Annotated in this window: 35 protein-coding genes and 2 tRNA genes; 16 read left to right on the plus strand and 21 right to left on the minus strand. The window is 62.5% G+C overall.

The genetic code is table 11. The features are described 5' to 3' along the window. Positions 1-110: 110 nt before the first annotated feature. Both PWJ82_RS05945 and tadA read right to left on the minus strand, forming a co-directional pair. Positions 111-199: transfer RNA gene (locus tag PWJ82_RS05945), tRNA-Ser, on the minus strand. Between the two features lie 162 nt (positions 200-361). Further along, positions 362-832, minus strand: coding sequence for a tRNA adenosine(34) deaminase TadA (tadA, locus tag PWJ82_RS05950; RefSeq protein ID WP_274735806.1), 471 nt, complete (start codon positions 830-832; stop codon positions 362-364). A 102-nt stretch (positions 833-934) separates the two neighbouring features. On the opposite strand from tadA, the gene upp reads away from it, so the two are divergent. Beyond that, positions 935-1,573, plus strand: a complete 639-nt coding sequence (gene upp, locus PWJ82_RS05955; protein ID WP_016442150.1) for a uracil phosphoribosyltransferase — start codon at positions 935-937, stop codon at positions 1,571-1,573. A 101-nt stretch (positions 1,574-1,674) separates the two neighbouring features. Here upp and PWJ82_RS05960 read toward each other — a convergent pair whose 3' ends face one another. Together PWJ82_RS05960 and PWJ82_RS05965 are read right to left on the minus strand one after the other, a co-directional pair. Next, the gene (locus tag PWJ82_RS05960) at positions 1,675-2,499 is read right to left on the minus strand and encodes a sulfite exporter TauE/SafE family protein (RefSeq protein WP_274735807.1); all 825 of its coding nucleotides are present in this window, start codon (positions 2,497-2,499) and stop codon (positions 1,675-1,677) included. A 23-nt stretch (positions 2,500-2,522) separates the two neighbouring features. After that, on the minus strand, positions 2,523-2,723 hold the full coding sequence (locus tag PWJ82_RS05965; RefSeq protein WP_274735808.1) for a hypothetical protein: 201 nt from the start codon (positions 2,721-2,723) through the stop codon (positions 2,523-2,525). A 112-nt stretch (positions 2,724-2,835) separates the two neighbouring features. Between PWJ82_RS05965 and PWJ82_RS05970 the strand changes: the two genes are divergently transcribed. Both PWJ82_RS05970 and PWJ82_RS05975 read left to right on the plus strand, forming a co-directional pair. Beyond that, positions 2,836-3,699 carry a DUF5926 family protein gene (locus PWJ82_RS05970; RefSeq protein ID WP_274735810.1) on the plus strand — a complete coding sequence of 288 codons (864 nt, stop codon included), beginning with the start codon at positions 2,836-2,838 and terminating at the stop codon, positions 3,697-3,699. A 118-nt stretch (positions 3,700-3,817) separates the two neighbouring features. Continuing rightward, positions 3,818-4,612 carry a glycosyltransferase gene (locus PWJ82_RS05975; RefSeq protein ID WP_274735811.1) on the plus strand — a complete coding sequence of 265 codons (795 nt, stop codon included), beginning with the start codon at positions 3,818-3,820 and terminating at the stop codon, positions 4,610-4,612. A 59-nt stretch (positions 4,613-4,671) separates the two neighbouring features. Here PWJ82_RS05975 and PWJ82_RS05980 read toward each other — a convergent pair whose 3' ends face one another. Beyond that, on the minus strand, positions 4,672-7,047 hold the full coding sequence (locus PWJ82_RS05980; RefSeq protein WP_274735813.1) for a hypothetical protein: 2,376 nt from the start codon (positions 7,045-7,047) through the stop codon (positions 4,672-4,674). A gap of 149 nt (positions 7,048-7,196) precedes the next feature. On the opposite strand from PWJ82_RS05980, the gene pheA reads away from it, so the two are divergent. From pheA to PWJ82_RS06000, 4 genes are read left to right on the plus strand one after another with little or no spacing between them, the layout of a single operon-like run. Next, positions 7,197-8,153 carry a prephenate dehydratase gene (gene pheA, locus PWJ82_RS05985; protein WP_274735814.1) on the plus strand — a complete coding sequence of 319 codons (957 nt, stop codon included), beginning with the start codon at positions 7,197-7,199 and terminating at the stop codon, positions 8,151-8,153. 47 nt (positions 8,154-8,200) lie between these two features. Beyond that, positions 8,201-9,202, plus strand: a complete 1,002-nt coding sequence (locus PWJ82_RS05990) for an aminoglycoside phosphotransferase family protein (RefSeq protein WP_274735815.1) — start codon at positions 8,201-8,203, stop codon at positions 9,200-9,202. Positions 9,203-9,211: 9 nt separating this feature from the next. Beyond that, entirely contained in the window at positions 9,212-10,495 is a 1,284-nt protein-coding gene (gene serS / locus PWJ82_RS05995; RefSeq protein ID WP_039898218.1) for a serine--tRNA ligase, read from the plus strand. Positions 10,496-10,538: 43 nt separating this feature from the next. Beyond that, complete coding sequence (locus PWJ82_RS06000; RefSeq protein WP_016442141.1) at positions 10,539-11,477, plus strand: HAD family hydrolase; 939 nt, start codon at positions 10,539-10,541, stop codon at positions 11,475-11,477. A 60-nt stretch (positions 11,478-11,537) separates the two neighbouring features. Here the strand turns inward: PWJ82_RS06000 and PWJ82_RS06005 are convergent, their stop codons facing one another. The 5 genes from PWJ82_RS06005 to PWJ82_RS06025 form a co-directional block, all read right to left on the minus strand. Further along, positions 11,538-11,831 (minus strand): hypothetical protein, encoded by a 294-nt coding sequence (locus tag PWJ82_RS06005; RefSeq protein WP_274735817.1) that lies wholly within the window; start codon positions 11,829-11,831, stop codon positions 11,538-11,540. A gap of 410 nt (positions 11,832-12,241) precedes the next feature. After that, a complete protein-coding gene (locus tag PWJ82_RS06010; RefSeq protein WP_274735818.1) occupies positions 12,242-12,946 on the minus strand; it encodes a DUF3800 domain-containing protein in 705 nt (234 codons plus the stop codon). Between the two features lie 115 nt (positions 12,947-13,061). Then, positions 13,062-13,148, minus strand: a tRNA-Ser gene (locus tag PWJ82_RS06015). Between the two features lie 214 nt (positions 13,149-13,362). Further along, positions 13,363-14,340 carry a class 1b ribonucleoside-diphosphate reductase subunit beta gene (nrdF, locus tag PWJ82_RS06020; RefSeq protein WP_016442136.1) on the minus strand — a complete coding sequence of 326 codons (978 nt, stop codon included), beginning with the start codon at positions 14,338-14,340 and terminating at the stop codon, positions 13,363-13,365. 120 nt (positions 14,341-14,460) lie between these two features. Beyond that, positions 14,461-16,059 carry a trypsin-like serine peptidase gene (locus PWJ82_RS06025; RefSeq protein WP_274735819.1) on the minus strand — a complete coding sequence of 533 codons (1,599 nt, stop codon included), beginning with the start codon at positions 16,057-16,059 and terminating at the stop codon, positions 14,461-14,463. A 177-nt stretch (positions 16,060-16,236) separates the two neighbouring features. Here PWJ82_RS06025 and PWJ82_RS06030 point away from each other — a divergent pair, with 177 nt between their 5' ends. Next, positions 16,237-19,404 (plus strand): DEAD/DEAH box helicase, encoded by a 3,168-nt coding sequence (locus PWJ82_RS06030; RefSeq protein ID WP_274735821.1) that lies wholly within the window; start codon positions 16,237-16,239, stop codon positions 19,402-19,404. A 172-nt stretch (positions 19,405-19,576) separates the two neighbouring features. On the opposite strand, the gene nrdE is transcribed toward PWJ82_RS06030, so the two are convergent. Genes nrdE through nrdH form a run of 3 tightly spaced genes read right to left on the minus strand, consistent with a single transcriptional unit; the run spans position 19,577 to position 22,416 of the window. Then, a complete protein-coding gene (gene nrdE / locus PWJ82_RS06035) occupies positions 19,577-21,730 on the minus strand; it encodes a class 1b ribonucleoside-diphosphate reductase subunit alpha (RefSeq protein ID WP_425536590.1) in 2,154 nt (717 codons plus the stop codon). Beyond that, positions 21,712-22,110: a class Ib ribonucleoside-diphosphate reductase assembly flavoprotein NrdI gene (gene nrdI, locus PWJ82_RS06040; RefSeq protein ID WP_016442132.1), complete on the minus strand. Its 399-nt coding sequence runs from the start codon at positions 22,108-22,110 to the stop codon at positions 21,712-21,714. Before nrdI ends, nrdE begins: the two co-directional genes overlap by 19 nt. A 42-nt stretch (positions 22,111-22,152) precedes the next feature. Next, positions 22,153-22,416, minus strand: coding sequence for a glutaredoxin-like protein NrdH (gene nrdH / locus PWJ82_RS06045; RefSeq protein ID WP_126135872.1), 264 nt, complete (start codon positions 22,414-22,416; stop codon positions 22,153-22,155). A 553-nt stretch (positions 22,417-22,969) separates the two neighbouring features. On the opposite strand from nrdH, the gene PWJ82_RS06050 reads away from it, so the two are divergent. From PWJ82_RS06050 to PWJ82_RS06070, 5 genes are all read left to right on the plus strand, one after another. Then, entirely contained in the window at positions 22,970-24,583 is a 1,614-nt protein-coding gene (locus PWJ82_RS06050) for an L-lactate permease (protein WP_274735823.1), read from the plus strand. A gap of 95 nt (positions 24,584-24,678) precedes the next feature. Continuing rightward, positions 24,679-25,521 carry a (Fe-S)-binding protein gene (locus PWJ82_RS06055; protein WP_274735824.1) on the plus strand — a complete coding sequence of 281 codons (843 nt, stop codon included), beginning with the start codon at positions 24,679-24,681 and terminating at the stop codon, positions 25,519-25,521. Continuing rightward, positions 25,518-27,239, plus strand: coding sequence for a LutB/LldF family L-lactate oxidation iron-sulfur protein (locus PWJ82_RS06060; protein ID WP_274735825.1), 1,722 nt, complete (start codon positions 25,518-25,520; stop codon positions 27,237-27,239). Before PWJ82_RS06055 ends, PWJ82_RS06060 begins: the two co-directional genes overlap by 4 nt. Then, entirely contained in the window at positions 27,236-27,886 is a 651-nt protein-coding gene (locus PWJ82_RS06065) for a LutC/YkgG family protein (protein WP_274735827.1), read from the plus strand. The genes PWJ82_RS06060 and PWJ82_RS06065 overlap by 4 nt, the downstream gene beginning before the upstream one ends. Before the next feature lie 554 nt (positions 27,887-28,440). Next, on the plus strand, positions 28,441-31,479 hold the full coding sequence (locus tag PWJ82_RS06070; RefSeq protein ID WP_274735829.1) for a Cna B-type domain-containing protein: 3,039 nt from the start codon (positions 28,441-28,443) through the stop codon (positions 31,477-31,479). Positions 31,480-31,967: 488 nt separating this feature from the next. Here the strand turns inward: PWJ82_RS06070 and PWJ82_RS06075 are convergent, their stop codons facing one another. The 5 genes from PWJ82_RS06075 to dapA all read right to left on the minus strand — a co-directional run bounded on the left by PWJ82_RS06075 (position 31,968) and on the right by dapA (position 38,366). Further along, positions 31,968-33,161, minus strand: a complete 1,194-nt coding sequence (locus PWJ82_RS06075) for a glycerate kinase (RefSeq protein ID WP_274735830.1) — start codon at positions 33,159-33,161, stop codon at positions 31,968-31,970. A 243-nt stretch (positions 33,162-33,404) separates the two neighbouring features. After that, positions 33,405-34,739: an enolase C-terminal domain-like protein gene (locus PWJ82_RS06080; RefSeq protein ID WP_026429168.1), complete on the minus strand. Its 1,335-nt coding sequence runs from the start codon at positions 34,737-34,739 to the stop codon at positions 33,405-33,407. Between the two features lie 275 nt (positions 34,740-35,014). Beyond that, positions 35,015-35,911 carry a 2-hydroxy-3-oxopropionate reductase gene (gene garR, locus PWJ82_RS06085; RefSeq protein WP_126135608.1) on the minus strand — a complete coding sequence of 299 codons (897 nt, stop codon included), beginning with the start codon at positions 35,909-35,911 and terminating at the stop codon, positions 35,015-35,017. A 158-nt stretch (positions 35,912-36,069) separates the two neighbouring features. After that, entirely contained in the window at positions 36,070-37,431 is a 1,362-nt protein-coding gene (locus tag PWJ82_RS06090) for a gluconate:H+ symporter (protein WP_274735834.1), read from the minus strand. A 47-nt stretch (positions 37,432-37,478) separates the two neighbouring features. Further along, the gene (gene dapA, locus PWJ82_RS06095; RefSeq protein ID WP_126135610.1) at positions 37,479-38,366 is read right to left on the minus strand and encodes a 4-hydroxy-tetrahydrodipicolinate synthase; all 888 of its coding nucleotides are present in this window, start codon (positions 38,364-38,366) and stop codon (positions 37,479-37,481) included. 316 nt (positions 38,367-38,682) lie between these two features. On the opposite strand from dapA, the gene PWJ82_RS06100 reads away from it, so the two are divergent. Beyond that, positions 38,683-39,447 (plus strand): IclR family transcriptional regulator, encoded by a 765-nt coding sequence (locus PWJ82_RS06100; RefSeq protein WP_274735836.1) that lies wholly within the window; start codon positions 38,683-38,685, stop codon positions 39,445-39,447. Positions 39,448-39,472: 25 nt separating this feature from the next. Here PWJ82_RS06100 and PWJ82_RS06105 read toward each other — a convergent pair whose 3' ends face one another. Beyond that, positions 39,473-40,132, minus strand: coding sequence for a hypothetical protein (locus tag PWJ82_RS06105; RefSeq protein WP_274735837.1), 660 nt, complete (start codon positions 40,130-40,132; stop codon positions 39,473-39,475). Then, a complete protein-coding gene (locus PWJ82_RS06110; RefSeq protein ID WP_274732653.1) occupies positions 40,116-40,325 on the minus strand; it encodes a hypothetical protein in 210 nt (69 codons plus the stop codon). Before PWJ82_RS06110 ends, PWJ82_RS06105 begins: the two co-directional genes overlap by 17 nt. A gap of 397 nt (positions 40,326-40,722) precedes the next feature. Between PWJ82_RS06110 and PWJ82_RS06115 the strand changes: the two genes are divergently transcribed. Beyond that, positions 40,723-41,853, plus strand: a complete 1,131-nt coding sequence (locus tag PWJ82_RS06115; protein ID WP_274735838.1) for an L-talarate/galactarate dehydratase — start codon at positions 40,723-40,725, stop codon at positions 41,851-41,853. A 124-nt stretch (positions 41,854-41,977) separates the two neighbouring features. Here PWJ82_RS06115 and PWJ82_RS06120 read toward each other — a convergent pair whose 3' ends face one another. Beyond that, positions 41,978-42,304 carry a hypothetical protein gene (locus PWJ82_RS06120; RefSeq protein ID WP_274735840.1) on the minus strand — a complete coding sequence of 109 codons (327 nt, stop codon included), beginning with the start codon at positions 42,302-42,304 and terminating at the stop codon, positions 41,978-41,980. 162 nt (positions 42,305-42,466) lie between these two features. On the opposite strand from PWJ82_RS06120, the gene PWJ82_RS06125 reads away from it, so the two are divergent. Continuing rightward, the coding region (locus PWJ82_RS06125) for a hypothetical protein (RefSeq protein ID WP_274735842.1) at positions 42,467-42,730 on the plus strand (264 nt) is incomplete at its 3' end.

The following is a 42,730-nucleotide window of genomic DNA, read 5'->3' on the forward strand; positions in this document are numbered from 1 at the left end:
AAAAACGGACACATGACGCGGGACATACCCGGACATATCACGTGGGACATCCCGCCCGAAAACACGAAAAATCCCGCGTCACAGGCGGACCTATGACGCGGGACATCACATGGCGGTGGCGGCGGGATTTGAACCCGCGGTAGCTATTAACTACACATCATTTCGAGTGATGCACCTTCGGCCGCTCGGACACGCCACCGCAGAATAGATTACACGGCACACCCCGAATTTACCTAATCAATGCGGAGCACATCACGTTAAAGCTTCGAGGCACCGCGTCAATGCTGAAATAACGCGGCCTAAGCACCGGACCAGTTTCGCGGTACCCGCCACCGCATATGCGCAACGCCGCCCCGTACGCTCACCCGCGGAAGAACTTCCGTAGCTGCGCGGAGGTCTCCTCTTCCAATATTCCCCCGATTACCTCGATGCGGTGATTGAGGCGCGGATCGCGCACCACGTCGCGCAGCGAGCCAGCCGCCCCCGCTTTCTCATCCCAGGCACCGAAGATAAGCCGCCGAATCCGGGCGCCGACCATGGCCCCGGCACACATTGTGCACGGTTCCAACGTGACGTAAATATCAGCGTCGTCCAAACGCCACCGCCCGAGCGCCGCACCGGCCGCGCGCAGCGCCATGATTTCCGCGTGCCCGGCCGGATCGTGTTCGCGTTCGCGGGTATTCCAGCCGCGCGCCACCACGGCGCCGTCCACCACCACGAGCGCACCGACCGGCACATCCCCGCCCACCGCGGCCCGCGCCGCGAGCTCCATCGCTTCGCGCATGAATAGCTTTTCCGCCGCGCGCATATCGCCCCGCTCGTCTCCCCGCATGGCTCCATTGTGTCACGAGCCTGAAAGCGCACCGTCTGTGTCACGAGCCTCAAGCTGAGCCGCCCGCGCGCGTCGCCCGCCGGGTACCGCTATCCTTAAAGCATGCACATCCTCGAAATTGACCACCCTCTGGTCGCGCATAAACTCTCTGTCCTCCGTGATGAAACCACTCCGTCGGCAATTTTCCGGCAGCTAACCGAGGAGCTTGTGACTCTCCTCGCGTATGAAGCCACCCGGAATGTGGCGGTGCATGAAGTAACGGTCACCACCCCGGTGGCCACCACAACCGGTGTGAAACTGGCCCGCCCGGCACCCATCGTCGTTCCGATTTTGCGGGCCGGCCTGGGCATGCTGGAAGGAATGACGAAACTCCTTCCCACCGCTGAAGTTGGTTTCCTCGGCCTGCGCCGCGATGAGGAAACTCTCGAGGCCGTGACTTACGCTAACCGCCTCCCGGATGATCTGACCGGGAGGCAGTGTTTTGTTCTTGACCCGATGCTGGCCACCGGCCACACCATCCACGAATCCATCAACTACCTCCTGGAACGCGGGGCGCGTGATGTTACCTGCGTGTGCCTGCTGGCCACTCCGCAGGGCCTGGAGGAAGTGAAATCGCATCTGCCCGCGGATGCGGATGTCAAGATCGTCGTTGCCTCCATTGATGAGGGTCTCAACGAGAAGGCCTACATCGTGCCGGGTCTGGGCGATGCCGGCGATCGCCTGTACGGCGTCGTCGACTAAAACTCCAGAACCACGCGGGTGAGCGCCGTTTACGCGGGTGAACAGTGCTCACCCGCTCCGGTTTTAAGAACGACGACGCCGCCTCCCGGCCCGCGCCCCACTTAGAGGAGGTCGCTGGCCAGGGTGCCGGCCGCTACCGCGAGAAGCAGCACGCCAAAGAGGATGGTGGCGATGCGATCGGGGATGCGCCGGCCGGCAGCTTCCCCGCCGACGCTTCCCAGCGCCGAACCTGCGGTGAAGAGGGCGACGACCACCCAGTCCACGCTGAGGCCGGCCGTGAATTGCGGGATGCGGCCGAGCCCGGCCACCACCATATTGATGGTCATGACGAGGAGTGATGTGGCACTGGCATACCGGGCGGGCATGCGCAGCAGCAAGATGAGGGCGGGAACCACTACGAAGCCGCCGCCCACCCCGAAGAAGCCGGAGAGCGCTCCCGCGCCGAAGGCACCCACAACGGTGATGAGGTAGGTGCGCCCGCGCAGGGTGGGGGCAGGCGGGTTTTCCGATGCGGTCGGTTTTCCCGGCACGTCCGAATTCTCCGGCGCGGTGCCCGAGCGTGATTCGCCGCTTGACCGCACCGCCCTCCAGAACATGCTCAGCGCCACCACCACAAGGAGCACGCTCAGCGACCACACGAGAATGCGCCCGGATACCGCGCCGGCTAAGAAAGCACCCGCCAGGGTTCCCGGGATGCCTACCAGGGCGAAGACGAGGCCGGTTCCCCAGCGCACGCGCCGGGCCAGCGCCGCGGAGATCATGCCAACAAGCGAGGTCACCCCTACGATAATGATGGATTCAGCAGAAGCTTGGTGTGCGCCATGCCCGAAAACGGTGAGGAGAATGGGGATGGTCAGGATCCCGCCACCAGCCCCGAGCAGGCCTACAACGAAACCGACAGCAATTCCAACTCCACAGGCAAGCACAGCGTCACTCTATCGCAGCGCCCTTAGTCGCGATTCGACCACCAGCGCCAGATGATGACAGCAATACCCACCGCTACCGCGGCGATTCCCACCCAGCGGATGATGGACACGGCCGTCGGATCCGCGGCGGGTGCGGCGAGGAGCTCGCCCGCCAGGGGCGCGTTGAGGGCCGGAGATGCGGTGAAGCCGGCAAGCTGCGGCGTCGTCGTTATGAGCAGATCCATAACGCAACTCTAACGTGACCATCGCCCGCGGGCCGCATCTCACGTAGAATCTCGAGGGTACAAACGGCGGCGATGCCGCAGGGCACGCACAGCAGCGAGGATACGAGAACTTATGGCTAAGAAGAACCGCAAGAAGGATTCGGCAACCCCGAAGAAGAAGCGCGCGATTATTCCTTTTGTTGAGCGGCCTTTTGAGGGGCTGGATGCCGAGGCGGAGCTGGTGGCGATGCGTGATCTGCTGCCGCTGGCAACCATGACCGTGACCCTCACGGAGGAATACGGCAGCGAAAAGGTTATTTTTGGCACGCTGCTGCCGAATATGGTTGGCGCGCTGCGGCGTACGGACGGCCAGCTCCTGGTAGCGATGCAGACGGTTATGAATTCCGGCGACGCTTCTTTGGATATTGCCACGCGTGTCCTCGCCGGTCTGGAGCTCAAGCCGGGCGAAAGCTACCCGGGCGGCACGCAGCCGGAGGCCGGCTCCCCGCGCTTGCAGGATATTGTGGCCTCGTTCTCCGAACTGGAACTGCAAGAAGATCCGGCTTTCTGGATGACGGAAGAGGAAGCCGCCACTCCCGAATCGCAGGCGGCCTTGCGTGATGCCCGCGCGGATATGGTGCCCGCGGAGCGCATCGCATCCGTAAACGGTGCTTATTGGTGCCGGATGTCGCGCGAGTTTTTGCGCTGGGTGCGCCCCGAGCCGCGCGATGCGGTGCTGGACGGTTTGGCACGCTTGCGCGTCTCCGGCGAGGAGCGTTGGGACGACGACGCCCGCTTCATCGGGGCGTTCCGCGCCTACGGATTGTCGGTCCCGGTGTGGGAATTGGCGCGCGGCACCGAAGCGGAGGAATTGGAAGAGCCGCTGGCGAAGTTCGCGGAGAAGCTGAGTGCGGCTATTGCTTCGACCGAGCCGCTCACCGCGGAAGAAAAGCGAGCGCGCTCCGGCCTGGTTTCCCGCCAGGTGACCTTGCGCTAAGCGGCGTGGGCGCACTCCGGCTGAGCTGCCTTGCGTTCAGCCGGCCTTCTTTAGTGAACTTCCACTAGTTTATAGAAACAGTAAGCAAAGCCCCCGCTTTTCCCTATACACTTATGGGGTGAGTAAAGTCGGTCAGGTCGCGGTGGTCGTGCCCGCGAAGGACGAGGAGCAGTACGTGGGGCGTACTGTGCGCGCAGCGTACGCGCTTCCGGGCGTGGACCTCGTGGTGGTGGTTGACGATGGGTCGGCTGACGAAACCCAAGCTATTGCCCGCGCGTCCGGGGCCACGGTGGTGCGCCATTCCGTGAATCGCGGAAAGGCGTCCGCGATGGAGACCGGGGCGAAGGTGGTCCGCATGCGTGATGTCGAGGGCCGCCCGCCTCGCCATTTACTTTTCCTTGACGCCGACCTGGGTGATTCGGCTATTGAGTGCGCTCCTCTTATCGCACCGGTTGTTGACGGCACGGTTGATTGTGCGATTGCTGCTTTACCTCCGCAGGAAGGTGCGGGCGGCCACGGTTTTGTGACTCGTTTGGGGCGCCGCGCAATTGAGCGCGCTACCGGCTGGTCTCCGCTTCAGCCGTTATCCGGGCAGCGCTGTATGACGGCGGCGGCTTTTGATGCGGCCCGTCCCCTGGCGAAGGGTTGGGGCGTTGAGGTGGGGATGACCATCGATATGCTGGTGGCTGGCCTGACTCTCCAGGAGATTCCGTGCAATATTCGCCATCGTGCCACCGGGAATGATGTGGCTGGGACGTTGCATCGGGCCGGGCAGTACCGTGACGTTTTCCGGGCGGTGTGGTCACGCCGCTTCCACGGTGTTAAGGTGCCCGCGGAGTCTCGCGCTTCGGTCGGTTCCAGCGGCGCCGAGCATTTTGCTCCTTATCGCGCGCTGGTGTTGGAGCATTCCTGAGAGCTCTTCTCTCCGTCCTCCGCAATATAAATCTCGCGATTTTTCTTTCCGGCTGGCTGTTATCTGCCAGCCGGTTTTTCTTGTGGTTTTTGGATGGCATGCGTGCTTGCGCGTTCCTCTAAGGAACTTTCGCCGGCCCGCATGAGCCCGAGGGCAAAGGTGGGGGCGAGTAGCGCGACCCCGACTCCGAGAATGACCAGACCGGAGTCGTTAATAAGGGAGGCGTAGCCGAGGGCGAGGAAGCCCGCGGCAGCCGCAGCGGCCAGGCGCGGATGGGCCGCAATGCGCGCGTGTACCTGCGCGGTTGCTGGCCGGGCCCGCAGATCCCAGCGCCCCGAGGTCACGAGCCACACCACCACACATACTCCCGCGAGAAGGGTTGCGCCTAGCGCGCCGGCCACCAGGGGCGGCAGGCCGAAGAATGCTTGGGATAGTTTTCGGGCGACGACGGCGCCCGCCCCGCCGTGTTCCACCCTGCCTACGAAGTTGCCCAGGTGGGTGGTGGATCCCACCGCGCGGTCAAGCATAGCCAGGCCGGCCGAAACAGCCACCCCAGCTATGGCCGCGAGCGCGGTATGCCACCAGGTCCAGCGTTTTCCCCAGGTGTGCCAGGTGAGGTAGGCGAAGCCGAGGGTGAGGGCCGGTGGCCCGCCGGCATCGGCACCGAAAACGGGAAGCCCATCCAGGGCGATGGCGCACGCACCCACCGCGAGTACAGCGAAGCCAGCTATACGGGCGGCCCGGGTATTGGGGGCGGCCAAGCCACCGGCGCCACGTACCCGTGCAGCGAGGGCGGCGGCTGCGGCAAGCGCGCCGACAGCGAAGATGGCGAAGACCGAGTTATTGAAACCGAAGAACCGCCCGGCAACGGTGGGGAGGGATCCCATAACCGAGGTGTTGGCGAGGGAGTATCCCCCACCAAAGGTGCTGACGAGTACGTCCGCCGCGATTACGGCGGCGCTGAGTGTCCCCAGCCGTGCCAGCGGAGCGGCGATCCAGCGCTCCCCTGCAGGGGTACGGCGGCGCGGCCCGGCTAGCGCCCAGGTGGCGAGGAGCGCAGCGAGGACAGCTAGGCTGCTCCACCACCCGAGTAGCGGGCGGGAGAAGGTCCACCACGGAATAATTCCGATGAGGAGCGCACTGACCGGCAAGGCTGCGAGCCAAGCCAGGAGTTGGGCGAAACCGGTGGGGCGGGCACGGCGGGCTGCGGCCCGGGTAGGGTGCGCAGGTGCGGTAGCAGCCTGCGAAACTGAGGTCCCGGCAGAACTTCCAGCAGCCGCTGCCACCGTTGCGGGTGGGAAGCGGGAAAAGCGGACCAGGTGGGCGGCAATGATGCCGAAGCAGACCAGCCCGAGGCCGGCGAGGAGGAGGTAGAACTGCGGGCTCAACTGTGCAGTGAGATCTGCGCGCAGTGCTTGCCCGTGTAGGGTGGCATTGGCCGTGGCCAGCGTGGTTTTCCCTCCGTTATCTACCGTGAGCGGCACGGGGGCACCGGTATGCCAGGCGAGCACGCTGGGCGCCAGGTCAATGAGCTGAACGAGGCCAGTGGTGCGGGTAGTTGTGGAGCGAGCGAACGCCGTTGTTTCGCCCGGCTCCAGCAGTGCGAAGAAGCCAAGTTCGGCCCGCTCGGCACGGTCGGCCACAGTGGTGATGATGATGCGGGCCTGCGGTTGGTGGGCGGTAACGAGCGCGATGATTTCCCCGAGGCGTTCATCGAGCCCGGCCAGGCTCCCGGCGGGGGCATTCTTCGCATTAGCGCTTCCCGTATCAGAGGTTCCCGAATCGGCGTTCGCTACATCAATGCCTCCCGCATCAATGACGGTGAGGTCCCGCCCGGCGAGCACCGATCCATCCGCTAGGGCATCCGCGAGATCACGGTAGGCGATGCGCGATTCCTCCTGACGGTTGAGGGCGAGGGCAGCGCCCGGCCCCACCGCGAGCACCCGCTCCGGAGCCGCGGCCTGCGCGAGCGCACCCATCACCACGGGGTAGTGGTCGGCACTACTTTCTTCACTTATCCGCTCCGCATCGCGCACCGCACCATCCTGGGTCACCAGGGATTCCGGCGCCACACAGCTGCTGCCAGCAGGGGTGACAGCCGCACGGGCACCGGCCCCAAGGCTCACCCAGCCATCCGCCGCGCAGGTGGTAGGCGCGGCCGTGCGCACGGAAATATTGGCGAGGGCCGCGCCATAGCCCGAACCTGCCAACGCCGCGCTGAGCCGCGGGGTACTTTCCTCACCGACATCTGCCCAGCGCAGCCCGGCCACCCCGATCATCACCGTGGGGCGCGCTTGATCCGGCGCTGCCTGAGCGACTGTTGGCACGCTTAAAATGGCCCCGAAAGCCACCGTTGCAACAGCAAGCACAGCAGCCCAGAGCCCGGCCAGCCGCATCACGCGCTTGCCGGGGCTATCACCGTGAGAATTCCGCATGGGAACAGCCTACTCGGGGCTTACGACACTTTCGGACGCCCCGAACGCCCCACTCCGGGGCGGGATACAATAACCAGGCGACAGCGCGGGCAGGTGCACCGCCGCCCAGCTGCGCCGTCGTACTATTTCTCCACGCACGAAAGGACACCATGCAATCCTCGCCCGCTACCGAACCGGTCCGCTATTCTTTCCTCGGCCCGCGCGGCACGTTTTGCTTTGCCGCTTTGCAGCAGGTAGCCAGCGAGGACACCGCCACCTTCGTACCCGCCGTGGACGTTCCCTCAGCGCTGCGGATGGTGCGCGCCGGGCAAACCGACGCCGCCGTGGTGCCCATCGAAAATTCGGTGGAGGGCGGAGTTAATGCCACTCTCGATTCGCTCACCGCCGGGTCGCCGCTGGAAATTCGCGGGGAAATGCTGGTTCCTATCGCATTCTCGCTGGCGGTGCGGCCCGGCACGCGCGCCGCGGATATTCGCCGGGTCGCCACCCATCCGCATGCCTGGGCACAGTGCCGCACCTGGATCGCCGAGCACCTGACAGACGCCGTGCATGTGCCGGCTACCTCCACCGCCGCCGCCGCGCGCGAACTGGCCGAGAACCCGGATGCAGATTTTGATGCCGCGATTTGCGCGGTACCCACCACCGGCGTGTACGGGCTCGTCTCGCTGTCCGATGAAATCGCCGATAACCGCAATGCCGTCACGCGCTTCATTAAAGTGAGTAAGCCCGGGGAGATTCCCCCGGCGACGGGTTCGGATAAAACAACGCTCATGGTGCGGCTGGCCTCGGAAAAGCCCGGCGCGCTGCTGGAAATGCTGCAACAATTCGCCGCGGTCGGTGTCAATTTATCGCGGATTGAATCGCGTCCGGCCGGCGATCAGCTGGGTCGCTACGCCTTCTCACTGGATGCCGAAGGCCATATTCACGACGAGCGGGTGCAGGCCGCGCTGGTCGGACTGCATCGCATCTGCCCGGAGGTGACCTTCCTGGGTAGCTACGCGCGCGCGGACGGCCACGCCACTCGCCTGCACGCCGGGACTTCCGACGAAGATTTCGGTGCCGCACGCACCTGGGTCGCCTCGCTGCTCAGCCGGGTAACGCGCTAGGGGTCCGGTACACGGTACGGTCTTCATCAAGAATCATCGAGTCGCCCATGGATCAGCTGCGAACACCGCTCACGTTGAGAGCACTGCTTACCGAGCGGCTGTATGCGGCGTTTACGGACGCGTGGGCGGAGCTGCGCGGGGGCTCGCTCAGCGGTGAATCACTGCCCGGTACTTCCCCCGGCCCGGTGCTCGGCGACTCTCTGACCGGCCCGGACGCACTGCGAGTGCGGGATCTTTCCTGGCCGGAACGCGAGAGCACCGTTCTCCACCTCAGCGGCCCCGGGTTGTCCTGGATTCTCAAAACTGCCGGGAACACTGCTTACAGCGTGGGGCGCGAAGCCCGCGCACGCGCGTGGACCGGCCCTTTGGAGGCGCGCGGAACCGTGGCTCGCTTGCTCTGGTACGACGACGCAGTCCCGCTCGCCCTCCTCAACTATCTACCCGGATGCGATGTTCTGGGCAGCCCGTGGGAATTATCCTCGCGGGTGCATCACCAGGCAGGCGCCGCCCTCGCGCTCCTCCACCGGGCGGGGGCGCGCCTAGATCACGGCTTCGCCAAGGGCGCCCTCACCCGCACCCGGGCGCGGATCACGGAGATTCGCACGCTCGCTCCGGAAGACGCACTGCCCGCTGCTGTGGATGAGAAGCTCGCCGAAGCGGAGGATTTTCTGGCGAGTTACCGGCCGGGCAGCGTCGTCGTACATCCCACGCACGGGGATTGGCAGGCCCGCAATTGGTTGTGGGATGAGCCCGCCGGCCAGCTGCGGATCATTGATTTTGGGCGCTTCGGGTGGCGGCCGGCCGCCGCGGACTTCCTCGAGCTGCACGATCTCTGGCACACACATCCGGAACTGGACGAGGCCGCGGCACGCGGCTATCGGGAAGCCGGAGGAGACTGGCCCGCGGGGAGCGAAGTTGGCAGCGGCGAGCGCGGGAATGGCGGTGCGGGTGATACCGAGCAGCTTTTAAGAGTGGCGCGCGCCGTCGGCCATATGTGGCATCGCACCACAACGGCCCGCCGGATCGCGAGCGCGCCCGCCGCGCGCTAAGCTGGATCCATGCTTGATATGCGTTCTGTTCGCGAGAATCCGGAAGCTATCCGTGAGTCCCAGCGCCGCCGCGGGAATGATCCCGCCACCGTCGATGCCCTGCTCGCCGCCGACGATGCGCGCCGCACCACCCTGCAAGAGTTCGAAGCCGCCCGGGCCGAACAAAAAGAGGTGTCGCGATCCGTGGGGAAGGCATCCCCGGAGGAGCGCCCCGCCGTGCTCGCCCACGCCAAAGAGCTGGCTGAAAAGGTCAAGGCGCTGGATGCGGCCGCGGCGGAAGCTGAAGAAACCTACCTGGCCGCCAATCGCGCGATTGAAAACCCGGTGCTCGCCGGGGTGCCCGCGGGCGGGGAAGATGATTACGAGGTGCTGGAAGTCATCGGCACCCCGCGCGATTTTGAGGCGGAGGGCTTCACCCCCAAGGATCACCTCGATATTGCGGAGGGCCTGGGGGCCTTGGATATGGATCGCGGCGCGAAGGTCTCCGGATCGCGCTTCTACTACCTCAAGGGAGTGGGCGCGCACCTGGAAATGGCGATGTTCCGCATGGCCATCGATCAGGCTGCCGAACACGGCTTCACGCTCATGACCACGCCCACGATTGTGAACCCGGATATTATGTCCGGCACCGGGTTCCTCGGGGAACATTCCGATGAGATTTACTACCTGGGTGCCGATGACCAGTACCTGGTGGGCACCTCGGAAGTGCCGCTGGCTGGCTACCACAAGGATGAGATTTTGGACTTGGGCGGTAAGCCGCGGCGCTACTGCGGGTATTCGGCCTGCTACCGGCGTGAGGCCGGCTCCTACGGGAAGGACACCCGCGGGATTATTCGCGTGCACCAATTCAATAAGGTGGAAATGTTCTCCTACTGCCCGGTGGAGCAATCCGAGGAAGAACACCGCGCGCTGCTCGCGATGGAACGCGAAATGATCGGGAAGATGGAACTTCCCTACCGCATTATTAATGTGGCGGCCGGCGATCTGGGTTCTTCCGCGGCACAGAAATTCGATTGCGAGGCGTGGCTGCCCACCCAGCACCGCTATATGGAAGTCACCTCAACCTCCAATTGCACCACTTACCAGGCGCGGCGGCTCAATGTGCGCGAGCGCGTGGACGGGAAAACCCGCGCGGTGGCCACCCTCAACGGAACCCTGGCCACTACCCGCTGGCTGGTGGCGCTTTTCGAGAACCACCAGCAGAAGGACGGCTCGCTGTACGTCCCCGAGGCGCTGCGGCCCTACCTGGGCGCCGGCCTGGCCGGACGCGAATTCATCGAGCCGGTGAACTAGGCTCCCTGAACGGAGTAACCACCAGCGTAACGAAGGCGGCGATGTGAAAATCCAGGAGGAATCGACGGCGGCGCGCTTGCGAGCCGCTTTCGATGCCGCCGGGACCCCGCCGGCTGGGCCGGAGCTCATGGTCTGCCTGGACTTGGACGGCACCACGCTCCGCCCGGACGGAATCATCGCCGAACGGGTGGACGCCGCTTTCCAGGAGCACCTGCGCCGGGGAACCCACCTGGTGGTGGCTACCGGGCGCGGGCGCGAATCCGCCATTCCCGTGCTCGATATGCTGCGGGTGAGCGAAACCATTATGGTGTGCTCGAACGGCAACGAAACGGTGCTGCTCGGTAACGCACAGCTTCCCGGGGTGGAGGTGCGCACGGTCCGCTCCATGACGGATCGCGGGGACGTGGTGCCGGTGCGCCTCGCCCACCTTTTCACCATGGAGGAAGCCGACCTGGCCCGGGCCCTCGATGCCATGCGCCGCGAATTCCCGGGCGCCTATTTCGCGGTGGAACCGGTGGAAGGCCCGCGGCGGGTAGCGCACGGGTACGCCACCGAACGCCTGGAACCCAATGCCATCTGGGTGAAATTCAAAGACCTCGTGGTCCCGGACGCCCTCCGCCTCATTATGGTGGTCCCCCGCATGGAAGCCGCCGAGCTCATGGCGCGCCTTTCCCGCCTCGATATGCCCGGGGTGGATTGGGCGGCGTCATCTTCTTCCGGCTCAGGCTGGGTGGATGCCGGACGGGCCGGGATCTCCAAGGCCAGCGCACTTGAAGTACTCCGCCGCGATTTCGGAATCGCGCGCGGGGGAACGGTGGCCGTGGGCGATGGCGGGAACGACATCCAGATGCTCGAGTGGGCCGGCGTGGGGGTCGCGATGGGGCAGGCGCTCGATTACGTTCGTGCGCACGCGCGGGCCGTGACCGATCCGGTATGGGACGACGGCGTAGCCACCCTCCTCGAGGTGCTGCTGGCGCGGTAGGGGCGCTGCGCGTGGGAGGTGCCGGTATGCGGACGGCACCTGAGGCTGCAGCCCCTGCCCTCACGCGCCTCTACGCGGGCGAATAATCACCCTACGGAACAAATATTTAGTCACTTTCATCGCTTCGAGCCGTGCCGCAATAGGGCGATCAGGGCGATACGAATACGCCTCAACCTCGCCGGTCTGTTTGTTCACAAGATACACCGGCTTCCCTTTGGGGACAGGGTTCGTGAAGACAATCGGGGCGTAATACTCGACGTCTTCCCCCCACCCGCGAGAATAAACTTTCCTGTCCGGATGCTTGTTATGCAAAACTTCCGCCACGATCCGCTCAGCTTCTTTTCCTGTAATCACCGCTCTCCCCCTCCTGCACAAGGTACGTAGCCCACACCGGCCCCGGCTCGCAATAATCCCACCGTAACGCCGGGATAGCACCGAGAACCTTATTATTATGATAACTGCTGATAAGTGCCGGAGCCCACAAAAGGGAAGTTAGGGGAAGTTAGCTAGCGAAATCCTCATTCTCGGCGTCAGGGGGATTTGAGGGGCCCGCAAAGACGAACCAATCAATTCAATATCTTCGATAAGGACACGCGAGGAAACATAATCTAACCGGTACGTATTTAGGCATTACCGTTATCGCAATGAAGCCCCAGAAATACTGGCATTATCTTGATAATCGTATGCGCCTGGCGTACAATGAACCTACGACGAGTCCACCTCGGAAGCGTTGTCGCCGGGTCCTCACCGAGGGCCCGAGCTTTTTATGGAAGCCATTTTCTGCTTGTTTTTATATTTTCTAGTAGCGGCTTATAGGCACGTGCACACGCGCGCTGAGTTTCTTTCGAGGAGCTACCACCCTCTACCAGGCGACGGTGAAGATACGCTACGATATCAGCGCTTTGGATTCCAAAATGTTGCCGAGAATCTACAAACTCCATCGGACCTTCAATACACATGAGTTGCCGCCGCCGATATCCCGGATTCGTTACAGAGCAGTAATAATCCATGCGTTGCGCGTAAGTATCAGAATCCGGCACGCTATCAGCGATCACTCGACAGGTATCCCCAGCATTGCTAAGAAACAAGTTAACGCTTTCCAAGAGGTTCCGAAGGCATACTTCATACGGCGCATCTGGGTATTTGTAACGCGAATTGAGACGCCTTGTATCTACTCCCTCAATGAAAATAGCGGCTCCAGACCGCGATATTTCGGTTGTTAACCGTTTCAAGAGTGCAATTGCCGAACCGAAATTCCTTTTCAGAGCAGTCCAATCGTCGCGCCCCGTCATAATGGAATGGCCGTGAAATTCAGGTATATGCGGCAAATTATTGACGCTCTGGTAGTAACTAGCACGGGCAGCAAACCGCCGATTCAGATCAGCCAACTGCTCGTCCGTAGCAAGCACACCTGCGATGTAAAAATGTCCCTCGCCATAGGACTCATCAATAAAAAGCGTGTGTTTCACTACTATTCCCTCTTCGGATTAGTCTGGGCGCTGGCTCCCCGAGCGATACAAGTTACAACACAAGCACGATGGCCACGACGCCACAGGCGGACCTATGGCACGCGCCATCACAGAGCGGAGACGGAGGGATTCGAACCCTCGAGCCGCTATTGCGACTAACACCTTAGCAGGGTGCCACTTTCGGCCACTCAGTCACGTCTCCATGCTCACCGGGAAAGCCTGAGCTCACCCGTGCAAGCCTTACTAGCGTACACGCTCAGCGGGGCGTGGTGCCAGTTTTTTCGCGGCGGAATTGGTCACGCGGCGCCGCGCCGCATTGCGTGGCGGCGGGCCGGCGCTATTACCGCCAGGCCGGCGCTGCGGCGTCGTACCACACGCGCCGCCGCGGGCCGCACCACCGCGAGCGCGCAAGCACGCTAGAAATCCCAGTCGTCGTCGGTAGTATCTTCCACTTCGCCGATAACGTAGGAGGAGCCGGAACCGGAGAAGAAATCGTGGTTCTCGTCCGCGTTCGGGGAGAGCGCCGCCAGGATCGCCGGATTGACGGCCGTCTGGTCCGGGTTGAAAAGCGCTTCGTAACCGAGGTTCATGAGCGCCTTATTGGCGTTGTAGCGCAGGAATGCCTTGACGTCCTCCGTCAGGCCCATCTCATCGTAGAGGCTGGCGGTGTATTCTTCCTCGTTCTCGTAGAGGTCTTGGAGTAGCTCAAAGGTGTATTCCTTGAGTTCGGCCTTGCGTTCCTTGCTGGCCTTCTCCACCGCGCGCTGGTATTTGTAGCCGATGTAGTAGCCGTGCACGGCTTCGTCGCGAATAATGAGGCGGATGAGGTCCGCGGTATTGGTGAGCTTGGCGTGCGCGGACCAGTACATGGGCGCGTAGAAACCGGAGTAGAAGAGGAAGGATTCCAGCATCGTGGAGGCGACCTTGCGCTTTTCCGGATCATCCCCGCGGTAGTAATCCAGCACGATCTGCGCCTTCTTCTGGAGGAATTCGTTATTTTCCGACCACTCGAAAGTTTCGTCGATCTCATCGGTGGAAATGAGCGTGGAGAAAATCGAGGAATACGACTTCGCGTGCACGGATTCCATGAAAGCGATATTGGTATACACCGCTTCTTCGTGCGGGGTGACCGCGTCCGGGATGAGCGAAACCGCACCCACGGTGCCCTGAATGGTATCGAGCAAGGTCAGGCCGGTGAACACCCGGGTGGTCATGAGCTGTTCATGCGGCTTGAGAGTATTCCACGACTGAATATCGTTGGACAGCGGCACCTTTTCGGGCAGCCAGAAATTCCCCGTGAGGCGGTCCCACACTTCGAGGTCCTTTTCGTCCTCGATGCGGTTCCAGTTAATGGCTTGCACAGAACTGACAAGTTTCAACTTCGGGGGGATCACAGTAGCTCCTCGTTAGCGCAGGTGATGCGGGATAGATAACGGTTAAGAACGACGACGCCGCTCGCGCCGCCACACCCCGCCCATTCTAGACGGTTGAATCGGTAAGCGGTGCGAGCCAGGTCATGAGGTGCGCGGCTTGGGCTGGATACCTTGCTGGGAGATATCCGCATACTGCGTCGTCGTGCCATCGATATTGGTGACGGTGAGGGTGTCATCGGCGATGCTCATCTTGGTCACGTTGGTGAATTCGAGGGGAAGATGCGGGTTGAGGTGCTCGGGGTGGCGCAAGCCGAAAAGCCCCGGGTCGTGCCAGAGGCTGAGGGCGCCGTCACGGTCGAGGGTGAGAATATCAGCCATGCCCGAGCCGTCCAGGTCCCCGGCCGCGAGAGTGCGGAGGTTACGTAAACGGCGGTCACGCCCGCCGAGGATCCGCACAGAACGGAAACTACGCGCGGCATCCACCTGGGCGAGGTCGCCGGTTTCTTCCTCGGCCCGCGGCAGAGTTTCTTCCCCGCTGCCGGCATCTAGGTAGAGCGCGACCGCCCCGGAGGACCACACGGTGAAGGCATCCGCACGGTCGGGCTGACCGCCCAGGTAACCGAGGACTTCGTGGGCCGGGTTACCCGGTTCAAGGGTGGCATCCCCCAGGGTGATGCGGGCTTCTTCCAGCAGGTCAGCGATGAGGTTATCCATGGGCACGCCCACGGATTCGTCATCGGTATAGCCGCCGCCGTCCTGCGCCCCGCCCGTAATTGCCACGATGGCCCATTCCCCGCTCTCGTTCTGCTGGAGCCAGGGCCCGCCGGATACCCCGGTGGGCATCCCAGCGCATTCAATATGGAAGTAGTCCACGCCGTTTTCCGTGAAGGTTTCGGTGGAGTTACGGCAGTGGCGCGGGTAGGCGGAGGTGTAGTTATCGGCCTCGAAAGATTCAGCCACCGGGTAGCCGATCACCTCAATATCTGGTTGCTCCGGGCTCACATTGGCAATGGGCAGCCCGCCCGTCACATCTTCGAGGAGGTTGCCGAAGCGGTCCGGGTCCGCGGTAAGGACGGCGGCGTCGTACCGATCCGCATCCTCATCATCGCTGTAATACGCGTCGTTGATGACCACGGCGTCCGGGTCGATGCGCCAAATACCGTGGGGGATATAGGCGGTACCGGCAATAATGGCGAATTGCGGTACGAAAACGGTAGCGGCGTAGGCATCTCCGGGCCAGCAGTGCGCGGCGGAAAGAATCTGGGAACGCCCCGGGGTATCGAGGACCACGCCGGTGCAGCCGCGGATCACCTGGGTTGTACCGGGAACCACGTGAAAGAAGGTCCCCACCTGCGGGATTCCCGGGAAGTTGTAGCCCGCCCCGGGTAGGCCCTCCCCCAGCCCAACATCGCTGACTTTCGGGTCCTCGTTGAGGGCGGCGTTGAGAGAATCGGGGAGCCCGGCACCGCGGTGGTAGGCGGCAGCCAGGACCCGGCCGTCCACAATGCCAGAGTCGTCAAATTCGGCGTCGAGATCGCGGTAGGTGGCGTCGTCGTCCCAGACGATAGCAACGCCGTCGTCGCCAAAATTATCGTAGGTGACCGGGCGGGGAATCGGAGCGGCGAGTACCGGGGCTTTGAGCAGCGCGCAGCCGCCCAGCGCTCCTGCTACCAGAACCAGCGCGAGTAGGGTGCCGAGAAGCACCACCAAAGTGCCCGCGTGACGATACCGATTCCTCACCTGCTCCGCCTTCTTTCTCCGCGGGGTGCCTCCGCGGAAGTGGCACCTATCCTACCGCGCCGGTCCGGAAGCGCCGCGCCCGGTTCGCCTGCCGCACCCCGCCCCCAAAGAAGCTGGAACCCAAAGAACCCGGAACCCAAACTTTCCTCATCCCCGGATGCGTCTTAAAATTAAAGGATGGCCGGCACACTTCGCTCCGCTATTGCAGCACTTACCTCGGATTTCTACGAGCTTTATTTCACGCCTCCCATGCTCGCCCGCGGAAAACGCTACGCGGCAACCGGTCGCGTTCTTGAGATAAAGGAGAATTCCTACGGCATCGTCGCCCGCGTCCTCGGTAACGGCCACACCTACCGGGTTCTTATTACCTCCGTACATCCCCTTACCGCGTCCTGCTCATGCCCGGTCTCACGGCGGTGTAAGCACACCGTTGCCACCTTGCTGGTGTACGCCGACCGTATGAAAGACCGCTCCTGGCGAACACTGCTTACCGATAGCCTTGTGGGAACGGAGCAGCGCCCGGATACCCGCGGTCTCGGGCTTATTCTCAGCCGCAGTGCGGAAAGCGGGGAAGTGACGGGATTGCTGCGCCCGGCCCAGCGGAATCTCAACGGGGAGTGGTCACACCGCACCACTACCTGGTCCACTATTGCTCCCGCGCACGGCTACAGCTCCGCCGCAGAAAGCTTGGACCCCCTCCAACTTGCGGCGCTGCGGGAAATACATGACGTGGCGAAGCGCGCCTCGTATTTTGACCCAAGTATTTCCTTGCAAAGCTTAGGTACTACGGCGATGGCCTACCTGGAAAATGCTCGCGATGCCGGGGTGGAGCTTTTTTGCGGGGATACTGATCAGCCGCTCCGCATCGATAAGACACCCTGGGGCGCCCAGCTCAGCTTGTCCGCCCGCGAGCGCGGGAGTGATGATCTGCTTTTGCGGGTGCTACCAGAAACCCCGGAGGGCACCCCGGCCGCCGTTATCAAAGGCACCGAGCCAGCCCTCGCCATGAGCTACGAAAACGATTCTTATGTCCTCGGCCGCATCAACCCGAGCCTTCCCGCGGCTCTCTCCGAAACTTTGGGATCCGCGCAGCCCTTACGCATCCCCGCCGCGGAAATCCCCATGTTTGAACTCAACCTCCTTCCCGCCCTGCCGCCCGATATCAGGGTGGTCTCCCCCGACGGCGCGTTCACTCCGCATCGTTTCTCCGACCCGGTTCTGCACGCCCTGATCCGCCGCCCCGCGCCCGACGAGCTCAATTCGCAGCTCACCGGACCTTTCCTGCTGGAGTGGTACGCGAAACGCCAGCTGCTGGGCGCTGACAGCGCGGAGCCAACCGAAATGCCGGCTTTGTATACACCGCTTACTTGGGGAAGCGGCATCATGAAGTTGCCGCAGGGGCAACTCCAGGCAGCCCAACGGGCCTGGCTCGCGGCTGATATGCCCGAACTTCACTTCCCCCGCAGTCGCAACCTCGACATCACCACCTACCAGCACCTGCGCGAGGATATTGTTCCCGCCTGGCGCGCAGCCGGAATCTCGGTCACATTCGACGAGGGCGCGGATCTCACCGTCCTCACCGAAGCCCCGGTCCTCACCACCACCGTCACCGAGGATCGCGACTGGCTGGATCTGGGCGTGACCGTCACCGTCGGGGAGCACGAGGTCCCCCTCCCCGTCCTCTACGATGCCCTCACTAGCGGCACCTACCATCTGGTGCTCGGAGATGTGGTCATCCCGCTGGGAAGCGATTTCGATGCGTTGCGCCAGCTTTTGTACGACGCCGCAGCGCTCGGCACCGTCACCCCGGAAAGCATTTCCGTGCCCCGGGCCCGGGTGCACGCCCTGGATCTATCGGCGCTGGCCAATCCGCAGGCGCTCACCGATGCGCTGGGCCAGCTTGATCACCTTGGCGAGGCGGTGCCGGTTCCCGAAACTTTCCAGGGCACCCTGCGCGGCTACCAGGAGGCTGGCTATTCCTGGCTCACCCACCTGGCACGGGCTCACTACGGCGGCATCTTGGCCGACGATATGGGCCTGGGTAAAACCGCGCAAATGCTCGCCATGATCAGCGGCGAACGCGCGGAGGGCAAGTTGGAAGGCCCGGTGCTCGTGGTGGCTCCCACCTCCGTGGTGCCGGTCTGGCGCAGCGAAGCGGCCCGCTTCACCCCGGAGCTGCGCGTGCACACCATCACCGGCTCAGGTAAACGCCGTTCACAGGATGTGGCGGGTATTGCCGCGAGCGCGGATATTGTGGTGACCTCCTATACCCTGCTGCGCCTCGAGCGGGCGGAGTACGCGAAAGTGGAGTGGGGCGGGGTTATCCTCGACGAAGCCCAGGCGGTGAAGAATCCCAGCACGGTGGGCTATCGCGCCGTCGCCGCGCTCACCCGCCCCTGGACGTTCGCGGTTACCGGCACCCCGGTGGAAAATAGCCTCTCGGATTTGGCGGCCCTGCTGGCCCTCACCAGCCCCGGCCTGCTCCCGGGGCACGCGCGTTTCACGGAAAAGTTCCAGAACCCCATTGAGAAATTCAATGATGAGGAGGCGGCCGCGCTGCTCACGCGCCTGGTGCGGCCCTTTATATTACGACGCCGCAAAGCCGAGGTGGCCAAGGACCTCCCCGCCCGCACGGTCACCGAGCTCAGTGTTCCCCTCGCCCCGGCCCACGCGCAGCGCTATCGAAAACAACTGGAACGCGAACGCCAGGAAATCCTCGGGCTTATCGATGACCCGAATGCCAATCGCATTTCGATTCTCGCTTCCCTCACCCGGCTGCGGCGCATGGCTATTGATCCGGGTCTGGTGGATGCGCGAATCACTACCCCGCCAGCGAAAACCATGCTGCTCCTCGAGCACCTCCAGCAGATTATCCCGGAGGGGCACCGGGCCCTGGTATTCTCCCAGTTCACCACCTATCTAGAACGTATTGCCCACCAACTTGACCGGGAGGGCATTACCTACAGTTATCTGGATGGATCTACCCGGGATCGCGCCGGTGCGATTGCGGCTTTCCGCGACGGCAGCACCCCGGTTTTCCTTATTTCCCTCAAGGCGGGCGGTACCGGGCTCACCCTCACGGAAGCCGATTACGTTTACATCATGGATCCGTGGTGGAATCCGGCCGCCGAAGAGCAGGCCATTGACCGGGCCCATCGCATTGGCCAGGATAAGCCGGTCACCGTCTACCGACTTGCCTCGGCGGATACCATCGAGGAAAAAGTCATCGCCCTGCAAGCGCGCAAGCGCGAACTCGCCGGCATGGTGGACGAGGCGGCCCGCGGGCCCATCTCAGGGGCGGATATCCGCTCCCTTCTCGAGCTCACCGGGCCGGAGGCCCGCTAGCTGCGCCGTCGTACCGCGAAAAGTACCCGCGCTTAAACCGGGCGGGCCGGTCACGTTTCCACGCAACCGGCCCGCTCCGCGCAGGCACGCAGCCCGCATGCTCGCTACCGCTCACCCGCACCACAGGTAAACACCGTTTACCCGCGCGGCGCAAGTAAACACCGCATACTTACTACAGCATGCAGGAGACGCAGCCTTCCACTTCGGTGCCCTGGAGGGCGGCCTGGCGGATACGCATGTAGTAGAGCGTCTTGATGCCCTTACGCCAGGCGTAAATGTAATTGCGGTTCACGTCGCGCGTGGTCACGGTGTCCGGGTAGAACAGCGTGAGGGAAAGCCCCTGGTCCACGTGCTGGGTGGCTACCGCGTAGGTGTCGATGATCTTCTGCGGGCCGATTTCGTAAGCATCCTGGAAGTATTCCAGGTTGTCATTGGTCATATACGGCGCCGGGTAGTACACCCGCCCGATCTTGCCTTCCTTGCGGATCTCAATCTTGGACACGATCGGGTGGATGGAGGAGGTGGAGTGGTTGATATAGGAGATGGAACCGGTGGGCGGAACCGCCTGGAGGTTCTGGTTGTACATCCCGTATTCGGCCACGTCCGCGGCCAGCTGGGCCCAATCTTCCCGGGTGGGGATGTGATGCGCGGCGAAAAGTTCGCGCACCCGCTCGGTTTGCGGGACCCACTCCTGCTCGAGGTACTTCGTGAAGTAAGCACCGTTTGCATAGGTGGAATCCTCGAAACCTTCGAAGCGCTCCCCGCGTTCCTTCGCCAGCAGCATGGAGGAACGGATCGCGTGGTAGGCCACCGTGTAGAAGTACATATTGGTGAAGTCGAGCGCTTCTTCGCTCCCGTAGAAGATCCGCTCGCGGCCCAGGTAGCCGTGCAGGTTCATCTGCCCCAGCCCGATAGCGTGGGACATCTCATTCCCGCGCTTGATGGAGGGCACCGAGTCAATGCTGGTCTGGTCGGACACGGCCGTGAGGGCACGCACCGCAATCTCCACCGTTTTACCCAGGTCCTCCGAATCCATCGCCTTGGCAATATTGAGGGAGCCGAGGTTGCAGGAAATATCCTTGCCCACATGCTTGTAGGAGAGATCCGCATTGTATTCGGAAGGCTCGGATACCTGGAGGATCTCCGAGCACAGATTAGACATGGTAATCCGGCCCTTAATCGGGTTGGTGTTATTGACGGTGTCCTCGTACACGATGTAGGGGTAGCCGGATTCGAACTGGATTTCGGCGAGGGTCTGGAAGAACTGACGCGCATCAATCTTCGTCTTCTTAATGCGCTTGTCATCGACCATCTCGCGGTACTTTTCGCTCACCGAAAGCTCGGTGAGCGGCTTGCCGTAGACCCGCTCCACATCGTAGGGGGAGAAGAGGTACATGGGCTCGCGGTTCTTAGCCAGCTCGAAGGTAATATCCGGAATCACCACGCCCAGCGAGAGAGTCTTGATACGGATTTTTTCATCCGCATTTTCGCGCTTGGTATCCAGGAACCGCATGATATCCGGGTGGTGGGCATGCAGGTACACCGCCCCCGCACCCTGGCGCGCCCCGAGCTGATTCGCGTAGGAGAAAGAATCCTCGAGCAGCTTCATCACCGGGTTCACCCCGGAGGACTGATTTTGGATGCGCTTAATCGGGGCACCCTGCTCACGCAGATTGGTGAGGTTGAGCGCCACCCCACCCCCGCGCTTGGAGAGCTGAAGCGCGGAGTTAATCGCACGGGCGATGGATTCCATATTGTCTTCCACCCGCAGCAGGAAGCAGGATACCAGTTCCCCGCGCGCCTGCTTACCGGCGTTGAGGAACGTGGGGGTGGCCGGCTGGAAACGCCCGGTAATCATTTCTTCCATGAGGTTGGTAGCCAGCTCGGTATCGCCATCGGCCAGCGCGAGGGCCACGATGCACACCCGATCCTCGAAACGTTCGAGGTAGCGAGTACCGTCCCACGTCTTCAGGGTGTAGGACGTGTAGTACTTGAAGGCCCCCATGAAGGTGGGGAAGCGGAACTTATGCGCGTAGGCCTTCTTGTAGAGGTCCTTGATAAAGGCCATATCGTAGGCCTCGAGCACGCGTTTTTCGTAGTACCCTTCGCGCACGAGGTACTCGAGCTTTTCTTCTAGATCGTGGAAGAACACGGTGTTCTTATTGACGTGCTGGAGGAAGTACTGCCGCACGGCTTCGTGATCCTTCTCGAATTGGATCTTGCCTTCGGCGTCGTACAAATTGAGCTCGGCGTTGAGCGAGTGGTAATCAACGAGCGAATCACCCAGGTTTTCCGAACCGGTATCCGTTAGTGTTGCGATGCCCAAAACTGTTCCAAACCTTCCTTAACCGTGGCAACGTCCGTGGGCGTGCCGAGCAGTTCAAAGCGATACATCATGGGGACGCCGCATTTCGCGGAGATAACATCCCCGGCGAGTCCGTAAACATCGCCAAAATTGGTATTTCCTCCGGCGATCACACCGCGGATGAGTGCACGGTTGTGTTCGTTATTGAGGAATTTGATGACGGGGCGCGGCACGGCGCCGCGATGGTTCCCGCCACCGTAGGTGGGGCAAATAAGCACGTAGGGTTCATCCACCACGGGTGTTTCGCCGTGGATGGGGATGCGCACGGCATCGTAGCCGAGCTTTTCCACGAACCGGTGCGTGTTATTTGTTTGAGAAGAAAAATAGACGATACGTGCCATCGGTTCTTTCCTCAGCGGGCGGCACGCGGCCGCACCGCCAGCTTAGGCAGTCACCAGGGTGGGTTCCGCGGTGGCCTGCGCGCCGGCTTTGAGCGCCTTGATTTCATCGGGGCGGTAGCCGGACCAGTGATGACCGTTCGCGATAACCACGGGCGCCGACTGGTACCCGAGGGCCTTAACCGCCGCGAGGGCCTCCGCATCCTGAGTGAGATCCACGAGCTCATACTCCAGCCCCGCCTTATCGAGCGCACGCTTGGTGGCATTGCACTGCACGCACGCGGGCTTGGTGTAGACGGTAATGCTCATGAGGTCTCCTCGGTTTCGGATTGTCACGCTGTGTGCGTGGTGGAACGACTACAAGGCTAAACACTACACCTAGTGGCACCTAGAACAAAAGACCACTAGAACTTGTGGTTGTTACGACGACGCCGCCACTCCCGCTTTGCGCTCATTTCCGCGGTTTTGGGACTTTGGGCCCGCGCTTTGTGAAGCTGGTAACCACCCCGCTCGGCGTGTCCTGCGGGTGGGCTGCGAGTTGGTCGCGGGCCGTCCGCACGAGCACGCATGGGCCACCCGCAGGCCGCACAAAATGAACAGCACGTCAGCTACACCTCTAGACACCCGCACAGCACGCCGGATCATTTAGCACATTTACCAATTTTCCACCAGAGTAAGGAGTCCCTTACCGGCCTTTTTGTGCGCAATATCACCCGCATTTCAGCGCTCTCAATTTTTATCTTGTGACCTACGTCCGTACGATCTTAATCAGACTTAACCGGATTCGGATTCGACCGCCGTGACCAACGCTGCTCACCGACCCGTATCCGCCCCAACCTCGTGCGATGGATAGGAGAACATCGTGGAAGCCTTTACACAAACCGCCGCACCGCTGGGGAGTCTCACCCTCTCCGCCCTCGTGGCCCTCCTCCCGCTCCTCACGGTGTTCTTCCTGCTGGGCGTTGTCCATATGAAAGCGCACTGGGCGGGGGTATGCGGCGTCGCCGTTGCGCTTGCCGTGGCAATTTTCGCCTTCCGCATGCCCGCCGGAATGGCGCTTTCCGCCGGTCTGGAAGGTGCCGTCTTCGGGATCTTCCCCATCACCTGGATCGTTCTCACCGCGATTATTCTTTTCGAACTCACGGTGGCCTCCGGGCACCACGACACCCTCATGCAAGCTTTCGCGCGCCTCTCTCCCGATCCGCGCGCGCTGGGTATTTTCATTGCTTTTAGTTTCTGTGCCCTCCTCGAAGCGCTGGCCGGTTTCGGGGCGCCGGTGGCAATCTGCGGTGTTATGCTCCTCGCCCTCGGCTTTGCGCCCTGGAAGGCGGCGCTCACGGTGCTGGTGGGCAATACCTTCGCGGTGCCCTACGGGGCAATGGCCACGCCCGTGCTCACCGGCGCAAACCTCACCGGCATCGATGCCGCTACTCTCTCCGCCCAGATCAGCGAACAAACCAGCGTGCTCGTCTGGCTCATCCCCTTCGCACTGCTCCTCATTATGGACGGCTGGCGCGGCCTGGCCCAGGTATGGCCCCTGGCCCTGGCGGTAGGAACCTCCTACGCGCTGAGCACGTGGCTCGCCGCCCGCACCCTGGCACCCGGCCTGGTCAATATGGTTCCCGCCCTGGTGAGCCTGGCGGTGGGCATCGCGCTGCTGCGCATCTGGCAACCGCGCGGGAGCCGGGCCGCGGCCGAGCGCCTCACCGGCGCCGCACCCCGGCCGGCCGCCGAACGGATCCGCCCCGCGGCCCTGGCCTGGGCGATCTTCCCCTACGTACTCATCGTGGCCGTTTTCGTCACCACCCAGATGGTGCCGGCGATCCGCGGTGCCCTGGCCGCCACGAATGTGACGATCCACTGGCCCGCCCTGTGGGCCGGGGGTGAGAATCTGGTGCGCGGGGCCGACGGTACGCCCGCCGCCTCCACCACCTACACTTTCGCCTGGTTGAGCTCCCCGGGCACCCTGCTGCTCCTGACCGCCCTGGTGCTGGCCGCCTGCTACCGGATGAAGCCGGGCGCAGTGGCACGCCTGATGTTCGCCCAGGTCTATAAGCTGCGCTGGACTTTCCTCACCATCGGTTCCGTGCTCGCCCTCGCCTACGTGATGAACCTTTCCGGGCAAACCCTCACGATCGGCACCTGGATTGCCGGAGCCGGTTCCGTATTCCCCTTCCTCGCCCCGATTCTGGGGTGGATCGGCACCGCGGTCACCGGATCGGGAACCTCCACAACGGCGCTCTTCGCCAATCTGCAGCACACCGCCGCCACCCAGATCGGGGCGGACCCGGGGCTGCTGGTTGCCTGCAATACCGTGGGCGGGGCCGTGGGCAAAATGATCAGCCCGCAAACCCTGGCAATTGCCACCGGTGGGGTGGATATGGTCGGCGAGGAATCCGTGCTGCTGCGCCGGTCCCTGCCCTGGGCCTGCGGCCTGCTCATCCTGCTCTGCCTGCTGGTTGGGTTCCTCGCCTAAATGAATTCCTGCCCTGCCACAGTTCCGCGGGCGGCCGGGCACAGCGCCGCGCAGCGGCGCCGTCGTCGTAACAAAAACGAAAGAAAAGAGTTGATATGAGCCTGATTCCCGGGCCGGAACCTCGCAAGAAAGTTGCGGTTTTCGCCACCTGTATTAACGAGGTGATGTTCCCGAATACCGTGAATAATACCGCGGTGCTGCTTGAGCGGCTCGGGTGCGAGGTGGAATTCCCACGCGCCCAGACCTGCTGCGGCCAGATGTTCACGAATACCGGTTATTTTGATCGGGCGCTGCCGAGCGTGCGGGCTTTCCTCGAAGCTTTTGAGGACTACGACTATATTGTGGGGCCCTCCGGATCCTGCGTGGGATCGGTGCGCGAACAGCACGAGATGCTGGCGCTGGATGCCGGTGAAGATGAGCTGGCGCGGCGCGTCCACGAAGTGCAGAAACGGGTCTACGACATCAGCGAGTTCATCGTGGATGTGCTCGGGACCGTGGATGTGGGCGCGTATTTCCCGCATACCGTGACCTATCACGCCTCCTGCCATTCGCTGCGCGTGGCCGAGGTGGGTGATCGCCCCATTCGCCTGCTGCAGGCGGTGCGCGGGCTGGAATATATCCCGCTGGAGGATATGCGCCAGTGCTGCGGCTTCGGGGGCACGTTCTCCGTGAAGAACTCGGACGTGTCTATTGCGCTGGGGCGCGATAAGGCCCGGCACGTGCTGGAAACCGGGGCGGAATACGTGGCGAGCCTCGATAATGCTTGCCTCATGAACTTCGGGGGGATTCTCCACCGGGAGAAGAAACCCGTGCGCCCCATTCACATGGTCAATCTGCTGGTGCAGACCGCACCCGTTGGTGCGAGCGCCGGAGCGGGAACCGTAGGCGCTGCGGCTGTACCGGGCGCCGCAACAATCACCACCGGGAGGATCGCATGAAAACACTGAAATTGGAACGCCTCACCCCGGCCCCGCCCGACGGGGATCTGCTTGATTCCCCGGCCTTCCCCAAGGCCGCGGTACGCGAGCTGGGTAACGAAACGCAGGCGAAGAATCTGCATCACGCCACCCACACCATTCGCGCCAAGCGGCAGGCCGTGGTGAGCGAGCTGGATAATTGGCAGGATATCCGCCAGGCCGGCGCCGATATTAAGAACCGGGTGGGGCGCCACCTCGATTACTACCTGGCAGAGTTTGAAAAGAACGCCACCGCGGCCGGGGCGCACGTGCACTGGGCGCGCGATGCGGAGGAAGCCAACCAGATCGTTATCGACCTGGTGCGCGCCACCGGGGAAAGCGAAGTCACCAAGGTGAAGTCCATGGTCAGCCAGGAAATTGACCTGAACGAACACCTGGAAGAAGCGCGGATCGCGGCGTGGGAAACGGACCTGGCCGAGCTTATTGTCCAGCTCGGGCATGACCGCCCCAGCCATATCCTCGTGCCCGCGATTCACCGCAATCGTAGCGAGGTGCGTGAGATTTTCCTGCGGGAAATGGGCCAGTACGGCACTCCCTGCCCGCCCGATGTGACCGATGAGCCGGCCGAGCTGGCCGCCGCGGCGCGCGTGCACCTGCGCGAAAAGTTCATGCGCACCAAAGTGGGGATCTCCGGCGCGAATTTCGCCATTGCGGAAACGGGTTCCCTGGTGGTGGTGGAATCCGAAGGTAATGGGCGTATGAATCTCACCCTGCCGGAAACCCTCATTTCCGTGGTGGGTATCGAGAAAATTCTCCCCACTTTCCAGGATCTCGAAGTGTTCTTGCAGCTGCTGCCGCGTTCGTCCACCGGTGAGCGCATGGCGCCCTACGGAACTATTTGGACCGGCGCGCGCGAAGGTGATGGCCCGCGCGATGTTCATATTATTTTGCTCGATAACGGGCGCACCAAGGTGCTCTCCGACCCGGTGGGGCGCGCGGCGCTGCGCTGCATTCGCTGCTCGGCCTGCCTGAATATCTGCCCGGTCTACGAGAAAGTGGGCGGGCACGCCTACGGGTCGGTCTACCCCGGGCCTATCGGCGCGATTCTCAATCCGCAAATTCGCGGCCTGGAATCGGTGGTGGATCGCTCCCTGCCCTTCGCCTCCACCCTGTGCGGGGCGTGTAATGAAGTATGCCCTGTGAAAATCCCGATTTCGAATATCCTCGTGCACCTGCGGCGCAAAGCGGTGGATAAGAAACGGGCCGAAGCGGGCCTGCGCCCGCATGTTGAACCGATCCTTATGGCCGGAGGCGGCTGGGTGATGGGCAAGGGCTGGCGCCTGGGAGCCGCAGCCCGGCTGGCCAGCGTGGGCGGGCGCGTGATGGGCCTGTTCATGCATTACATCGGGAATTGGCATATTCCCGGCGTGCACCGCTGGACCCGGGCCCGCGATGTTCCCATGCTGCCCAAGCGCAGCGCCCGCGCCACGTTCGCGCGGCGCAAGAAACGCGAAGCACGGCAGCTCAAGCGTTTCCAGAAAGAGTTGCAGAAGGGGCAGTTGCATCAGCTCGGTTGCGATCCGAGTTTGATCGACGGCGCCCCCGCCGCTCCGCCCGCGCAGCTACCGCCCGGAGCCGGGCAAGTACCGCCCACCGCGGGGCAAGTGCCGCCCACCGCGGGGCTGGTTTCGCCCGCACCTGATATTTTCGGCCGCCCAACCACGGAGGAGCTGTCATGACCTCGGCACGCGATGAGATTTTCGCGCGGATTCGCTCCGCGCTCGGTGATGTGCCCAGCCAGGATCCGGAAGAATCCGCGGTCAGCTGGGAATACAACCAGCCCACCGCCATTGAGGGCGACCTCGTGGATTATTTCCTCGAGCTTGTGGCCGATTACAAGGCCGACGTGGAGCGGGTCGCCCCGGAGGCGGTCCCGGCGGCTATCGTTGCCCACCTGCACGCCATCGGCGCGCGCTCCGTGGTGCTTCCCGCGGGGCTGGATTCTTCCTGGCGCGCGGCTATTGCGGGGGATGGTTTCCAGGTGTACGACGACGATAACCTCAGCGCCCGCCAGCTGAACGATATTGATGCGGTGGTGACGGCCGCCGCTGTCGGGGTGGCCAATACCGGTACTTTTGCCATGGACCATCGCGCCGACCAGGGCCGGCGTGCGCTCACCCTGGTGCCTGATGCGCATGTGTGCGTGCTGCGCGCCGATCAGGTTGTTTCCAATACCCCCGAGGCGATGACCCGGCTCCAGGATTCGGTGCGCGATGGCCAACCGATTACCTTCGTGGCCGGGCCCTCCGCCACCTCGGATATCGAGCTGAGTCGCGTGGAAGGCGTGCACGGCCCGCGCCAGCTGCACGTGCTCGTCGCCGGCTAAATAGGCGGCGCGGCAGGCAATACGGAGGCCGGGTGGCGGCGAGCGGTGCACCACGCCGCCACCCCGCGCGCAACCAGCGCTACCCCACCTTCAGTGCGGGTGCCCATTAGCACGACGCGGCCACCCGCACGCCAGGGGCCCGGCCGGGATCTCCATCCCGACCGGGCCCCTTTTTGCGTTTTGGGGTAATAGACAAAAATAGTTGCTATTGACGGGCGTGCTGCTAGTTCGAACCCGGTATATGTTTTCCGAGATGTACTGCGAACGTCGTACATACGAAGTACATCTCTAAAAACACATGGCACCTCCCCAGGTACTGATGCGGCCCCGCGCGAATCTGGAACTAACTATTTGTTGCAGTGCACCACCACGCAGTAGTTTTATTTATGTTTCCAATCCGATTAACGCTATAGTTTCGCGCACATATCCGCCTGTATTCCCTTGTTCAACCCTTTCCACCACATACAAGTACTAGACTGAATAAAAATAATAATGCCGAACCTTTACTAGAGGTATCGCCCCAGCACCGCAGCTGCCAATTCCAAGGAGTGATCATGCCGCAGCCCTCCATCCGCCAGCCGCGCTCCCGCGCGCTCCTCATATTCCTGGCGGTCCTCTTCCTTGTTCTTGGCACGCTGGTGTGGGCCACTCCGGGGCCGGCCCGCGCTGCCGATACCAACCCTGCCGGCGGTAGCCCCGCGGCCGATGCGGCGGCGCCGCGCGCCGTCGTGCAATGTTCACAAGATCCCAACGACCTCACGTGCCCCGAGGATCTCCTCACCCAGCGCATCCGCGAGGCCGGAACCACGCCCACCCGTATTATTCTGGGCGCCACCGACACTCTCCTCACGAATACCCTGAAAATTCCCGCCGGTGCGGATATTGAGCTCGTCAACGGCGGGCGCGCCCCGTGGGGCGCCACCGATTCCGGGCTGGTGCGCGAAGATGGCTTCAGCGGCGTGATGGTGCAGGTGCCGGCAGGCGCCGCCCTCACTTTCGATAATTACGACGGTGGTACCTTCCGCATGCGCAGCCGCGGCGAATGGGTCCCGGGCGGCGGTACCCTCCTGGATGTGCGCGGGAAACTCACCATTAACGGCGGGGAATTTTCCGGGGTGCGCGAAGCCAGCGCGCAGAACACCGGCGCTATTACGGTGTACGGTGCGGATGCACGATTCACTCTCAATGGCGGCAAGGTGACCGATAACCAGCGCAAACTCGGTTCGCCTTCCTCCGTGCAGTACGGCGCTGCAAATATCGCGGTGACCAAAGGTGCCACCTTTGAAATGAACGGCGGCGAAGTGAGTAAGGGCCGTGCCCATTCCAGCAACGACAGAGGGTTTGGAGAAACGGGTGGTATCGGCGTGTACAACGGCGGTTCCGCCACCGTGAATGGCGGAACCATCACGGAGAATGAGGGTTTCTCCGGCGGGCTCCAAGCCTGGACCTGGACCTCCGACAAAACTGAGGCCACCCCGGAGAAATCCGCGCGCACCCGCAGTTTCATCACGATCAACGATGGCACCATCTCCAAGAACCGCGCTTCCTTCTCCGGTGGTGGGATTCTTTCTTTCGGTAACTCCGAGGTCACCATGAACGGCGGCACCATCGATTCCAATTCGGCACCCAACGGTGGCGGCGTGGGAACCTTGGACCTGTACGTGTGGGGTGCGGACGGCACCTGGCAAGAGGTTCCCGGCGATGGTAAGAACTGGGGCTTCACCACCGCGCAGTGGTCGGAGCTGTCCCCCGGCGCCTTCACCATGAACGGTGGCACGATTTCGAATAACTCCAGCTGGCGCACCGGTGCCGGCGTGAACGTGGTTTCCAATAAGGTCCAGCTCAACGCCGGGACCATTAGCGGTAATAGTGCCGGCCAGCAGGGCGGCGGGGTCTATGTTTCCACCGCCACCTACACCCTGCACGCCGGCAATACTCTGGTTACGGCGAATTCCGCTTCCAGGATTGGCGGCGGGATCTGGACCTGCCCCACCGGCAGCGTGGAGGTCCACGTGGATAACGGCGCGGCGATTTTCGGGAACGCCGCGACTCGCTACGGCGCGGACCTCGCGCACGATAACCTCGGTTCGGTCAGCTCCGCGCCGGTGTGGACCTCGGATGCGATTCTGGGCGGTGGCCTGGTGGATTACTACCAGGATAACGAAGGTGTCCGCTTCGACCCGGCGCAGCTGAGCCTGCCCGAGAAGGAGCGCCCGCGCCCCGAAGTCATCAAGGGGCGCGAGATTTCGAACGAGGGATTTGCCGCCGTGGTTTCCGATCCGGCTCAGGGTGCGGCTCGCGGGGCCGCGCGCCTGGTCATTACGGGCAACACCGCGCCGCGCGGTGCGGGTATCGGCACGAATGGCTCGGTTATTTTCGGCACGTGGGGTTACGCGCAGGCAACGGTCACGAAGCAGTGGTTCTATGAAACGACGACGCCGCCAGCTGGCGGTAAGCCCAGTCCTGTGCCGGCACGTCCTTCGGATATTGCCTCCTCGAGTGTGCCTATGCAGCTGGTCTCCGATACGTCCGCTGAGCTCCCGAACCCGCAGGTGGTGCAGAAGTTTAGCGTGACGGCTGGTGAGGAGTGGACGAAGAGCTTCGCAAAGCTACCGATCCGCACTGATGCTGGAGAGTTGTACGTCTACGCGGTGCAGGAGCTGGACGCTGCTGGCAAGGTGCTGAAAAGCAAGGTGTTGGAGACGTCGCAGCTGCTGGTGCAGCGCGGCGAAGAACTGCCTAAGCGCCCAGAACTGGCGGAAGGTATGGCTCCGCCCGAGGTGTGGTTCGTCGGGAAGGTCGCTAATGAGGTGCCTACGCCGGTGGATATCGCGGTTACGAAACAGTGGGCCTACCGCGATTCGAGCGATCCGGTGCCGGGTGCTGCGTTACCCGAGCAGGTGGAATTCGAGCTGCTGCGCGATACCGATGCGGCTTTCTCCCATCCCGAGGTGGTGCAGAGCTTCACCGTGACGAAGGCGGATAACTGGGTTCGCACACTCACCGGGCTGCCCCGCGCCACTGCGGAGGGCGTGGCCTATGTGTACGGGCTGCGTGAGAGGGGAACTGGCGAGATTGTGCCGGTTCCGGCGGCCCCTAGCGCTCCTGATGCTCCCGGCGGCCCCGAAGCCCCGGGCGAGGACGGCGTTATTCACCGCGCGGTGACAGTGGTCAATACCCTGACCCCGCCGCCTCCGCCTACTACGCCGCCCACGGTTCCGCCGACAACGGAGCCACCGACTCCTCCCACCACTCCGCCGGTACCGCCCACAACCGAGCCGCCGGTACCGCCGACAACTCCCCCGGCTCCTCCGACGACTCCACCTACAACGCCATCGGTACCGCCAACGACACCGTCGGTACCGCCAACTCCGAGTGAGCCACCGACGCCGCCCACGGTTCCGCCGAGTACGCCTACGGTAACTCCGCCGGCCAGCACGCCTCCGGCTACTCCGCCGAGCACACCGCCGGCGAATCCGCCGCGGATTGTGCGCACCGGCAGCGATGCCCGCACCGGAGCGGCCCTCGCGGGCTCAGCGTTGCTCGCCGGCCTCGGAATCCTGGCCTGGCGCCGGCTGCGCACCGACCGCTAGGCGAGCCCTGCGCCTAAGCCACGGGGGGGGGGGGGGGGGGGGGGGGGGGCGGGGGGCGGGGCGGGGCGGGCGGGCCCGCGGGGGGCCCCGCCCCCCCCCCCCCCCCCCCCCCCCCCCCCCCCCGTCGTCGTTCTTTCAGATAACCGCCCAAACCCAGCGCACACAAAGTGGTACCAGAACTACATTAACTAGATGATTTCCTGTCGTGACGTACCACTTCGTTGCCCCATAACCGGGCCGACCCTTTCAGACGCATCCTTCGAGATGCCTACTTGGCTGGGGCCGAGATGCAGGCTGCCGGACCCGGCATGTGTTTTCCGGGGTGTACTGCGAATGTCGTACATACGAAGTACAGCTCTGAAAACACCTAGTACCTCCGCCGGTGCTGGTGTGACTCCTGAGGTTCGACTTATGTGATCGCACCCCTCGGCAACACTTGTTTACCCCAGGGGTCATGGATGGTTAATCTAGCTGCCGCCACCGAGAAATTAGGCACGCCGGCCGGCCGCGTAGAGGCGCAAGGCGCGTTCGGCGGCGTTTTCCAGGTTCGCCGCGCCCTCCGCAAGCGCCTCGTCAAGCGTGCAGGGCCGGTCCACAATCGGCACCAAGCCAACGAAGCCGTGTTCGTACAGGTCCTCCACGCCTTCACCGAGTTTCCCCGCGAAAGCAATAATCGGCACGCCGGCAGATTTACCGCCGCTGGGCGTATCACCGGCACCGGCACCGGCACCCGCACCGCGCCCGGCACCCGCACCGGCCGCCGCGGCAACCCGCGCCACCCCGGAAAGCGTTTTGCCCATGAGGGTTTGGCGATCCATGGCGCCCTCCCCGGTCAGAACCAGGTCCGCGCCGGCCATCGCCTCTGCTAGCCCCACGGTTTCCATGACCAGATCCACCCCGGATTCCAGGCTGGCCCCCAACAGCAAAAATGCGAAACCGAGCCCGCCGGCCGCCCCCGCGCCCGGCGTCTCCTGCACGTCCATCTTCCCGGCAACGGTCGCGAAATTACGCAGCACCCCGTCCAGGAATTCCACGTCCGCGGGCGAAGCACCCTTCTGCGGCCCGTAAATCGCGGAAGCCCCGCGCTCCCCGAGCAGCGGATTATCCACATCGCAGGCCACCCGGATGGTCACGCCGGCCAGGCGCGGATCCAGGCCGCTGAAGTCCGCCCGCGCCAAGCGCGCCATCTCCGCCGGGGTGGTGCCCAGCTCGGTGGCGGCGTCGTCGTAAAAACGTGCGCCGAGTGCCGCGAGCATCCCGGCCCCGCCGTCGTTCGTGGCGGAACCACCCAGGCCCACCAGAATCTCGGTGGCGCCCTCATCGAGCGCCCGCGCAATAAGCTGCCCCACCCCGGTACTATCCGAGCGGCGAATATCGCGTTCTTCGGGGCGCAACTGGTCCAACCCCACCGCGGCCGCGCTCTCAAAAATGGCGTGCTCCCCCGCGATCGCCAGCTCAGCCGGCACCGTAGCCCCGCGCACCCCGGCCACCGGCAGCGTGATGATCCGGGCGCCCAGTGCATCGGCAATGGCGCGGGCGAAACCTTCCCCGCCGTCCGCCATAGGAATTTCCACGCATTGCGCATCGGGTATAGCCCGCCGCGCCCCGGCCGCGAGCGCCGCGGCCGCGCGGGCCGCCGTCATGGATTCTTTGAAGCTATCGGGGCAGCACACAATTTTCATGGCAGAGCCTTTCACGTCGGTGTCTACAATTTTCGCCGTGCTGAGTCACGCGGATGTTAAAGCTATCGAAACGCTATAGAAAAGCTATCGAAAAAATACGCGGGGCACACGAACGCGAGGAAATGGAGAAAACTCGCGCCCGCGCGCCCCGCGCGATAGGAACACTGGCAGCTTAAAGCCGGTAGCGTGCGGCACGCTAGCGTCAACGCAAACTAGTGTTGCCGCAAGCTACCCGCCTTTTAGTTAGCGGACCAGTGCTGGCTTCTTATTATCGAACTTCCAGCCGGGGATGAGGTACTGCATGCCGATGGCGTCGTTGCGCGCGCCGCCGCCTTCCACCTTCTCCTTGTAGAGTTCGTGCGCCGCGAGGATCTGGTCCATATCCGGCTCGATGCCCAGGCCCGGGCGCTGCGGAATCGTGAGCTTGCCGTCCACGATCTTGAGCGGTTCCTTGGTGAGGCGCTCCACGCCTTCCTGCCAGATCCAGTGGGTGTCCAGGGCGTTGTATTCGCCCGGGGCCGCCGCGCCGCAGTGGGCGATCTGGGCCAGGGAGATATCGAAGTGGTTATTGGAGTGGCAGCCCCAGGTCATGCCCATATCGTGGCAGAGCTGGGCCACGCGCACCGAGCCGCGCATCGTCCAGAAGTGCGGGTCGGCCAGCGGGATGTCCACGGATTGCAAGGTCAGCGAGTGGGTCATCTGGCGCCAATCGGTATTGACCATATTGGTGGCTGTGGGCAGGCCGGTGGCCTTGCGGAACTCGTTGAGGATTTCACGGCCGGAGAAGCCGTTTTCCGCGCCGCAGGGATCCTCGGCGTAGGTGAGGATGCCGACCTTGTCCTTGCACAATTCGATGGCTTCCTTGAGGGACCATGCGCCGTTGGGGTCGAGGGTGATGCGGGCCTCGGGGAAGCGTTCCTTGAGGGCCACAATCGCCTTCATTTCTTCGGCACCTTCGAGCACGCCGCCCTTGAGCTTGAAGTCCTGGAATCCGTAGAGATCGTGGGTGGCTTCCGCGAATTTCACGATCGCTTCGGGGGTGAGGGCTTCTTCGTGGCGGATGCGGTACCATTCCACATCCGAATCCTTTTCGCGCAGGTAGGGCAGGTCCGTCTTATCCGGATCGCCCACGTAGAAGAGGTAGCCGAGCGCGCGCACCTGATCGCGCTGCTGGCCTTCGCCCAGGAGCGCGGCCACCGGCACGTTGAGGAACTGGCCGAAGAGGTCCAGGGTGGCCGCTTCCAGCGCGGTCACGGCGTGGACGGTGGTGCGCAGGTCGAAGGTCTGGAGGCCACGCCCGCCGGCATCGCGGTCCGCGAAGCGTTCACCCACCTCACGCAGGAAATTGTTGTAATCGGCCAGGGAGCGCCCCAGCACGATATCCTTGGCGTCCTCGATGGTGCGAGTGATCTTCTCGCCACCGGGAACTTCACCGATACCAACGTTTCCGCTGGAATCTTCCATGACCACCACGTTGCGGGTGAAGTAGGGGCCGTGCGCGCCGGAGAGGTTGAGTTCCATGCAGTCATGGCCGGCAACCGGGTAAACATCAATCTTCTTAATTGTGGGAACTGACATCGTTGTCTTTCTTCTTTGGGCGCTGCGCGGATGCTGTGTGCCGCGCAGCGCGGTTGGTCGGAGTAGCAGAGTATGTGCGGTTATGTGTAGGTGCGGTGTTCTGGTGGGGTGCGGCTGCGCTACGCGCGGTTTTACGACGACGCCGCTAGCTGGCCGCCGGCCGGCCGGTCAGGAGAACTTCCTTTCCGGCCGGTCCGGCCGCGCTCGGTTCCAGCCAGGCGCGGCTCGGAGTCACACGGCCGCGGCCAGCTGGTCAGTTACGGCCAGCGGGTGCTTTACTCGGGCAGGCCCGGGTGCAGCTCGATATTCGCGAGCTTCTCGTAGAAGCGCACGAGGGAGGAGTGGTCCTCACCGGCATGGTCATCACCTTCGAGCACCGACATCATCTCGCGCACCTGTGCGGTGAGCGGAAGCGCGGAATTGACCCCGTGGCCGGTGTCCATAACGTTGTTGAGGTCCTTGATATGCAGGTTGATGCGGAAGCCCGGCTTGAAATTGCGGGCCAGCATCATGGGAACCTTGGCGTCCATCACCGTGGAACCGGCCAGTCCGCCGCGGATAGCGCGGTACACGGCTTCCGGATCCACCCCGGCCTTCTGGGCCATGGTGAACGCTTCGGCGCAGGCGGCAATATTGATCGCCACGATGGCCTGGTTGGCCAGCTTAGCAATATTGCCGGCGCCGATGGGCCCCACGTAGGTAACGTCCCCGGCCATCACGCCGAGCACGTCCTTGACCTCGTTGAAGAGCTCTTCTTCGCCGCCGACCATCACGGACATGGTGCCGTCAATGGCCTTCGGCTCACCGCCGGAAACCGGGGCGTCCAGCATCCGCACGCCGGCCTTTTCCAGGCCCGCGGCCACCTCGCGCGAGGCGAGGGGTGCGATGGAGGACATATCAACGTAGATGAGCCCTTCGCGAGCACCTTCGATAATGCCACCTTCGCCCAGGGCCACCGCCTTGACGTGGGGGGAATTCGGAAGCATCGTGATGACCAGGTCGGCCTTCTCCGCCGCTTCCTTACCGTTCGCAACGGCGGTCGCTCCGGCTTCCACCACGTCGGCAACAGCTTCGGCATTGTGGTCGTTCACGTAGAGTTCGTGCCCGGCCTTGAGGAGGTTCTTCGCCATGGGCTTGCCCATAATGCCAAGACCGATAAATCCGATCTTCATGGAGTTTTTCCTTCCTTTTTGTATGATCGTCAGGTTGGTGTTTCCAACGGGCGGAGCGTTTCACGTGGGGTGGGGCGCTCCGTTTCTTTGCGCACCGTTTCCTCGCGGGGGTAGGGCGCGGCCGTAGCTGCGCCGTCGTACCCCTTCCCGGAGAAGTATTAGGCCGGAACCACCAGGCTCAGCAGCAGGCAGGCACCCAGGCCGAGCACGGAGAGCAGCGAGGTGTAGGTGGTGCGGACCTTAATGGTTTCCGCCACCGAGAGCCCGAGGAATTCCTTGAACATCCAGAACCCGGGGTCGTTCACGTGCGAGGCCATAATGGAACCGCACGCGGTTGCCAGGGTCATGATTTCGGGGCTCACCCCGCCACCGGCGATCATCGGCACCGCGATACCGGCCGCGGCCACCACGGCCACCGAGGCCGAACCGAGGGCCACGCGCATGAGCGCGGCGATAAGCCAGGCGATGATAATCGGGGAGAGGCTGAGGTTCTCGGTAATGGAGAGAATGTAATCGGAAATGCCACCGTTCTTGAGCACGGCCGCGAAGGCGCCGCCACCACCGATGATGAAGACAATCATCGCGATGGACTTCACCGAAGCCGCGCAGGAAGCCATGATCTTATCCATGGGCACCTTGCGGACCAGGCCGAAGTAGGCCACGGCCACGAGGAGGGAGAGCATGAGGGCGAACCAATCGTGCCCGATGAAGGCCATTACCTTGGTGACCGCGTGCTCGTGCCCCAGGGTCACCTCGAGGATGGCGTGCCCGCCGATGAGGATAACCGGGAGGGCGGTGATGCACAGCGAGGCCCAGAAGCCCGGCATTTCTTCGTCGGTCCATTCCTTTTCATTGACCAGGCCGGCCGGCGGGCGGGCGGTCACAGACTTGACGAAGGGCAGGCGCGGCCACATGATCGCGACCACGGCACCCAGCGGAATGGCGAAGAGGAGGCCGTACAGCATGGTCAGGCCGATGGAGGCATCGTACATATTCGCCACGGCCGAGGGGCCCGGGTGGGGCGGGAGGAAGGAGTGCATCGTGGACAGCGCGATTGCCATGGGCATCGCCAGCCACATAACCGGGATCTTGTAGGCCCGGCACACGGCGAAGACGATGGGGATGATGATGACGAAGGCGGTCTCGTAGAAGAGAACGACGCCGACGAGGAAGGACACGATCACAATCGCGAGCTGGGAGTGCTTGATCCCGAACTTGTTAATCATGGTGGTGGCGAGGCGGTTCGCCGCGCCCATATCCGCCATGAAAACGCCGAGCATGGCGCCGAAGCCGAGGAGCAGCACGAGTTTACCGGTCTGCCCGCCCACACCCGATTGGATGACGTCAAGGAGTCCCTTGACTTTCTCACCCTTGTCGTCAACGGTGGCCAGGAGAGGCATACCCTGCGCCATGCCCACCACGACCGAGACGATGACGAGGGCAATAAAGCCATTCATCTTCAGCACGATCATGAGGAACAGGAGCAGCGCAATGCCAAGTGCGAGGATTACTAGTGGCATGGTTTTTCCTTAGTTTCCAATCTCATCACTGAGATAGCCGGATACGGCTAGATATTGGTGACCGCTTCGACGGCCTTTTCGAGCGCCGGGCGGAATTCGGGGGCAAGTTCACGGGCCGGTGCGAAGCAGTAACCCGCTTCCACACCCGCCATACGCAGGCCTTCCTTGAGAACCACCGGGAAGGTGGCCACGTCTACGAGGTTGCGCAGCGGCGAGAGCGCATTTTGCAATTCGAGGGCGCGTTCGCGGTTGCCGGCGCGGTATTCGTTGTAAATGCTGGAGACGAGCTTGGGCGCAATATTCGCGGTGGAGGCGATGGCGCCGGCGGCCCCCAGGCACAGGGCCGGGTAGATGAGGGTATCGCGGCCCATAATGACGTCGAAGTCATCGGGGAGCTCGCGGATGTAATCCCCGGTGAGCGTCATATCGCCGGCGGAATCCTTGATGCCGATGATATTGGGGACGTTCACGAGTTCGCGCATGGTGCTGAGCGCTACCGGAACCTTGGTGCGGCCCGGGTTGGAGTACACCAGGATGGGCAGATCGGTTTCTGCCGCGATGTTCTTGTAGTGTTCGACCAGTTCAGACTGGGTGGGGGTCATGAAGTAGGGGGTGAGGACCGAAAGGGCGGAAACTCCACCAACTTCCTGGACCATATGGGCGGTTTTAATGCAATCGCGCGTGGTAATTTCCGAGGCGCCGGCGTAGACCGGTACCCGGCCATTGGCCTGTTCCACGGCGATTTCAACAACGCGGCGCTTCTGGTCATTATCAAGACCGTAGATTTCACCGGAGCTGCCGAGCACGAAAATACCGTGCACGCCGTTGGTGATCGTGTAGTCGATGACGTCGCGCAGACCCTGCTCCAGCAAGTTTCCTTCGCGATCTAGAGGTGTGACGAGAGCGGGAATCACGCCTTCTGCATGGAACTCCATAGTTCTCCTTGGTTGCGGCTTCAGTTTCGACTTCGCCAGCGAAACCGAAACTTTGTGGACAGTCAGCTACGTATGTAGACACTAGTATTAAAACGCGGTTTTGAAACTACAGGGTGGGACTAACGTCTGAGCTATGTAGGGCAACACAGATGTTCCGCGGCACAGTTCCGGGGAACTTGTTGCGGTGTCCTTTACTATGGAACCTAGAGAAATGAAAGAAATTATCGTGGTACCGTGGCACCCCTGAGGTACCCCACAGCGCGCGGCTTTCCGCCAGGCGCCGTGGTACCACGGCTTACGAAGGTGTTGGATCCGTTTGAGAGCTACAAGCACAACCGGCGGCGGTGTTCGCCCCGTCAAATCTGCCTCGCGCACCGTTGACCTGCTCGAATTCCTCGGCAGGCGCATTGCCGACCCCCCGCGCTTGGCAGAGATTTGCGCGGAGTTAGATGCGCCACGTTCCTCCACCTACGCGCTGCTGCGCACCCTCATCGACGCCGAATGGGTGCAGGCCACCTCCACGGATCGCTACATGCTGGGCATCCGCGCCCTGACCGTAGGCACCGCCTATATCGACGCCGATCCGTACGTGCGAATCGTGCGCCCGATCCTTGTGGATCTGGCAAAAGAGCACGGGGAAACTTTCCATATGGGCCGTTTCGATAACGCGGAAATCGTGTATCTCCTCACCCAGCAATCCGACCGTTCCACTCGCACTTATTCGCGTGTGGGGCGCCGCCTGCCCGCGGCGGCCACCGGGCTGGGCAAGGCCGTGCTGGCTCACCGCCCCGCAGATATCCCGGAGGAACTGGTGGCGCTGACGGAGCGAACTATCACCTCAGAAGCGCAGCTGCGCAAGGCCCTCACGGAGACCGCCACGCGCGGTTACGCTATCGATAATGAGGAAAATACCCTCGGCCTGCATTGCGTGGCATTTTCTCTCCCCTACGAAAGCCCGGTGCGCGACGCCATTTCCTGTTCTATCCCCAGCGCGCGCTGGAGCGCGGAGCGTGAAGCGGAGATCGCGGCAGCCATGCGCACCGCGGTTAATCGCATCCTCGATTCCGCGCCGATTGCGTAGCACGGAGAAGAATGGGATGGGTGGTTCACGTTTCGAGAGCTTCGAGTGCGACGGCGCGGTCATGACGCACCGCGACGCGTAACTGAATCTTCTCCCATTCCCGGATCCCTCGATATAGTGCATCGCGTGCTTGCGGTGCACATGCCGCTCCGAACTCATCGATCACGAAAAGAAGAACCTCTTCAAGGCAGGGCCGGAACCTGCGCCCACCCACCGGGAAATGAACATTGGCAATACGAGGAGTGCGGGCCGCGTTCTTGATGCGCCGGCGTGCCCGGCGGGAATGATGACCGCTCAGGAGCAAAGCGTGCATCCATTCATCGCCGTGCGAATGTATCTGGATATGCGCGCAGGGAATAGTTGAGCGTGGTGAGCGAATGTAATCCCAGCGTACTAGAGGCTCTTTTCCTTCGTGTCCGCGGATCACTGAAAATGTTGATTGATCGACCGTGAGAAAACCACTCTCCGGATCGAGAAAAACTCGATAGTCAAATAGCACAAGCAGGTTGTGCGGAAAAGCTATGCGGCCACTGATTCGCTTTCCAGGTGCTTCACTCAGCACCACCGACTCGATACTTACTGAAGAATTTTCATCTAGAAAACTGCTTATCTTTCCGAGGTGGTCAGCAAATCTTTCGGCCTGGAACTCTAGGCTTCCACCTGGATGATCACGGTTCTCGACCATAGCGAGCCAACTTCTCGAAGTAATCTAATCCGTCCAATTCGAAATAGAGCTTCGCTTCTTTTTCGCCGAGCAGGTAGTTATCAGCGCGTAGGTCGAATTCTTCCCGGGTCATCCTGACTTCGCGCAGAATCTCCTCTTTCCGCGCCAGAATTTCTTCCAGCGAGGTGTAGGTTCGCCCGATAATGACTGTCATAGTGGTCACCTCCGTCCTTCTCCGCCATTCTCGCATGGCGTGGAAGCGTAAAAAAGACCTAGGTAACGCCTTGTGGACAAGGATGACGTTTGCGGATTCTGTGGATAACTTCGATACCGCTGCCACTACCTATCCCGGGCAATCTCGCTGTTCTCATCCGCCAGTTTCGAAAACCTGACTAACTTGAACCAACTCAGACCTACCGACGACGCCGCCACCCGGTTCGATCCCCAATTATCCGCAAAGATGCGCCATCTGGGGACTTATGTCACATTTGCCACGGTCTACATCTGTAGATACTTGTATTGCCGGTAGGTAGGCTGACGCCGTGTGTGCACCGCCGCACGGGTGCCTTTCCGGCATATCTCAGGCAGACCCCAAGGCAAAGGAGCATATTGTGAGCCGGGATACCATCGCACACGTGAAGCTTTCCCACGTTATTTTGCCACTGAACAACCCGATTTCTGACGCAAAGGTGTTCACCGGGCGGCAAAAGCCCATGACAGAGGTGAATTTCCTCTTCTGCGAAATCGAAACAACCGACGGCCATTCGGGCCTTGGTTTCTCCTATTCGAAGCGTGCGGGTGGGCCAGCCCAATTCGCCCACGCTTCCGAAGTGGCCGATAACCTTATCGGGGAAGATCCCAATGATATTGACCGGCTGCGGGTGAAACTGCTGTGGGCCGGTGCTTCGGTGGGGCGCAGCGGGGTGGCGGTGCAGGCCATCGCCGCCATTGATGTGGCCCTGTGGGATTTGAAGGCGAAGCGGGCCGGGCTGCCGCTCTCCAAGCTTATTGGTGCCCACCGCGACTCCATCCGCACGTACAACACTTCCGGCGGCTTCCTTTCCTCGCCGCTGGAGGAAGTGATCGAAAATGCGCTGGCCTCGAAGGAGCGGGGCATTGGCGGTATCAAGATCAAGGTGGGGCACCCGGATCACCAGGTGGATTACACCCGCGTTAAGGCGGTGCGCGAGGCCCTGGGCGATGATTTCCCGCTTATGGTTGATGCGAATCAGCAGTGGGATCGCCCCACCGCGAACCGCATGTGCGAATGGCTGGAAGAATTCAATCTGGTGTGGATTGAGGAACCGCTGGATGCCTACGATTACGAAGGGCACGCGGAGCTTGCGCGGCGTTTCATTACTCCGATTGCTACCGGTGAGATGCTCGCTTCGGTGGCCGAACACGTCAAGCTCATCGAGAACCATTCCTGCGATTTCATCCAGCCGGACGCCCCGCGCGTGGGTGGCGTATCGGAATTCCTCAAGCTGACGAAGCTGGCCGAGCATGCCGGGCTGCAACTCGCCCCGCATTTCGCCATGGAGATCCACTCCCACCTGGCGGCCACCTACTCCTTGGAGCCGTGGGTGGAGCACTTCACCTGGCTGGATCCGCTCTTCAATGAGCATATGGAAATCAAGGACGGCCGCATGATCGTTTCTGACCGGCCCGGCCTGGGCGTGACACTTTCCGACCAGCTGCGCGCCTGGACGGTTAATACCTTCGAAGTAGGCCAGCGGCCCTAACGGGAACTTGCCCTCATAATTGATCGGCAACAATGGCCATGCCGATATGGGCAATGGTGATCTATGAGCCGAAAACTGGGGCGTGATTGACGGCCATACGCTGACAATCACGCCCCAGGGGGTACTAATTTTCGCGTCCTATAGCGAGGTTTTCTCTCCGATATTTATAGCCGACCATGTAGCCCACCACAAGGATAACCACGGCAAATTGCGTCCATGACGAATTCTGTATTACCAGCAGCGCTATTGCACTTGCCATATAGAATCCCGCGTGGAGGATTTCCGTGAGACCTTCCCGCCGCCGCCAAGAAAAACTCCACAATGCTAAGAGAACCAGCAGGACGGTCTCGAGAACAACCGGGATATCAGTCCATTCGCCCTGCTTGAGATTGGCAGCGAGAAAGATGAGGATTCCACCCCACATCCCTTCTGGGAATGTGCGCCACCACATGACTCGCCTCCTTATCTCACGGCGCCTCAATTTTCACTTCACTCAGAGTTACATCATCATCGACGCAACTGGTCGAAATTGTTGCCGAGAAGCGTATCTCACATTAGATACATTATTAACATACACTTCAGTCCAATATTTACGCAACAATTCAATTTGCGGGTGGGTGAAGATGGTGCTGAATATTTCCCGGGCCGCGGCGCGGGCAAGGAACACGGTGGCCGGTTGGCCCCGGGGTGGGCGGATTTTCCGCCCACCCCGGGCGTCGTCGTATTTAATGCGTGGTATTTAATACGCGGTATTTCATGCGTGCGTATTTATGCGTGCACCTCGCGTAGCAGCGCCGCGATTTTCTCCGAATCCTCCACGCTCAACGGCACCTGCGGGGCACGCATCAACGGCGAGCACTCCACCCCACACAAACGC

The sequence above is a fragment of the Actinotignum schaalii genome (genome assembly GCF_028864145.1).
Lineage (GTDB): Bacteria > Actinomycetota > Actinomycetes > Actinomycetales > Actinomycetaceae > Actinotignum > Actinotignum schaalii_B.

Excerpts from the sequence above, each read along its gene's own strand:
- PWJ82_RS05990 (WP_274735815.1), top strand. The coding sequence starts at position 8,201 with ATGGATCAGCTGCGAACACCGCTCACGTTGAGAGCACTGCTTACCGAG.
- PWJ82_RS05980 (WP_274735813.1), bottom strand. The coding sequence starts at position 7,047 with ATGCGGAATTCTCACGGTGATAGCCCCGGCAAGCGCGTGATGCGGCTG.
- PWJ82_RS06060 (WP_274735825.1), top strand. The coding sequence starts at position 25,518 with ATGAAAACACTGAAATTGGAACGCCTCACCCCGGCCCCGCCCGACGGG.
- dapA (WP_126135610.1), bottom strand. The coding sequence starts at position 38,366 with ATGGAGTTCCATGCAGAAGGCGTGATTCCCGCTCTCGTCACACCTCTA.
- PWJ82_RS06075 (WP_274735830.1), bottom strand. The coding sequence starts at position 33,161 with ATGAAAATTGTGTGCTGCCCCGATAGCTTCAAAGAATCCATGACGGCG.
- PWJ82_RS06055 (WP_274735824.1), top strand. The coding sequence starts at position 24,679 with ATGAGCCTGATTCCCGGGCCGGAACCTCGCAAGAAAGTTGCGGTTTTC.
- garR (WP_126135608.1), bottom strand. The coding sequence starts at position 35,911 with ATGAAGATCGGATTTATCGGTCTTGGCATTATGGGCAAGCCCATGGCG.
- PWJ82_RS06030 (WP_274735821.1), top strand. The coding sequence starts at position 16,237 with ATGGCCGGCACACTTCGCTCCGCTATTGCAGCACTTACCTCGGATTTC.
- PWJ82_RS05970 (WP_274735810.1), top strand. The coding sequence starts at position 2,836 with ATGGCTAAGAAGAACCGCAAGAAGGATTCGGCAACCCCGAAGAAGAAG.
- PWJ82_RS05965 (WP_274735808.1), bottom strand. The coding sequence starts at position 2,723 with ATGGATCTGCTCATAACGACGACGCCGCAGCTTGCCGGCTTCACCGCA.
- PWJ82_RS06110 (WP_274732653.1), bottom strand. The coding sequence starts at position 40,325 with ATGACAGTCATTATCGGGCGAACCTACACCTCGCTGGAAGAAATTCTG.
- nrdH (WP_126135872.1), bottom strand. The coding sequence starts at position 22,416 with ATGAGCATTACCGTCTACACCAAGCCCGCGTGCGTGCAGTGCAATGCC.
- nrdI (WP_016442132.1), bottom strand. The coding sequence starts at position 22,110 with ATGGCACGTATCGTCTATTTTTCTTCTCAAACAAATAACACGCACCGG.
- pheA (WP_274735814.1), top strand. The coding sequence starts at position 7,197 with ATGCAATCCTCGCCCGCTACCGAACCGGTCCGCTATTCTTTCCTCGGC.
- PWJ82_RS06070 (WP_274735829.1), top strand. The coding sequence starts at position 28,441 with ATGCCGCAGCCCTCCATCCGCCAGCCGCGCTCCCGCGCGCTCCTCATA.
- tadA (WP_274735806.1), bottom strand. The coding sequence starts at position 832 with ATGCGGGGAGACGAGCGGGGCGATATGCGCGCGGCGGAAAAGCTATTC.
- PWJ82_RS06080 (WP_026429168.1), bottom strand. The coding sequence starts at position 34,739 with ATGTCAGTTCCCACAATTAAGAAGATTGATGTTTACCCGGTTGCCGGC.
- PWJ82_RS06105 (WP_274735837.1), bottom strand. The coding sequence starts at position 40,132 with ATGGTCGAGAACCGTGATCATCCAGGTGGAAGCCTAGAGTTCCAGGCC.
- serS (WP_039898218.1), top strand. The coding sequence starts at position 9,212 with ATGCTTGATATGCGTTCTGTTCGCGAGAATCCGGAAGCTATCCGTGAG.
- upp (WP_016442150.1), top strand. The coding sequence starts at position 935 with ATGCACATCCTCGAAATTGACCACCCTCTGGTCGCGCATAAACTCTCT.
- PWJ82_RS06090 (WP_274735834.1), bottom strand. The coding sequence starts at position 37,431 with ATGCCACTAGTAATCCTCGCACTTGGCATTGCGCTGCTCCTGTTCCTC.
- PWJ82_RS06065 (WP_274735827.1), top strand. The coding sequence starts at position 27,236 with ATGACCTCGGCACGCGATGAGATTTTCGCGCGGATTCGCTCCGCGCTC.
- PWJ82_RS06120 (WP_274735840.1), bottom strand. The coding sequence starts at position 42,304 with ATGTGGTGGCGCACATTCCCAGAAGGGATGTGGGGTGGAATCCTCATC.